52 protein-coding genes and 1 tRNA gene (1 of these 53 running past the window's edge) are annotated in these 57,671 nt (G+C 48.5%); 23 read left to right on the top strand and 30 right to left on the bottom strand.

Annotation, left to right across the window (positions count from 1 at the left end):
* Positions 1 to 678: the 5' portion of a serine hydroxymethyltransferase gene (glyA, locus tag P8H32_RS02670; protein WP_297292110.1), read on the bottom strand. 585 nt of this gene lie to the left of the window's left edge; the window shows 678 of its 1,263 coding nt (coding positions 1-678); its start codon is at positions 676 to 678; its stop codon lies beyond the left edge, outside the window.
* Between the two features lie 132 nt (positions 679 to 810).
* The gene (locus P8H32_RS02665; RefSeq protein WP_301088402.1) at positions 811 to 2,808 is read right to left on the bottom strand and encodes a DNA topoisomerase III; all 1,998 of its coding nucleotides are present in this window, start codon (positions 2,806 to 2,808) and stop codon (positions 811 to 813) included.
* A gap of 153 nt (positions 2,809 to 2,961) precedes the next feature.
* Between P8H32_RS02665 and ettA the strand changes: the two genes are divergently transcribed.
* Entirely contained in the window at positions 2,962 to 4,623 is a 1,662-nt protein-coding gene (ettA, locus tag P8H32_RS02660) for an energy-dependent translational throttle protein EttA (protein ID WP_297292112.1), read from the top strand.
* A 54-nt stretch (positions 4,624 to 4,677) separates the two neighbouring features.
* Complete coding sequence (locus tag P8H32_RS02655) at positions 4,678 to 5,046, top strand: PilZ domain-containing protein (RefSeq protein WP_297292113.1); 369 nt, start codon at positions 4,678 to 4,680, stop codon at positions 5,044 to 5,046.
* Here P8H32_RS02655 and P8H32_RS02650 read toward each other — a convergent pair.
* The 5 genes from P8H32_RS02650 to P8H32_RS02630 all read right to left on the bottom strand — a co-directional run bounded on the left by P8H32_RS02650 (position 5,043) and on the right by P8H32_RS02630 (position 9,183).
* Positions 5,043 to 6,341, bottom strand: coding sequence for an MFS transporter (locus P8H32_RS02650; protein WP_301088401.1), 1,299 nt, complete (start codon positions 6,339 to 6,341; stop codon positions 5,043 to 5,045). The genes P8H32_RS02655 and P8H32_RS02650 overlap by 4 nt on opposite strands.
* A 64-nt stretch (positions 6,342 to 6,405) precedes the next feature.
* Complete coding sequence (locus P8H32_RS02645) at positions 6,406 to 7,668, bottom strand: malic enzyme-like NAD(P)-binding protein (RefSeq protein ID WP_301088400.1); 1,263 nt, start codon at positions 7,666 to 7,668, stop codon at positions 6,406 to 6,408.
* A 205-nt stretch (positions 7,669 to 7,873) separates the two neighbouring features.
* The gene (locus P8H32_RS02640; RefSeq protein ID WP_297292122.1) at positions 7,874 to 8,668 is read right to left on the bottom strand and encodes a thermonuclease family protein; all 795 of its coding nucleotides are present in this window, start codon (positions 8,666 to 8,668) and stop codon (positions 7,874 to 7,876) included.
* Between the two features lie 70 nt (positions 8,669 to 8,738).
* Positions 8,739 to 8,954 carry a 50S ribosomal protein L31 gene (gene rpmE, locus P8H32_RS02635; RefSeq protein WP_297292123.1) on the bottom strand — a complete coding sequence of 72 codons (216 nt, stop codon included), beginning with the start codon at positions 8,952 to 8,954 and terminating at the stop codon, positions 8,739 to 8,741.
* A 19-nt stretch (positions 8,955 to 8,973) separates the two neighbouring features.
* Positions 8,974 to 9,183: a hypothetical protein gene (locus tag P8H32_RS02630; RefSeq protein ID WP_301088399.1), complete on the bottom strand. Its 210-nt coding sequence runs from the start codon at positions 9,181 to 9,183 to the stop codon at positions 8,974 to 8,976.
* Between the two features lie 72 nt (positions 9,184 to 9,255).
* Here P8H32_RS02630 and P8H32_RS02625 point away from each other — a divergent pair, with 72 nt between their 5' ends.
* From P8H32_RS02625 to P8H32_RS02600, 6 genes are all read left to right on the top strand, one after another.
* Complete coding sequence (locus tag P8H32_RS02625) at positions 9,256 to 11,454, top strand: primosomal protein N' (protein ID WP_301088398.1); 2,199 nt, start codon at positions 9,256 to 9,258, stop codon at positions 11,452 to 11,454.
* Positions 11,455 to 11,623: 169 nt separating this feature from the next.
* On the top strand, positions 11,624 to 13,318 hold the full coding sequence (gene argS / locus P8H32_RS02620; protein ID WP_301088397.1) for an arginine--tRNA ligase: 1,695 nt from the start codon (positions 11,624 to 11,626) through the stop codon (positions 13,316 to 13,318).
* Between the two features lie 24 nt (positions 13,319 to 13,342).
* Complete coding sequence (locus P8H32_RS02615; RefSeq protein ID WP_297292127.1) at positions 13,343 to 13,894, top strand: SPOR domain-containing protein; 552 nt, start codon at positions 13,343 to 13,345, stop codon at positions 13,892 to 13,894.
* An 85-nt stretch (positions 13,895 to 13,979) separates the two neighbouring features.
* On the top strand, positions 13,980 to 14,522 hold the full coding sequence (gene hslV, locus P8H32_RS02610; RefSeq protein WP_297292128.1) for an ATP-dependent protease subunit HslV: 543 nt from the start codon (positions 13,980 to 13,982) through the stop codon (positions 14,520 to 14,522).
* A 125-nt stretch (positions 14,523 to 14,647) separates the two neighbouring features.
* Positions 14,648 to 15,964 carry an ATP-dependent protease ATPase subunit HslU gene (hslU, locus tag P8H32_RS02605; RefSeq protein ID WP_301088396.1) on the top strand — a complete coding sequence of 439 codons (1,317 nt, stop codon included), beginning with the start codon at positions 14,648 to 14,650 and terminating at the stop codon, positions 15,962 to 15,964.
* 17 nt (positions 15,965 to 15,981) lie between these two features.
* On the top strand, positions 15,982 to 16,374 hold the full coding sequence (locus P8H32_RS02600) for a DUF971 domain-containing protein (protein ID WP_297292130.1): 393 nt from the start codon (positions 15,982 to 15,984) through the stop codon (positions 16,372 to 16,374).
* A gap of 13 nt (positions 16,375 to 16,387) precedes the next feature.
* On the opposite strand, the gene dnaB is transcribed toward P8H32_RS02600, so the two are convergent.
* The 7 genes from dnaB to rnr all read right to left on the bottom strand — a co-directional run bounded on the left by dnaB (position 16,388) and on the right by rnr (position 23,587).
* Entirely contained in the window at positions 16,388 to 17,737 is a 1,350-nt protein-coding gene (dnaB, locus tag P8H32_RS02595) for a replicative DNA helicase (protein ID WP_301088408.1), read from the bottom strand.
* A gap of 308 nt (positions 17,738 to 18,045) precedes the next feature.
* Positions 18,046 to 18,495 carry a 50S ribosomal protein L9 gene (gene rplI / locus P8H32_RS02590; protein WP_297292131.1) on the bottom strand — a complete coding sequence of 150 codons (450 nt, stop codon included), beginning with the start codon at positions 18,493 to 18,495 and terminating at the stop codon, positions 18,046 to 18,048.
* A 55-nt stretch (positions 18,496 to 18,550) separates the two neighbouring features.
* Positions 18,551 to 19,414 carry a hypothetical protein gene (locus tag P8H32_RS02585; protein WP_297292132.1) on the bottom strand — a complete coding sequence of 288 codons (864 nt, stop codon included), beginning with the start codon at positions 19,412 to 19,414 and terminating at the stop codon, positions 18,551 to 18,553.
* Between the two features lie 41 nt (positions 19,415 to 19,455).
* Positions 19,456 to 19,683, bottom strand: a complete 228-nt coding sequence (gene rpsR, locus P8H32_RS02580) for a 30S ribosomal protein S18 (RefSeq protein ID WP_297292133.1) — start codon at positions 19,681 to 19,683, stop codon at positions 19,456 to 19,458.
* 29 nt (positions 19,684 to 19,712) lie between these two features.
* The gene (rpsF, locus tag P8H32_RS02575; RefSeq protein ID WP_297292134.1) at positions 19,713 to 20,147 is read right to left on the bottom strand and encodes a 30S ribosomal protein S6; all 435 of its coding nucleotides are present in this window, start codon (positions 20,145 to 20,147) and stop codon (positions 19,713 to 19,715) included.
* Between the two features lie 302 nt (positions 20,148 to 20,449).
* Positions 20,450 to 21,187: a 23S rRNA (guanosine(2251)-2'-O)-methyltransferase RlmB gene (gene rlmB / locus P8H32_RS02570; RefSeq protein ID WP_301088395.1), complete on the bottom strand. Its 738-nt coding sequence runs from the start codon at positions 21,185 to 21,187 to the stop codon at positions 20,450 to 20,452.
* Between the two features lie 18 nt (positions 21,188 to 21,205).
* Positions 21,206 to 23,587, bottom strand: coding sequence for a ribonuclease R (rnr, locus tag P8H32_RS02565; RefSeq protein ID WP_301088394.1), 2,382 nt, complete (start codon positions 23,585 to 23,587; stop codon positions 21,206 to 21,208).
* Positions 23,588 to 23,876: 289 nt separating this feature from the next.
* On the opposite strand from rnr, the gene P8H32_RS02560 reads away from it, so the two are divergent.
* Positions 23,877 to 23,963, top strand: a tRNA-Leu gene (locus tag P8H32_RS02560).
* A gap of 562 nt (positions 23,964 to 24,525) precedes the next feature.
* Here the strand turns inward: P8H32_RS02560 and P8H32_RS02555 are convergent.
* Positions 24,526 to 24,696: a hypothetical protein gene (locus tag P8H32_RS02555; protein WP_301088393.1), complete on the bottom strand. Its 171-nt coding sequence runs from the start codon at positions 24,694 to 24,696 to the stop codon at positions 24,526 to 24,528.
* A 239-nt stretch (positions 24,697 to 24,935) separates the two neighbouring features.
* Here P8H32_RS02555 and P8H32_RS02550 point away from each other — a divergent pair, with 239 nt between their 5' ends.
* The 3 genes from P8H32_RS02550 to P8H32_RS02540 are packed head-to-tail and all read left to right on the top strand — an operon-like array spanning position 24,936 to position 27,640.
* Entirely contained in the window at positions 24,936 to 25,607 is a 672-nt protein-coding gene (locus tag P8H32_RS02550; RefSeq protein ID WP_297290828.1) for a histidine phosphatase family protein, read from the top strand.
* Positions 25,608 to 25,625: 18 nt separating this feature from the next.
* Entirely contained in the window at positions 25,626 to 26,648 is a 1,023-nt protein-coding gene (locus P8H32_RS02545) for a phosphotransferase (protein WP_301088392.1), read from the top strand.
* Between the two features lie 14 nt (positions 26,649 to 26,662).
* Entirely contained in the window at positions 26,663 to 27,640 is a 978-nt protein-coding gene (locus tag P8H32_RS02540; RefSeq protein WP_301088391.1) for an NADPH:quinone oxidoreductase family protein, read from the top strand.
* Here P8H32_RS02540 and P8H32_RS02535 read toward each other — a convergent pair.
* Positions 27,629 to 28,138 (bottom strand): DUF4124 domain-containing protein, encoded by a 510-nt coding sequence (locus P8H32_RS02535; protein WP_297290825.1) that lies wholly within the window; start codon positions 28,136 to 28,138, stop codon positions 27,629 to 27,631. The two genes, P8H32_RS02540 and P8H32_RS02535, sit on opposite strands and share 12 nt — an antisense overlap.
* A gap of 257 nt (positions 28,139 to 28,395) precedes the next feature.
* Here P8H32_RS02535 and hexR point away from each other — a divergent pair, with 257 nt between their 5' ends.
* Entirely contained in the window at positions 28,396 to 29,238 is an 843-nt protein-coding gene (gene hexR / locus P8H32_RS02530; protein WP_297290824.1) for a transcriptional regulator HexR, read from the top strand.
* Positions 29,239 to 29,351: 113 nt separating this feature from the next.
* Positions 29,352 to 30,365 (top strand): GGDEF domain-containing protein, encoded by a 1,014-nt coding sequence (locus P8H32_RS02525; RefSeq protein WP_301088390.1) that lies wholly within the window; start codon positions 29,352 to 29,354, stop codon positions 30,363 to 30,365.
* Positions 30,366 to 30,506: 141 nt separating this feature from the next.
* On the opposite strand, the gene P8H32_RS02520 is transcribed toward P8H32_RS02525, so the two are convergent.
* From P8H32_RS02520 to P8H32_RS02465, 12 genes are all read right to left on the bottom strand, one after another.
* Positions 30,507 to 31,799, bottom strand: a complete 1,293-nt coding sequence (locus tag P8H32_RS02520; protein ID WP_297290822.1) for an adenylosuccinate synthase — start codon at positions 31,797 to 31,799, stop codon at positions 30,507 to 30,509.
* Between the two features lie 53 nt (positions 31,800 to 31,852).
* Positions 31,853 to 33,049, bottom strand: a complete 1,197-nt coding sequence (locus P8H32_RS02515) for an ATP phosphoribosyltransferase regulatory subunit (RefSeq protein WP_301088389.1) — start codon at positions 33,047 to 33,049, stop codon at positions 31,853 to 31,855.
* Positions 33,036 to 33,248, bottom strand: coding sequence for a hypothetical protein (locus tag P8H32_RS02510; protein WP_301088388.1), 213 nt, complete (start codon positions 33,246 to 33,248; stop codon positions 33,036 to 33,038). Before P8H32_RS02510 ends, P8H32_RS02515 begins: the two co-directional genes overlap by 14 nt.
* Before the next feature lie 44 nt (positions 33,249 to 33,292).
* On the bottom strand, positions 33,293 to 34,165 hold the full coding sequence (hflC, locus tag P8H32_RS02505; protein WP_297290819.1) for a protease modulator HflC: 873 nt from the start codon (positions 34,163 to 34,165) through the stop codon (positions 33,293 to 33,295).
* Positions 34,165 to 35,334: an FtsH protease activity modulator HflK gene (gene hflK, locus P8H32_RS02500; RefSeq protein ID WP_297290818.1), complete on the bottom strand. Its 1,170-nt coding sequence runs from the start codon at positions 35,332 to 35,334 to the stop codon at positions 34,165 to 34,167. Before hflK ends, hflC begins: the two co-directional genes overlap by 1 nt.
* 116 nt (positions 35,335 to 35,450) lie before the next feature.
* On the bottom strand, positions 35,451 to 36,761 hold the full coding sequence (gene hflX / locus P8H32_RS02495) for a ribosome rescue GTPase HflX (RefSeq protein ID WP_297290817.1): 1,311 nt from the start codon (positions 36,759 to 36,761) through the stop codon (positions 35,451 to 35,453).
* A gap of 32 nt (positions 36,762 to 36,793) precedes the next feature.
* Complete coding sequence (gene hfq, locus P8H32_RS02490) at positions 36,794 to 37,033, bottom strand: RNA chaperone Hfq (RefSeq protein WP_085758504.1); 240 nt, start codon at positions 37,031 to 37,033, stop codon at positions 36,794 to 36,796.
* 176 nt (positions 37,034 to 37,209) lie between these two features.
* Positions 37,210 to 38,235 carry a tRNA (adenosine(37)-N6)-dimethylallyltransferase MiaA gene (miaA, locus tag P8H32_RS02485; RefSeq protein WP_301088387.1) on the bottom strand — a complete coding sequence of 342 codons (1,026 nt, stop codon included), beginning with the start codon at positions 38,233 to 38,235 and terminating at the stop codon, positions 37,210 to 37,212.
* Between the two features lie 135 nt (positions 38,236 to 38,370).
* Entirely contained in the window at positions 38,371 to 40,209 is a 1,839-nt protein-coding gene (gene mutL / locus P8H32_RS02480) for a DNA mismatch repair endonuclease MutL (protein WP_297290815.1), read from the bottom strand.
* A gap of 21 nt (positions 40,210 to 40,230) precedes the next feature.
* The gene (locus tag P8H32_RS02475) at positions 40,231 to 41,577 is read right to left on the bottom strand and encodes an N-acetylmuramoyl-L-alanine amidase (RefSeq protein WP_297290814.1); all 1,347 of its coding nucleotides are present in this window, start codon (positions 41,575 to 41,577) and stop codon (positions 40,231 to 40,233) included.
* Positions 41,577 to 42,044 carry a tRNA (adenosine(37)-N6)-threonylcarbamoyltransferase complex ATPase subunit type 1 TsaE gene (tsaE, locus tag P8H32_RS02470; RefSeq protein ID WP_297290813.1) on the bottom strand — a complete coding sequence of 156 codons (468 nt, stop codon included), beginning with the start codon at positions 42,042 to 42,044 and terminating at the stop codon, positions 41,577 to 41,579. The genes P8H32_RS02475 and tsaE overlap by 1 nt, the downstream gene beginning before the upstream one ends.
* A 5-nt stretch (positions 42,045 to 42,049) precedes the next feature.
* Positions 42,050 to 43,567, bottom strand: coding sequence for an NAD(P)H-hydrate dehydratase (locus P8H32_RS02465; protein WP_297290812.1), 1,518 nt, complete (start codon positions 43,565 to 43,567; stop codon positions 42,050 to 42,052).
* Between the two features lie 269 nt (positions 43,568 to 43,836).
* Between P8H32_RS02465 and queG the strand changes: the two genes are divergently transcribed.
* Positions 43,837 to 44,919 carry a tRNA epoxyqueuosine(34) reductase QueG gene (queG, locus tag P8H32_RS02460; RefSeq protein ID WP_297291560.1) on the top strand — a complete coding sequence of 361 codons (1,083 nt, stop codon included), beginning with the start codon at positions 43,837 to 43,839 and terminating at the stop codon, positions 44,917 to 44,919.
* Here the strand turns inward: queG and orn are convergent.
* A complete protein-coding gene (gene orn / locus P8H32_RS02455) occupies positions 44,916 to 45,473 on the bottom strand; it encodes an oligoribonuclease (protein ID WP_297291559.1) in 558 nt (185 codons plus the stop codon). The two genes, queG and orn, sit on opposite strands and share 4 nt — an antisense overlap.
* Before the next feature lie 127 nt (positions 45,474 to 45,600).
* Between orn and rsgA the strand changes: the two genes are divergently transcribed.
* The 4 genes from rsgA to P8H32_RS02435 all read left to right on the top strand — a co-directional run bounded on the left by rsgA (position 45,601) and on the right by P8H32_RS02435 (position 49,203).
* Positions 45,601 to 46,623: a small ribosomal subunit biogenesis GTPase RsgA gene (gene rsgA, locus P8H32_RS02450; protein WP_301088386.1), complete on the top strand. Its 1,023-nt coding sequence runs from the start codon at positions 45,601 to 45,603 to the stop codon at positions 46,621 to 46,623.
* A 97-nt stretch (positions 46,624 to 46,720) separates the two neighbouring features.
* Positions 46,721 to 47,545, top strand: coding sequence for a sulfurtransferase (locus P8H32_RS02445; RefSeq protein ID WP_301088385.1), 825 nt, complete (start codon positions 46,721 to 46,723; stop codon positions 47,543 to 47,545).
* Between the two features lie 17 nt (positions 47,546 to 47,562).
* Complete coding sequence (gene asd / locus P8H32_RS02440; protein ID WP_297291556.1) at positions 47,563 to 48,423, top strand: archaetidylserine decarboxylase; 861 nt, start codon at positions 47,563 to 47,565, stop codon at positions 48,421 to 48,423.
* Positions 48,424 to 48,429: 6 nt separating this feature from the next.
* Complete coding sequence (locus tag P8H32_RS02435; protein ID WP_297291555.1) at positions 48,430 to 49,203, top strand: TSUP family transporter; 774 nt, start codon at positions 48,430 to 48,432, stop codon at positions 49,201 to 49,203.
* Here P8H32_RS02435 and P8H32_RS02430 read toward each other — a convergent pair.
* Positions 49,183 to 50,127 (bottom strand): hypothetical protein, encoded by a 945-nt coding sequence (locus P8H32_RS02430; RefSeq protein WP_297291554.1) that lies wholly within the window; start codon positions 50,125 to 50,127, stop codon positions 49,183 to 49,185. The genes P8H32_RS02435 and P8H32_RS02430 overlap by 21 nt on opposite strands.
* 388 nt (positions 50,128 to 50,515) lie before the next feature.
* Between P8H32_RS02430 and nirB the strand changes: the two genes are divergently transcribed.
* Genes nirB through P8H32_RS02410 form a run of 4 tightly spaced genes read left to right on the top strand, consistent with a single transcriptional unit; the run spans position 50,516 to position 57,519 of the window.
* Complete coding sequence (nirB, locus tag P8H32_RS02425; protein WP_301088384.1) at positions 50,516 to 53,044, top strand: nitrite reductase large subunit NirB; 2,529 nt, start codon at positions 50,516 to 50,518, stop codon at positions 53,042 to 53,044.
* Between the two features lie 14 nt (positions 53,045 to 53,058).
* Positions 53,059 to 53,400, top strand: a complete 342-nt coding sequence (nirD, locus tag P8H32_RS02420) for a nitrite reductase small subunit NirD (RefSeq protein WP_297291552.1) — start codon at positions 53,059 to 53,061, stop codon at positions 53,398 to 53,400.
* Positions 53,401 to 53,425: 25 nt separating this feature from the next.
* Positions 53,426 to 55,639: a molybdopterin oxidoreductase family protein gene (locus P8H32_RS02415; RefSeq protein WP_301088383.1), complete on the top strand. Its 2,214-nt coding sequence runs from the start codon at positions 53,426 to 53,428 to the stop codon at positions 55,637 to 55,639.
* A gap of 14 nt (positions 55,640 to 55,653) precedes the next feature.
* Positions 55,654 to 57,519 carry a DmsC/YnfH family molybdoenzyme membrane anchor subunit gene (locus P8H32_RS02410; protein WP_301088382.1) on the top strand — a complete coding sequence of 622 codons (1,866 nt, stop codon included), beginning with the start codon at positions 55,654 to 55,656 and terminating at the stop codon, positions 57,517 to 57,519.
* The last annotated feature ends 152 nt before the right edge of the window (positions 57,520 to 57,671 follow it).

Here is a 57,671-nt window from a genome sequence, read left to right as displayed (position 1 = left end):
TGAGGTCACTACATCGGCAAAGGGCACCGGATTAGGGTAAACACCCGCAGCAACCAGACCGGCAATGTGAGCCATATCTACCAATAGGTAGGCACCTACTTTATCGGCAATCTCGCGGAAGCGAGCCCAGTCAACAATACCGGAATAGGCAGAGAAACCCGCCACAATCATTTTGGGCTTGTGTTCAAGGGCTAATGCTTCAACCTGATCGTAATCGATCATACCTGTTTCAGGGTTTAGGCCGTACTGAACTGAGTTATAAACCTTACCTGAGAAGTTTGGCTTGGCACCGTGGGTTAGGTGACCACCCGCATCCAGGCTCATACCCAATACGGTATCGCCAGCTTGCAACAGGGCTAAGTAAACGGCGGAGTTCGCCTGGGAGCCAGAGTGTGGCTGAACATTAGCGTAGTCCGCACCAAATAGGGCTTTAACACGCTCAATAGCCAGCTCTTCAGCTTTATCAACATACTCACAACCACCGTAGTAACGCTTGCCGGGATACCCCTCAGCGTACTTGTTAGTCATGGAGGTACCCTGCGCTTCCATTACCCGTGGACTGGTATAGTTTTCAGACGCGATCAACTCAATATGCTGTTCCTGACGCTGGTTTTCTTCCTGAATAGCGGAAAAAATCTCATCGTCAAAACCTTCGACTTGCATATCTTTAGTAAACATTGCTAACCCCTTTTGGTGAATATCGGTAATGTCGTTAAAGGAAACGGATGTGGTTTTTCAAAGGCGCAAATTGTACAGGAATGATGCTTTTTAGGCGAGCGGTTAAAGCAGTGGCAACAATACCAGCGAACACTAACCTGCCGCAGCCTTTCCTGAGGGCTTTTTCGTGGCGGTGCGCCGCTTGCGGAACTTCTTGTAAGCGGGCTTCGCTTTTATATCCTTCAACCCCACCGGCAATACCGATTGGCTCTGCTCAATCAAACTACCAAGGGCAGACTGTAATGGCTGCATAAACCCTTTATAAGTGCCAGCCTTCTGGCTGATAGCATTAAGCTGGGTTTCCCATTGTGCTGTCATATCCGGCAGTGTTGCCACCTCAGGCAAGCTATTGATCAAGCCCTTGCCTGCTGCTGCTGCATAAATTTGTTTGCCCTTGCGCTGTAAAAAACCTCGTTTGAATAGCAATTCAATAATCCCTGCCCGAGTCGCCTCTGTGCCTAAGCCATCGGTCTCTTTAAGCACCTTGCGAATATCAGGGTTTTTAACAAAGCGGCCAACCCCAGTCATTGCCGCCAGTAAGCTAGCATCATCGAAGGGCTTGGGGGGCGTTGTTAGCTTTTCAATCACCTCACCTTTGGCACAGTGGCATGTCGCGCCTTTTTTCAGGTCAGGTAATATCCTATTGATAGCAAGATCAGGCTTCTGCTCCTTTTGACTGTTGCCGGCGGGGTATAGCACTTTCCAACCCGCAAGCACTGACTGCCGAGCCTTGGCGATAAAAAGGCCACCAACAATTTCCAGGTCAATTTGGCTGTCACTGTACTCATGGGCAGGGTAAAACTGCGCTACATATTGCCGTGCTACCAATTCATAAATGTTACGCTCAGCCGAGCTTAGTTTGACCAAAGATGCCTGCCGCGCAGTGGGAATAATGGCATGATGGGCCGATACTTTGCCGTCATTCCAGGCCTTGCTGGTTAAAGCCGTATCACCATCAGCCACAGCCTGATTAAGGCTTTCAGCATTATTAGCGATAGCCGCAAGCACCTCCTCACGATCATCAAAATGCTGCTTGGGTAAGTAGCGACAATCGGAACGCGGGTAAGTTAAAAGCTTATGCCGCTCATACAAACTTTGGCAGCTGTCCAGAACCTGCTTGGCGGACATAGAGAAGCGCTTTGCGGCATCAATCTGCAATGCAGATAAGTTATAGGGCAAAGGCGGCGGCTGTTTTTTTACTTTGCGCAAGCTTTTAGTCACCGTGGCGGTTTGATCAGTAATCCTGGCTGCAACATTCTCAGCCAGGGCTTTGGCGATAACCCGCCCTTCTTCATCCTGCCATTTTGCACAGGCTTCGCTGGGCTGCCACTTAGCCTTAAAGTGTTCGCCCTGGCTGGTCTCAAGATGGGCAAAGACCTGGTAAAACGGCTTTGCTACAAACTGCTCTATCTCTTTATCCCGGCGCACCACCAAACCCAATAATGGGGTTTGCACCCGCCCTACTGACAAGACGCCTTGGTAGCCGACTTTACGCCCCTGCAGGGTAAGGGCGCGAGTCATATTGATACCATAGAGCCAATCAGCCCTGGAACGGGCCAAAGCGGAGGTAGACAAGGGGGCAAAGGTTTTATTTTCTGCCAGCTGGTTGATAGCCCGGCTAACCGCAGCGGGGTTAAGGTCGCTAATCAGGCAGCGCTGGATGGTTTCTCGTTTGCTGCCTTTAACCTTGAGATGATCGATCACCTGATCGACCAGCAACTGCCCCTCACGGTCCGGGTCACCGGCATGGATGATTTGATCCGCTTGTTTAACCAGCTGCCGCAATACCGACAACTGTTTACGACTGCTGGCTTTGGGTTTTAGCTGCCACTGTTTGGGGACAATGGGCAAATGCTCCAACCGCCACTGTTTATATTTGGCATCGTAGGCATCTGGCTCCACTTGCTCTAATAGATGGCCTACACACCAGCTAACACAATCACCATTGCCCACATAGATACAGCCCTCGGCTTTGCGGTGGGGCTTGGGTAAAACATCCGCTATAGCGCGGCCTAAGCTGGGTTTTTCTGCGATAAATAATCTCATAGCAATATCATCCGTTGAACAGGCATAGCGCAATATACTGTACATAAAAACAGTATTCCAGTTTTTTTCATGTCTTAAACCCAATTTTGCTGCCGGCCCTGTTATCACCTTGATCTACAGCACAAGATTGAGTACCGTGCCCCCCTACTCTAATCACTAGCACCTCGAGTCAGCATCTCGAGTCAGGATTAATACCCTATGGCACAATACGTTTACACCATGAACCGCGTGGGCAAAGTCGTTCCACCTAAACGCCAAATTCTTAAAGATATTTCACTGTCCTTTTTCCCCGGCGCCAAGATTGGTGTATTGGGCTTAAACGGTGCCGGTAAATCCACACTGTTGCGTATTATGGCCGGTGTCGATGCAGAGTTTGAAGGTGAAGCCCGACCACAGGCGGGTATTAATGTCGGCTACTTATCACAGGAACCTGAACTTGACCCGAACAAAGATGTGCGTGGCAATGTGGAAGATGGTCTGGGGGAAGTGGTTGCAGCGCAAAAAGAATTGGAAGAAGTCTTTGCCGCTTATGCTGAGGCTGACGCCGACTATGATGCTTTGGGTAAACGCCAAGCCGAGTTAGAAAATATTATTCAGGCGGCAGACTCTGAAAATCTGGATCATAAATTAGAAGTCGCTGCCGATGCATTACGCCTGCCACCCTGGGATGCAGACGTTACTAAACTTTCTGGTGGTGAGCGCCGCCGTGTTGCTCTATGCCGACTGCTGCTTTCTAATCCAGATATGTTATTACTCGACGAGCCCACCAACCATTTGGACGCCGAGTCCGTTCATTGGCTTGAGCAATTCCTTTGCGAATACCCCGGCACCGTAGTGGCTATTACCCACGATCGTTATTTTCTCGACAATGCAGCGGGCTGGATTTTAGAACTGGACCGCGGTCGCGGTATTCCTTATGAAGGCAACTACTCTTCCTGGTTAGAGCAAAAAGAACAACGACTAGAGCGCGAGGCTAAACAGGAAGCCTCGCATCAAAAAACCGTTAAGTCAGAATTAGAATGGGTAAGACAAAACCCCAAAGGGCGTCAGGCCAAAAACAAAGCGCGTATCGCTCGCTTTGAAGAATTACAGTCGCAAGATTTCCAAAGCCGCGCCGAAACTAACGAAATCTATATTCCACCGGGACAACGTCTTGGTGACAAAGTCATTGAAGTTAAAGGGGTGAGTAAGTCCTTTGGCGATGAAATGCTTTATCAAGATTTAAGCTTCAGCGTACCCAAAGGAGCTATCGTCGGCGTTATCGGCGGTAACGGTGCGGGTAAATCTACACTGTTTAAAATTATTGCCGGCATGGAAAAAGCCGATAGCGGCGAAGTTGAACTGGGCGAAACCGTTGACCTGGTTTATGTCGAGCAGTTACGCGATGCGCTTAATGATAGCCAGACCGTATGGGAAGCCGTCTCCGAAGGCCACGACATTCTTAAAATTGGCACTTATGAAATTCCATCAAGAGCCTATATTGGCCGCTTTAACTTTAAAGGCTCAGACCAACAAAAACGCGTAGGCGAATTGTCCGGTGGTGAACGGGGTCGATTACAATTGGCCTGCACCTTAAAGCAAGGCGGCAATGTACTGCTACTCGATGAGCCTTCCAATGACCTGGATGTTGAAACATTACGTGCCCTGGAAGAAGCCCTGATCACTTTCCCGGGCTGCGCCATGATTATCTCTCACGATCGCTGGTTCCTAGACCGCATCTGCACCCATATCCTTGCCTATGAGGGCGATAGCGAAGTGGTATTCTTTGAAGGCAACTACACCGAATACCATGAAGACTTTATTGCCCGTAAAGGTGAGAACGCACTGCCACAGCGAGTCAAATATAAAAAGCTGAAGTAAAGCTGCTATAGTGATTAACATTGAGTCAATAACTAGCAAGATATGGGCATCGCTATGAGCAACGACAATGAGCGCCGCGTTTTTAGCCGTATTGCCTTTAGCAGTGAGATAACACTCAGCCAAGGTGGCCAGCAATGGACGGCCACCCTGATTGACCTGTCACTCAAAGGTTTACTAATTGCCACTCCAGAAAACTGGAATGCCGATACTCGCCAAACAATCGATGCCGCCATCAAACTTAGTGATGAAACGACAATCTCTATGTCATTGAATTGGCGTCATACCGAAGCAGGTCAATCGGGTTTTGAATGCGCCCATATTGATATCGACAGCATTATTCATTTGCGCCGATTGGTGGAATTAAATCTAGGTAATGAAAATTTACTAGAGCGAGAACTTGCTTCACTTGGCAGTGCTCGCTAAGCCGGGGCGTTAGCGAGGTCGCTCTTCAAGTACCGCGTCGCGAGTAAATAATGAGTACAGGCCAGCAGGGTAGCGCCCGTCGCCACAATCAGCAATGCGTATCCCAGCGAGGCTATGCCGTAGGTGCCGGCCATGGCATCGCTCAAAATGCCCACCAGGGTGGGGCCCATCCCCAGCCCTACCAAATTCAGCACGAAAAACAGCATGGCCGAGGCCAGAGCACGCATCCGCACACCCACCATGCTGTGAGTGGTGGCAATGACGGGGCCCAAATACATTGAGCCCAAAAAGATGCTGGCAAAATTCAACATCAGGGCAAGCATAAGATCGGCAAAGGCGAGAATATACAGTGTGATCGGCAGTGCAGCCAGTAAACCTATGGCGGGTATCCACAGGTACCAACGCGGGTCTTTTTGACCCATGCGGTCGCTCAGTAAACCACCGCACAGTGTACCCAGACCACCGCCAATGCCCGCCGCCAAACCCAGCCAGGTACCCAGCTCGCCAATGGTGATATCTGTGCTGCGCAGAAAAAATGAGGGTAGCCAGCTAGCCAGAGAGTAGGACGCCATTGCCTGTAAGCCGCAGGCAAAGGCCAAGTGACGAAAGGCCTTGCGGGACCACAGCAGATTGAGTACTTCCTGAAATGGGGGGGGCGGTTCATCGCTCACCGCAATGTTTTCCGACCAGCCTCGGCTGGGCTCTTTCACGGTAAGCATTACCAACACCGCCAGGAGCACACCGGGCAAACCCACCACCATAAAGGCCATGCGCCAGCCGTAGTACTGGCCGACCCAGCCACCCAACATAAAACCACCCAGAATGCCGACGTACAAACCCATGGAATAGAGCGATAACGCCGTGGCCCGCTGTTCCGGTTTAAAGATATCAGAAATCATAGAGTGGGCGGGAGGGCTGGCACCCGCTTCACCCACACCCACGCCGATACGGGCCAACAGAATGTGAACAAAGTTTTGGGCCAGGCCGCTCACGGCGGTCATTGCACTCCAGATCACAATAGCCAGGGAGATAATATTGCGGCGAGAGCCGCGGTCGGCCCAGCGGGCAATGGGAATACCACACACCACATAAAACAGGGCAAAGGTGAAGCCAGAGAGCAGGCCCAGTTGCGTATCGCTCAGGCCCAGGTCTTCCTTAATCAGTTCCTGCAGAATCACCAGCAGTTGCCGGTCAATAAAGTTAAACGCGTAAAGTATGATTAATACAGTGAGCACATAGCCGCGATAGAGCGGTTTTGCGTAGGCCGCATCGGCGGCGGCTTTGCGGTTCTTCATGGTGATGGTCTTCCTTTGATCGGCACCTCTGGATTCCCGCCTGCGCGGGAATGACGATCAATTATTATAATTCCTCAACACTATTAATCGGGTAATGCTCTGGATAAGGCAACCTTGCCACTCCAGTATCAATCGCAGCCTGCGCTACCGCCGCCGCAACATCACCCAATAGACGACTATCCATTGGCTTGGGAATAATGTACCCCGCCCCAAACTCCAGCGCGTCTAAACCGCAGGCATCTAATACATATTGTGGCACCGGCTGTTTCGCCAGTTCACGAATAGCATTCACCGCAGCAATTTTCATTTCCTCATTGATTTTGCTGGCACGTACATCTAAAGCACCGCGAAAAATAAAGGGGAAACCTAAAACATTATTCACCTGATTAGGAAAATCAGAACGACCCGTTGCCATAATTAAATCACTGCGCGTAGCTCGGGCCAACTCAGGGTCAATTTCGGGATCAGGATTGGAACAGGCAAACACCACGGGGTTGGGCGCCATGGTATTTAATAATTCGGGGCTTAATAAATCTGCACCTGACAAACCGATAAAAACATCGGCACCATTAATGGCATCTTCCAGGGTTCTATCAGTAGTACCGTGAGCAAACTCTTCTTTATATTCGTTAAGGCCTTCACGACCACAATAAATAACACCGCGACGATCAATCATGGTGACATTATCTTTTTGTGCGCCAAGACTACGCAACAAACGCATACAGGCGACTGCGGCAGAGCCAGCACCCAAACACACTATCTTTGCTTCTGCCAACGTTTTGCCCTGAATCTCCAGCGCATTTAACATACCGGCCGCAGTTACAATCGCCGTACCATGCTGGTCATCATGAAAAATCGGCACATCACATTTTTCAATTAATCTTTTTTCAATGTCAAAACATTCCGGCGCTTTAATATCTTCTAAATTAATTCCGCCAAATGTATTAGCAATTAATGCGACAGCATTAATAAAGGCTTCCGAGTCTTTGGTATCGACTTCAATATCAATCGAATCAATACCGGCAAAACGCTTAAACAATAAAGCCTTGCCTTCCATTACCGGCTTACTGGCCAAAGCGCCTAAATCACCCAGACCTAAAATCGCAGTGCCATTAGAAATCACCGCAACCAAATTACCTTTAACGGTATAGTCATAAGCCGACTCAGGATTTTCTGCAATCGCTTTAACAGGCTCGGCCACACCCGGGCTATAAGCCAGGGCCAAATCGCTTTGAGTTGCCGCACTAGTGGTTAACTCAACGGAAATTTTTCCTGGCTTTGGTTGAGCGTGGTAATCCAGCGCCGCCTGTTTGATGTCTTTAGACATACTGCAATCCCAATGGTAGAAATAGAGCCAACATAATAGAAACGATCTAACTAAAACAATTTAACTAAAACAACACAAAAGACATATTATTATAACAATAGACTTATACTTGTAACCCTTTCGCTTTGCGCAAGGGGGCGAAAGAATATAGAAAACCGCAACCTGCCACAAGTAACTTTTTAAATGCTGCTTACTTCAGCAAAGGCTACTTCAACATCGCCGAGTGCTGAAGATTCATCATTAAGGGAGAATAGCCTTTTTTCTTAACGGCCACGGACTCACTGCGATCAACAATCCAGCCGCGAATAGTTAAGGATTGGTTTAACCAACCCTGTGGGTTTACATCATCCAGGTATTTTAGATTTTTTTCCTGCACGCGAATGGCCAATTGCCCAAGTTGCAACCACCAACCACCCCGACTGCGATTAACTGAAATCACTCTACCGGTGACTCGCTGAAAACCCGTGTCATTTATACTGAGATTTTTGGCCTGTTTTACGGGGTAATATTGATCACTCCACACGCCCGTCTTTTGTTGTTTTGCTGCCGCTTCAACCGCCGCCAAGCAAGGCCAACCTAATTCGTTAGGAGGCACAACAACATGCCAGGCCAAACCCAAAGCGAGCACATGAGCGGAAAGGTTTGCTCCATCCGCACGATACACATCAGCCAACACCCGCCCATAATGATCAACGCGCTGCACACCAAAACCCAGGCCAACTTTAGCTTCAGCGGAGAAAAAATCTACCACCGCCTGCCGTGCTTCTATTGCCAAAGGCTGGGGGTAACTGGGATTATCCTTTTTGCGATAACCGATCTCGGGCGTGTTAATGCCCATCACTCGTACTTTGCGACCATCGCGAAGGTGCAAGGTATCGCCATCAACAATTTTTTTAATCTGCGCCCATTCAATATCCCCGTTAGCAGTACAGGGCTGGGCCGAAAATGCAGGGAAGGATAAGAAACAGGATAGAAATAAGACAGATGCAAAAACGCCCAACCTGGATCGGCTGGGCGTTTTTTTTAAACTCTTGGCAATGATGGGGCTAAACCTGCAATAAAACCTACCATTAACCCTTGGTGCTACGGTTGGCGAAACGCTTCTTAAAGCGATCAACACGGCCACCGCTATCCAACATTTTCTGCTTACCGGTGTAGAACGGGTGACAGGCACCGCATACGTCCAGGTGGATATCTTTGCATAAAGTGGAACGGGTTTTTACAACATTACCGCAACTACAAGTAGCAGTAACTTCTTCATATTTTGGATGGATATCAGCTTTCATCGTTTTACTCTCTTTCTCTTTACTTTGTGTTTAATGTGCCGCAACCCAAGCAAGCCTTAAGGTCTCCTCCGTGGAAACAGCTGTTGAGCACCGCACCGGTATGGCCAGCTAGCTGGCGAAAATTCAGGCGATGCATCATACCAGAGAAGCCAGTGATTGCAATGGCCAAACCCTGCTCCAGTGACAAAACCACCTCATCACAGCAACTTAGGCCTGCCGGCTCGAACAATAGACAAATTTTGTTACACTAGCTCCCTTTATCAAGACCACAATTTATCAAGACCACAATAAAAGACCCTGAATGCCCATACTTACCCTGGCCATGCCCACACCACTGCGCCGCAGCTTTGACTATCTGCCACCGGTAGCTATGACCGACGATGCCGTGGCAGCCCTGCAACCCGGGGTGCGAATTGAAGCTCCCTTTGGCAACCGCAAACTGATCGGCATCCTATTAGCCACCAAAGATACTACGGATATCGACGAAAAGAAGATAAAGCGCGTTAGCAACATCCTGGATTCACAGCCCATACTGGCCGGTAAATTACTCTCGCTAAGCCAATGGGCTGCCAGCTATTACCAACATCCCCTGGGCGATGCCTTAGCCAATGCGATACCCACGCTGCTGCGCAAGGGCGAGCAAACCATCGAGCTAACTGAAACCCGCTGGCAACTGACAACAGAAGGCAAAGGTCTACCTGAAGGAGCGCTAAAAAGAGCCGCCAAACAAGCGCAACTGCTAGCCCTGCTACAACAACAAGACAGCCTTGATCGGCGGCAGCTGGACCGCGCCCAAATCAGCCAGGCTAGCTGCAAGGCTTTGATCGAAAAAGGCCTAATCGAGCGCATTGAGATCGCAGCCACCCCCTATGACCATCAACAAGACTGTTTAAAATCGGCACCCTTGACCCTCAATGCCGAGCAAAAAAACGCCGTGGAAACCATTAAAGCCAATACCGGCTTTCAATGCTATTTGCTGGAAGGCATTACCGGCAGCGGCAAGACCGAGGTCTACCTGCAATTGATCGAGCAATGCCTTAAGCGGCGGCAGCAGGCATTGGTACTGATCCCTGAAATAGGTCTTACACCGCAAACACTAAGCCGCTTTCAAAACCGCTTTAACTGCCCTATCGTCACGTTACACTCAGGCCTTACTGATAGGGAGCGCTTACTAGCATGGCAGCATGCGCAATCCGGTGAAGCCGGGATTATCCTCGGTACACGCTCTGCCATCTTTACTGCGATCGCCAATTTAGGGCTGATTATTATCGACGAAGAGCATGACAGCTCCTTTAAACAGCAAGACGGCTTTCGCTATTCAGCCAGGGATATTGGCATCAAACGGGCCGCCGATGAGCAGTGCCCTATCGTCTTAGGCTCCGCCACGCCCAGCCTCGAAACACTGAATAATGCCCTGCAAGGTCGCTACCAGCACCTGCAACTCAAGCAGCGTGCCACTGGCGCTAGCGCCCCTACATTCGAGCTGCTGGATATACGCCATGCGCCAATGGAAGATGGTTTTAGCCCAGCATTAATTAGCGCTATTGGCGATGAAATTAAGCGCGGTAACCAGGTGCTGGTTTTTATCAATCGGCGGGGCTTTTCCCCGATGCTGATGTGCCACGATTGCGGCTACGTCGCCCAATGCCACCACTGCGATGCCAGGATGACCGTCCATTTCCAACAGCGTATGCTGCGCTGCCATCACTGTGGAGCCCAGGCCCCGCTGCCCCATCACTGCCCGGAATGCAACAGCACACAATTAGACTTCCGCGGCTCCGGTACCGAGCGCAGCGAACAAGCCCTAAAACGCCTGTTCCCATCAACAGACATCAAGCGTATTGACCGAGACACCACCTCCCGCAAGCAGGCCATGCAGCAAATGGTGGCCGAGGTACACGAAGGGCAACCCTGTATTCTGGTGGGCACGCAAATGCTGGCCAAAGGCCATCACTTTCCCGATGTCACATTAGTAGCAGTGTTAGATGCAGATGGCGGCTTGTTTAGCGCTGATTTTCGCGGCCCAGAAAAAATGGGGCAACTTTTGGTTCAGGTCGCAGGTCGAGCCGGCCGGGAAGCCAAAGCGGGTAAAGTGATAATACAAACCCACCAACCGGAACACCCCTTGATTACCAGTCTGGTCAACGATAGCTACCACCAATACGCCAGAGCCATACTTAGCGAACGCCAGGCCAGCGGCCTTCCACCCTTTGGCCACCTGGCCTTGCTACGGGCCGAGGCCAGCAATCTCGAGCAAGCTGAAGCACTATTGCAGAATTTACGGGATGCAGCACCCCCTAACAGCTGCCAGATCTTTGGTCCATTACCCGCCCCCATGACCCGCAAAGCTGGCCGATTCCGGGCCCAGCTATTAGTGCGCTCAGATCAGCGCAAACCCCTGCACCAAACACTGCAGCAACTGTGCTCACAGGCAGAGCAGCATCCCTTAGGTAACAAAGTGCGCTGGTCGATTGATGTCGACCCTGGTGATATGTTTTAAGCTTTAACTGAGTCATGTCATTCCCGCGCAGGCGGGAATCTAGCCTGCATGCACCTCTGGATTCCCGCCTTCGCGGGAATGACGATTTATAAAGGGTGGCCTAGCCCCTTAAAAATCTGGATAATACGCGCCCTTGCCATCCCGAAACACGACTACCAGCCGGAACCCAATGAAAGACCATATAGCCGCACTGATTAACGCCGCCCTTAACACTATGATTGACAATGGCGATTTACCCGCCGATGTCGAGCCACGCGTTAATATCGACCGCACCAGGGATAAAGCCCACGGTGATCTCGCCAGTAATATTGCGATGACATTAGCCAAAGCGGCGAAAAAACCACCCCGTGATATTGCGCAGCTGATTATCAATGCCCTACCCGCTTCAGAAAAACTAACCAAGGCAGAAATCGCTGGTCCCGGTTTTATTAATTTCTTTTTAAATGAAGCGGCAGCTACGGCTGTGGTTAAAGAAATTCTTAGCCAGGGCAAAAACTTTGGTCGCTCCAATAAAGGCGCTGGCAAAAAAGTTCAGGTGGAATTTGTTTCCGCCAATCCAACCGGCCCATTACATGTAGGCCACGGTCGCGGCGCTGCCGTTGGCGATAGTATTTGTCGTTTACTGGAAGCGGATGGCTGGAATGTTACGGCAGAATTTTATTATAACGATGCCGGTCAGCAGATTAATAATCTGGCGGGTTCCGTTCAAGCGCGCTGCAAAGGTTTAGGCCCAGACGATGACAGCTGGCCAGAAGATGGCTACCGCGGTGACTATATTATTGATGTGGCCAAATCCTATATGGCCAAAGAAACCATCGACGCCGAAGACAAACATGTTGTGGGTAAAGGTGATGTGGATGATAAAGATGCTATCCGTGATTTTGCCGTTGCCTATTTACGCCGTGAACAGGATCTGGATTTAAAAGCCTTTGGTGTCGACTTTGATGTGTATTATTTAGAGTCAGCCCTTTATGCCGATGGTGATGTAGAAAAAACAGTCCAACGATTAATCGATAGTGGCCACACTTATGAAAAAGAGGGCGCACTCTGGTTAAAGACCACCGACTTTGGCGATGATAAAGATCGCGTAATGCGTAAATCAGAGGGCGGCTATACCTATTTTGTGCCAGATGTTGCCTACCACCTTAATAAGTGGAATCGCGGTTTTGAGCGCGTTGTTAACGAACAAGGTGCCGACCACCACAGCACCATTACTCGCGTTCGTGCTGGTATACAAGCGGTTAGCCAGCATCAGGGGCAAGATATTCCTAAAGATTGGCCGGAATATGTACTACACCAAATGGTGATGGTGATGCGCGGCGGTGAAGAAGTTAAAATTTCTAAACGTGCCGGTAGCTATGTCACTATTCGCGACTTAATTGATGAAGTGGGTAAAGATGCCACCCGTTATTTCCTGGCCGCCAGAGCAACAACTTCGCAGCTAACTTTTGATATTGATTTAGCCGTTTCACAAAGCAACGACAATCCGGTTTATTATATTCAATACGCACATGCCCGTGTTTGCAGCATGCATCGCAAGCTGGCGGATAATGGCTGGAGCTGGTCATCTGGCGAAATTAATTCGCTGGAATTACTCACTGAAGATGCAGAAAAAGTCCTGCTCAATAAATTGGCCGCCTACCCCGAACTGATTAGCAATGCTGCCAATCATTGCGAGCCCCATATTGTAGCCAACTACCTACGGGAATTAGCCGGTGATTTTCACAGCTATTATAACTCCCACAAAATGCTGATCGACAATAGCGAGCTGCGTAATGCGCGGCTCAGCTTAAGCGAGGCAGTCAGGCAGGTTATTGAAAATGGTCTAAGCTTATTGGGCGTTTCGGCGCCAACAGAAATGTAACCTGGACAGTACGCAGTAATTATTATGACCCACGATTTCGCCAAAAAGCCCAAGGCGACCAAAAAGAAAAAATCGCGCAAGACCAAGAGTCAGGTGCCCGGCTGGGTGTGGTTATTTACCGGTATTGTGACCGGCCTGTTTATTAGCTTTCTGGCTTATCTGGCGGATATCACTCCTGAAGACGCCCCTGAAGAAATCAGCAATACTGTTGAAAAAGCTGCCGATGATGTAAAAACTATCGCCACTCAGTTTGATTTTTATACCCTGCTACCGGAGCGGGAAGTGATTGTTGAGGTTGAGCGGGAAGACAGTAGTGGTGAACCCGCTGCGGCAACGGTCTACATTCTGCAGGCTGGCTCCTTTAAAAATGCTGAGGATGGCGACCGTCTTCGAGCACAGCTGATTCTTATGGGACTGGATGCCCGCGTAGAGGCTATAACTTCCGCCAATGGCGATGTCTGGCATCGAGTTCAGGTTGGCCCCTTTGAGGACCGTTCACAGCTGGCTAAAGCCCGCGGCACCCTGATCGATAAGGGTATTGATACTCTACTGCTAAAGCGCAAAGCTGAGGGTTAAAACCCTTGCCCTGTGGGCTTGAAATTTAGCCCCGCCACCCCCATATCCTACTCAATTATTTTGCATCCCCAAAGAGGACGCCATCTTGGATCAATATCGAGGCACCACTATTCTTTCTGTTCGTCGCAACGGCCAAGTTGTTATTGGCGGTGACGGGCAGGTTTCTATGGGTAATACCGTAATGAAGGGCAACGCACGTAAAGTGCGCCGTCTGTATAACGAGCAAGTGATTGCCGGTTTTGCTGGCGGTACTGCCGATGCCTTTACCCTGTTTGAGTTATTTGAAGCGCAACTGGAGAAATATCAGGGGCATCTGACACGGGCAGCGGTAGAGCTGGCCAAAATGTGGCGTACTGAACGTTCACTACGACAACTGGAAGCTCTATTGGCTGTAGCGGATAAAACCACTTCACTGGTCATTACCGGTAATGGTGACGTTATCGAGCCCGAAGATAATTTAATTGCCATCGGCTCTGGCGGCCCTTTTGCTCAATCTGCGGCCAAAGCCTTACTGGAAAACACCGAACTCGGCGCCCGGGATATTGTCGAAAAGGGCCTGGCTATCGCCGGTGATATTTGTGTGTACACCAACCACAACCGCACCATCGAAGAATTAAACTACGAATAATCGTCATTCCCGCGCAGGCGGGAATCCAGTGCTGTAGATTTACGCCCTGGCGGAAATAGCAGCATGCAGTCTGGGTTCCCGCCTACGCGGGAACGACGGGAAACGGAAAAGACGGGAAAACAAACATGTCACAAATGACACCAAGAGAAATTGTCCACGAATTAGACCAGCATATTATTGGTCAGGATAAAGCCAAACGCGCCGTAGCCAATGCCCTGCGTAACCGCTGGCGTAGAATGCAACTCGACGAAGAGCTGCGCGCTGAAATCACCCCCAAAAATATTTTAATGATTGGCCCTACCGGCGTGGGTAAAACCGAAATTGCTCGCCGTCTTGCCAAGTTAGCCAATGCGCCTTTTATCAAAGTTGAAGCTACGAAATTTACTGAAGTAGGTTATGTTGGCCGCGACGTTGAATCCATTGTCCGAGACCTGGTTGATGTCTCTATCAAAATGCTTCGCGAACAGGAAATGGAAAAAGTGCAACACCGCGCCGCTGATGCCGCCGAAGAGCGTATCCTCGATGTACTGATCCCACCCGCCCGCGGTGATGAAGAGGAGAAGGAAACCTCTACTCGCCAAATGTTCCGCAAAAAATTACGGGAAGGCGATCTCGACGATAAAGAAATCGAAATTGAAATTAGCGCTACGCCCATCGGGGTTGAAATTATGGCGCCTCCCGGCATGGAGGATATGACCAATCAACTGCAAAGCATGTTTTCCAATATGGGGAGCGACAAGAAAAAAACCAACAAAATGACGGTTAGCGCCGCCATGAAAAAAATCCAGGAAGAAGAAGCAAGCAAACTGGTCAACGAAGAAGAACTTAAATCCCGTGCCGTAGAAGCTGCTGAGCAAAATGGTATTGTGTTTTTAGATGAACTGGATAAAGTTGCTAAACGCTCAGAAGGCGCCGGCGCCGATGTATCTCGCGAGGGCGTACAACGCGACTTATTGCCTTTAATAGAAGGCTGTACGGTTAGTACCAAACACGGCATGTTAAAAACCGATCATATTTTATTTATTTCTTCCGGTGCTTTTCATTTAGCCAAACCCTCCGATTTAATTCCTGAACTTCAGGGCCGCTTACCTATTCGAGTTGAATTAGAAGCACTTTCTCCCAGTGATTTTGAGCGTATTTTAACGGAGCCCAATGCATCATTAACCGAACAGTATCAGGCGCTTTTAAATACTGAAGGGCTATCACTTGAATTTAGTGATGACGGTATCAGCCGCATCGCTGAAACCGCATGGGAAGTGAATGAGCGTACAGAAAATATTGGCGCACGTCGTTTACACACTGTTATGGAACGCTTATTAGACGATGCCTCGTTTGATGCAACAGACAACAGTGACTGCACACTAACGGTTGATGCTAATTACGTTAATGAAAAATTAGGCGAACTGGTTAAAGATGAAGACCTAAGCCGCTTTATTTTATAAGCCACACTGGAACCCTAATGAATACTACCAGCCCGATACCCGCTGATATAAAACTGCATACCCAGTCCAAAATACTGGAGCTCGTTTATAGCAACGATGAATGCTATGAATTGAGCTGTGAATATCTGCGGGTCTATTCGCCTTCGGCAGAAGTTAGAGGCCACGGTCCGGGGCAGGAAGTTTTACAAACAGGAAAAACCAACGTCACGATTAATGCGATTGAACCTGTTGGTAATTACGCGCTGCAATTATTTTTTAGTGATGATCATGACTCGGGGATTTATTCCTGGGATTATCTTTATCAGCTGGGAACAAACAAAGAAGCTTGGTGGCAGGATTATTTGGAGCGTTTAAATAAAGCCGGCGCCAGCCGTGACCCCGATATTCAAGTGGTAAGGATTGGTAATTAAGGGTCAAAAAACGCTAGTGCTGGTCGCCTTCGTAGCCAAAGGCGAGATTATCAAAGCGGGTGAAGTGACCCACAAAAGAGAGCTTATAATTACCGGTAGGGCCGTTGCGGTGCTTACCGATAATAATCTCGGCAATCCCCTTATCAGCACTATCCTCGTTGTAATACTCATCGCGGTAGATAAACATAATCACATCCGCATCCTGCTCAATGGCGCCGGATTCACGAAGGTCAGAGTTAATTGGGCGCTTGTTAGGTCGCTGCTCCAAAGAACGGTTAAGCTGCGATAGTGCGACCACCGGGCAGTTAAATTCTTTGGCAATGGCTTTTAGTGATCTGGAAATCTCTGAGATTTCTGCGGTACGACCCTCTGAAGAACCTGCCACCTGCATCAACTGTAAGTAATCCACCATGATCATGGCTAAATCGCCATGCTCACGAACAATACGTCGAGTACGGGAGCGAATTTCGGTGGGGGTTAATGCTGGCGTATCGTCAATAAATAGCGGCTTATCTTTCAGTTTGCTGACCGCGGTGGTTAGCTTGGGCCAATCCTCTTCGTCCAGCTTACCGGTCAGCACCTTGCCCAAATGGATGCGACCAATCGCCGAGATCATTCGCATAATAATCGCGCTGGCGGGCATCTCCATACTGAACACCATTACTGGCTTTTCCTGCGCCATGATGGCATTTTCCACCAAGTTAACCGCAAAAGCGGTTTTACCCATGGAGGGCCTTGCCGCCACAATAATAAGATCAGATTTTTGCAGACCAGCAGTGGCTTCATCCAGCTCTTTAAAACCCGTAGTGACACCTGTGATGGCGCTATCGGAGTTAAATAACTCATCAATGCGGTCAACAGCCCCTTTAAGTAGAGGGTTAACCGCCTGGGGACCGCCGATTTTCGGGCGCTCCTCGGAAATTTGCATAATCCTGCGCTCGGCCTCATCCAGCAGATCACCACTGTCACGGCCCTCGGGGTTAAAACCGCTCTCAACAATATCATTGGCGGTATTAATCATAGCGCGCAGGCTTGAACGCTCCTGTACTACCTTGGCATAGGCGCTGATATTGGCGGCACTGGGCGTATTATTGGCCAACCCGGCAAGGTAGGCGACGCCACCTACCTGCTCCAGCAAATCATTATTATTCAGGGCTTCAGACAAGGTGATCACATCCACCGGCTCACCAGCCTCCACCAACTTGCCCATTTGCAGGAAGATCTCGCGATGGCTACCGCGGTAGAAATCAGTCGCTGCGACCTGGTCGGCCACATCATCCCAGGCACTGTTGGCGATCATTAGGCCACCCAGCACTGACTGCTCCGCTTCTACCGAGTGCGGAGGCACTTTTACATCCAGCATCTCCCCGTCATTGGCAAAGCCAAAGTCGAAGACATTATCCAGATTTGTAGGTGGGTCGTTTTCAGTATCCACAGCCGTTCTTTATGTTATTGGTCGCGAGGGAACATATGCTAACAGGAGATGGGTCTAGAGTCCTGCGTCACCGGTAAAAAAAAAGCACACCAATCAATAAGACCGGGGTGCTTTTCTAACAAACTACGTCATTCCCGCGAAGGCGGGAATCCAGACTGCATGCGTAAGCTGTTATTTCCGCTATAGCGGAAATCTACAGCACTGGATCCCCGCCTTCGCGGGGATGACAGTGGCTATTAAGCTTCGGCAATAACTGAAACGTTAACCGTCTGCGTCACTTCTGAGTGCAACTGAATATCAATCTCGTATTCGCCGATTTCGCGAATAACACCCGTAGGCAGACGTACTTCAGATTTGCTCACTTCAACACCGGCTTTAGTGATGGCATCAGCCAAATCACGAGTACCGATTGAACCAAACAGCTTACCTTCGTCGCCAGCATTGGCTTCGATAGTGATAGACACCTCAGCCAGCTGTGTTCCGCGACCTTCAGCAACACCTTTCTTATCAGCGGCAGCCGCTTCCAGGTCAGCACGACGTGATTCAAAATCAGCAACATTCGTTGCAGTAGCTGGTACAGCTTTACCGTATGGGATCAGGTAGTTGCGACCGAAACCGGCTTTAACATTCACTGTATCGCCAAGATCACCAAGCTTACCAACTCTTTCCAGTAGAATAACTTGCATTGTTCTTACCCTCTATATATCCAGTTGTTGCCATTGGCTTACAACTGTTTCGTATTTATTCCGAGCCTGGGCCTTTATCTGCCACACGCCCGCGAAAATTGATCCAACTATCGACGATTGCCGCGATTATTAATAATGCCTTAACCGGGTCAAACAATAGCCAGGCAATGTAAAACATTATCAGGATATTGCTGTTTATCTGCCGCTTTGCTGCCAGGCCATGCACCAGCGCTAAACCAGCAAACATAAATGGCAGGGCGAATATGACGGCTAATAGCCGATAATCCGAGCCCAGTGTTGATAGCAGCAACCCAACCAGCAGCAGCGCAACGCATAGCTGTGGCGGTAATCTCAGAGCGTGAAACTCAGTCCTGAAACCACCCGGGTTATACAATAATGATTGCCACCACCGCGCCAGTATCAAACACATCACAACCATGAAGGCATTGCTCAAACCTAGTAAGCCCGCTACCTGGGTAACGGTAGGCTGCGCTACCTGTGATGTTGCTGATTCAGTATTCTGACTGGCCAACTGCGCAAGCGCATCGCCCAATAAACGCAGAATCTCTTCGAGATAGCCACGTCCAAATGTCATCAATACTAAGGCGGTTACTATCCCCGAGACCACTGCGGCAACTAATGCCCATGACCAGGAGGCGGTAGACCTCAACACTATCGCTGCCAACATCACTCCCAACAGGGTAGTGACTGGCCCGGTGTCACCCATGGCTGCCATAACAACAGCGGGTAACATCGCCCAAAGTAGCACCTGGCCACCCTGGTTGGATCCTTTTCGCAATGTGACTAAAGCAATCACTGCGGCGCCGACCCAGGCAAATAAAACCGTTCCGGTGGCGAGTGCGGCAGCTATCACAGCCTGCGAGCGCCCTTTCATCACATATTCAGCCAAAGCTCTCATAAATGACGGTTCCGAAACCTAAACAATCAACTTAAAACTAATTACTTATGCGCGTCAGTGTATGGCAATAAAGCCAAGAAACGTGCCCGCTTAATGCAGGTAGACAACTGACGCTGATACTTGGCTTTGGTACCTGTAATACGGCTAGGTACAATTTTGCCAGTTTCAGAAACATAGGCTTTCAACGTGTCCAGATCTTTATAGTCAATCTGGTCAACACCTTCTGCAGTAAAACGGCAGAACTTACGACGGCGGAAAAAACGTGCCATGGGATATCTCCTATCTATTAGTCCGAGGGTTATTCGCCAGCAGCTTCATCAGCAGCTGGGGCTTCTTCTGCCGGTGCAGTTTCAGCAGCAGGTGCTGATTCTTCACGGCGCTCAGGACGTGCAGCGCGACGCTCACGGCTCTCTTTCTCGGCTTTCATGATGGGTGATTCGGCAGTAACCGCATCATCCATAACCAATACCAAGTTACGAATAACGGCATCGTTATAACGGAAGTTGGTGGTTAACTCATCGATCGCTTCTTGATTGGCTTCTACATTCATCAGCGTGTAGTGAGCCTTGTGGATCTTGTTGATAGGGTAAGCCAGGTGGCGACGACCCCAGTCTTCCAAACGGTGGATTTTACCGCCGTCTTTCTCGATGGCCTGGGTATAGCGCTCGACCATGCCGGGCACTTGCTCTGACTGGTCCGGGTGGACCAAAAATATAATTTCGTAATGACGCATAGCATCTCCTTACGGGTTAAGTCACCTGCTGATTCATTGAGGAACCCCAGTGTGACAAGGAGCCCCAGCGGTCTCGCAAAGCGGACTACTGGGATTTAAGAGGCGCGGATTTTAGGGGATATGAGGGGGGATAGCAAGGGAATGGGGTATAAAGTGGGCAAATAATCGCCTAAAGACCATCAAACAACGCCATTAGAACGTCATTCCCGCGAAGGCGGGAATCCAGCCTGCATGCCAATGCTGTTATTTCCGCTAAAGCGCAAATCTACAGCACTGGATTCCCGCCTTCGCGGGAATGACGACTAGCCGCGCTGACGGACAATCTCAAATAAGCAGACACCGGTAGCCACTGATACGTTCAAGCTGCTTACCGAGCCTGCCATAGGCAGTTTCACCAAAAAATCACAATTCTCACGGGTTAAGCGGCGCATACCCTTACCTTCTGCGCCCATCACCAATGCCACAGCACCACTAAAATCAGCATCATAAACACTCTGCTCAGCTTCACCGGCAGTACCGGTAATCCAGATACCACGCTCTTGAATATCCTTCATCGTTCTGGCCAGGTTGGTTACCTGAATATAAGGAATAACCTCAGCAGCACCACAGGCAACCTTTCTAACGGTGCCATTAAGAGGCGCAGAATTATCTTTGGGGGCAATCACTGCATCAACGCCAGCGGCATCGGCGGTGCGCAAACAAGCACCCAAATTATGCGGGTCGGTCACGCCGTCAAGAATCAGCAACAATGGCTGATGCTCAGCGGCATCTAACAACTCTTTTAAATCGCGATCACGCAAGGTTTGTGCTGGTTTTGTTTTTGCCATCACCCCCTGGTGATTACCTTCGGCCTGCTCATCCAACTCATCACGACTTACAGCTTTACATTTAACACCCAACGCTTTTGCATGCTGTTGAATATCTTGCATACGCTGATCGCTACGTCCTTTTTGCAACCACAACTCTTCAATACGATTTGGCTGGCGCTGTAATAATGCCTCAACGGCATGAATACCAAAAACCCAATGTGTTTCACTCACAATATTTTTAACTCACGACTATTTACGTTTTCTTTTTCTAACGCCTTTACTGGCGCTCGATTTTTTGGCTGGTTTTTTCTCATCTTTTTTCTTTTTGACCACCGGGCGCTTATCCCCCTTTTTAAGCGGCTTACCCGACTTCTCTGCACGACGCTTGGCGCGACTGGAACCTTCCACCAACTCAAGATCAATTTTCTTATCATCTAAACTGACGCGAGCAACCTGTACCTTAACAGAATCACCCAGCTGGAAACTGGTGCCGGTACGCTCACCAATTAAGCGCTGCTTAACAGGATCAAAATGATAATAGTCACTGGCCAGCGCACTAACATGCACCAAACCTTCAACATAGACATCCACCAAATCCACAAACAAACCAAACCCGGTGACTGCCGAAATAACCCCATCAAAGGTATCACCAACGCGGTCTTGTAAATATTCGCACTTTAACCAAGCCACAACTTCACGAGTAGCATCATCGGCTCGGCGCTCAGTCATTGAGCACTGCTCACCCAATACCAATAAGTCAGGCATTTCATAGGGGTAAATAGCTTTCTTAGGCAAGACAGTTGCACCATCAACACGTTTAACCTTCTTGCTTTCCATATTGCTGCGTACAATATGACGAATAGCACGATGCACTAACAAATCAGGGTAACGACGAATCGGTGAAGTAAAATGGCCATAGGCATCGTAGTTCAAACCGAAGTGCCCAAGATTTTCTGGTTGATAAACCGCCTGGCGCAAAGAACGCAACATCATCGTTTGTATAATATGCGCATCGGGGCGATCACCTAACTGCGATAACAGCACCTGATAATCATCTGGCCCCGGCTTATTGCCACCGGGTAAATCCATCGCCAATTCACCCAAAAATTTTCTTAAGGCTTCCAGCTTTTCTTCCGTTGGGCCTTCGTGTACCCGGAACAAAGCCGGTACATTGTGTTTTTCCAAAAACTTGGCCGCGGCAACATTCGCCGCCAACATACATTCCTCAATTAATTTATGGGCATCATTACGCACCACCGGAATAATTTCGGAAATTTTTCGGTCCTTACCGAAAACCATACGGGTTTCCGTGGTTTCAAAATCAATAGCGCCACGCTTGCTGCGAGCTATCCGTAATGTTTTATACAGGTTGTGAAGGTTTTCGAGATGCGGCACAACTTTTTTATATTCAATGCGCAGCGGTTTGCTATCCGGGTTTTTATTATCAAGAATCGCACCTACTTTGTTATAGGTAAGTCGCGCATGGGAGTGCATCACCCCTTCGTAAAACTTATAACCGCTGATTTTTCCCGCCTTGCTAATGGTCATTTCGCAGACCATGCATAAGCGGTCCACCTTGGGCTTTAACGAACATAAACCGTTAGACAAAGCCTCGGGTAACATCGGTACAACCTGCTCAGGAAAATATACAGAATTGCCTCGCAATGTTGCCTCTTGATCAAGAGCACTACCTACCTGAACATAATGAGAGACATCAGCAATCGCCACCCATAAACGCCAACCACCTAACAGCTTCGACTCACAGTACACTGCATCATCGAAATCGCGAGCATCTTCGCCATCAATAGTGACAAAAGGCAACTTACGTAAATCGACCCGATTCAGTTTGTCTTCTTCCAAAGGCTCCGCCGATAAAGCTAACGCTTCGCGCTCTGCTTCTTCCGGCCAAACATAAGGAATATTATGTGTGCGAATGGCCACATCAATTTCCATCCCCGGCGCCATATGCTCACCAAGCACTTCAAGCACCCGCCCCGTAGGCGGCTTACGCCAACCCGGCTGACTGGTGATTTCTACCATCACATATTGCTCAACTTCAGCATCACCGACCGCTTCACGGGGAATAATAATGTCATGATTAATCTTGGCATTATCCGGCGCGACAAACACCACACCGTTTTCATCAAATAGACGACCTACCAACTGCTGGGTGTTGCGGTGAATCACCTCAACAATCACCCCTTCAAGCTTACCGCGGTGATCGTAGCCTGCACTGCGACAGATAACCTCATCGCCATCAAATACGGTGTTCATCTGGCGGCTATTCAGGTATAAATCATCACCGCCCTCTTGAGGTATCAAAAAACCATAACCATCCCGATGTGCCGATACCCTGCCCCGTACCAGGTCCATTTTATCAACCAGGCCATAAGCCCCTTTGCGGTTACGCATCAGCTGGCCATCACGCTCCATCGCCTTTAGGCGACGGCGGAGCGCCTCAACATCCTGGTAGTCTTTAAGCTCCAGCGCTTTGGTGAGCTGATTACGGTTAAGCGGCCCTTCGGCCTGCTCAAGAAATTCCATAATAAATTCACGACTGGGTATGGGCTGCTCGTATTTCTGCGCTTCACGATCAGCATGAGGGTCTTTATCGGTTAGGCGTTTTGCCATGGGAAGGGGTAAATCCGTTGATTATTGGGTATTTGTTACGTCTATTATACGCAACTATCTAATTAACGGGTCTTTTATTGACAAAAGGAGGGCTCGGGAGTAAATTGCGCGCCTCAGCTACAGGGGCATCCCAGCCCCCAACGCACTGCCCAGGTGGTGAAATTGGTAGACGACGTGCAGGATGCACTAGTGTCGCGAGAGGCAGGAGCCGGTAGCGACCCCGCGTAGCATGTCGTAACGCGGTATAAAAAAGGCATGCTCTTTAAATCAGGCACAATGCTTGTTTAAAGCCCAGGTGGTGAAATTGGTAGACACGCTAGCTTCAGGTGCTAGTGGGGGCAACCCCGTGGAGGTTCAAGTCCTCTCCTGGGCACCATTATTCCTTTGTTATCCTCAGTTCTATTTATCAAACATGTGAATCTCTTGCGATTTAAATAAACAGATCACCCATCTCACATTTTAATTACTTGCAGATCGTATTCAATGTATCGAGCTTCACGTTGCCATTGTTGTTCTCTATTTTATTGAGTGTCACATTACCGGTGTTGTTTTCTATCTTATTCAGGGTGGATTGACTGATACCTGGTATTTTTGCGAACGCTCTGTTCTTAAAGAAGGAGAAACAAGACTAACTAACTTAGGGACAGAAATTGAAAAAGATTACAATCGGAACCTGAAGCCCTAAGGATCACAGTATTATGACGACTCATCATCAACTTCCATTTCGCTTAAATCATCCAAAACATCAGCCGATATAATAATTTTGTACTTCTTCCGAAACTTAACAACCGTCGGGTCAAAATTATCCCTAACATCCTGATAATTTTCGGTTAACCATGTCTTCGCTAAATTAACCTCTTCAGACAACCGGTTTTCAACAACAGAGAAATCCTGCTTAAGCTGTTCGCAGTCAGATAAAAAGTGCCGCCAGCGAATTTTTAATTCATCCAGCTGTGCTTCCTGCCCTCCGGCTTCAATTCACTGACCCAAGCGTGATAATTAGCATCCGCAGCAATCAGCGCCTTTTGGGCGGCTAACATGATTTTTGTTTTATTGCGGAGGTTATTGATTGATGTGATCATGATGATTTCCTTATCCTCTTTTAACATTCGCTCTTACAAGCTCAATTAAAATTCCGTTTTAAATGATGGTGCAAAGATAATGACCTGCGCAAAAGAACACAATAGCAAATGAGAAAAATCTGGCTAGCTCCCAAGGTTCGCTCTCACTCAACGACTTGCTCTAACCAGCTAATATTGACATAATCAATGCCAATACATAACAATCAATACCCTTTGTCGATAGCGCTTACTCCTCGAGGGTCAAAAGACTAAACTGGAACCCATCAATGGCTGAATTTTATCTGGTCAGACACGGACAAGCCTCTCTCGGGTCAAACAATTATGATCAGCTTTCCCCTATGGGTGTAGAACAAGCAGAAATTCTGGGGCGACATTTTGCGCAGCGCGGCATCACTTTTGATGAGCTGTTTACCGGCACGCAATTACGCCACCAGCAAACAGCCGATGGCATTCTCAAGGGAATTGACCTGGATCTGCCGACCACCCGGGTGGACGGTTTGAATGAATATGATTTTGAATCGTTGACTGCGGCATATATTGAACAGAGCGCAGCTCTCAAGGGGAAAGGCGAGATCGATAAGAAAGCCGCCTACCAGCTATTAAAACCAGCCCTGCTCGCCTGGTGCCAGAATCAATTACAGGGTGAACTGGAAGAAAACTGGGATAATTTTATCGCCCGGGTCAACAACGCCCTTGGCACCATTCAACAATCCAGTTCACGTCGCATTCTGGTGGTAAGCTCTGGCGGCCCGATCAGCGCCATTACCCATCAGGTTCTGCAGGCACCAGCCAATATGGCTATTGAGCTTAACCTGCAAATAAGAAACACCAGTTTCAGCCAGTTTTTCTTTAACTCTGAAAATACCAGACTCGCCAGCTTTAACAATCTGGCCCACCTGGAACACCCCGATCATCAACATATGATCACCTACGCCTAACCCACTTCGAGAAAAATTATGAGCCAATCCGTTCACGACTTCGATACCGATCGCCTTTGTCAATATCTGGAAACACAGATCGAGGATTTCTCTGGCCCATTGACCGCTGAAAAATTTGCCGGTGGCCAATCCAACCCTACGTTCCTGTTGACGACCCCAGGCAAACAATACGTACTGCGTCGCAAGCCACCGGGTAAGCTGTTAAAGTCGGCACACGCTGTGGATCGTGAATACGCTGTGCTTCAGGCACTGAAAGATACCGATGTACCTGTAGCCCATCCCTACTGCCTGTGCGAAGACGACGATGTGATTGGCAGCATGTTCTACATCATGAGTTTTGAAAAGGGACGCATCCTTTGGGACCCCGCTCTGCCAGAGCTGACCAAGGAAGATCGCAAACCCATGTATATGGAGCTGATCCGCGTATTGGCGGCCATGCACGACGTTGATGTGAATAAAGTGGGGCTGGGCGATTACGGTAAACCCGGCAACTACTTTGAACGCCAGTACAGCCGCTGGACCAAACAATACCGCGCAGCAGAAACCCACACCGTTGAAACCATGGAGCGATTAATGGATTGGCTGGCGGCACATATCCCCGAGGACGATGGCCAAGTCAGCCTGATCCACGGCGACTACCGACTGGACAATATCATGTTCCAAGCTGACGAACCCCGCGCCATTGCCGTGCTCGATTGGGAGCTTTCCACTTTAGGTCACCCGATGGCAGATCTCGCCTATTTCTGTATGTGCTTGCGACTACCCAGAATTGGTCAGGTGAAAGGATTGCTGGGGCTGGATTTGGAACAGGAAGGTCTGCCGGATGAACAAACTGTTATCGACTACTATTGCCAGCTACGGAACATCGACGCTATAGAACACTGGAATTTCTATCTGGCGTTCAGCTTTTTCCGTCTGGCGTCTATTTGCCAGGGTGTCTATAAGCGGGCATTGGACGGCAACGCCTCCAACGAACAAGCCCTGGAAACCGGCAAACTTGCCGAGGCACTTTCTGGTTTCGCCGTACAACTGATTGACTAAAAGGAACAATAATTTTGAAAGCGATTGTCTGTGAAGAATTTGCACCCCTGGATCAACTCAAATACACCGATGTACCGGAGCCGACACCGCAAGAGAATGAAGTGGTGGTTGATATTAAGGCCGCCGGCGTTAACTTCCCGGACGGTCTTTTGGTTCAGGGCCTCTATCAGGTAAAGCCGCCCTTACCTTTTATTCCCGGCATGGAATTTTCCGGTGTTGTGGCAGAACAGGGAGCTGATGCGAAGGTTCTTGCTACCGGCACCCGGGTGCTGGGGCTCTCCACGGGTACCGGAGCTTTTGCAGAGAAGATTGCCTGCAATCCCAAAACACTGGTACCGATACCCGACACCATGTCTCACACCGATGCCGCTAATTTGCTCTGCGCCCACGGCACTGCCCATCACGCATTGAAGCAGCGCGGTCAGCTAAAAGCCGGTGAAACACTACTGGTATTAGGTGCCGCCGGTGGCACCGGTATTGCCGCGGTACAAATTGGTAAGGCCATGGGGGCCAACGTTATTGCCGCCTGTTCCAGTGCCGAAAAACTCGCCATTGCGAAAGAGAATGGTGCTGACGAGTTAATTAATTACAGCGACCAGGATCTGAAAAGCACGGTAAAAGAACTGACGGGGGGTAAAGGGGTTGATGTCGTTTACGACCCTGTCGGTGGCGAGGCCTTTGATTCCTGCTCTCGCTCCATGGCCCGAAACGGACGTCTGCTGGTGATTGGTTTTGCCAGCGGCACTATTCCCAAACTCCCAATCAACCTGACTTTGGTCAAAGAGTACAGTGTGGTTGGCGTTTACTGGGGTAGCTTTACCCAGCATGAGCCCGCCGTATTTGCTGAAAATATGAAAGAGCTGATGCGGTGGTACTCTGAAGATAAAGTCAGGCTGGTCACCGATCGTGAGTTTCCACTATCCGAAACCAGCGCCGCACTGGCCAAAGTTATGAACCGCGATGTTAAAGGTAAGCTGGTATTAATTCCTTAATGGTGTGGTACCGCACTTTTTATTAATGGACTTCTCCAACTCTGCAACTATTTCATCCTGTCGCCTGGATGTAACCGGTTCACCGTTTTCGGTAAAGTATTCCTTTCGCTGAACTCGTCCACTCACCACTTTCGCGGTGGTATAACCCTTCAACTGATTGCGCATCCTGTCGCAGTCAGCTTGTAGTTCTTTACGCTTTAAAGCAGCGGCCTCCCGGTTCTGCTTTTGTTGTTTTCGCTGCTCATCCTTTTTTCTCAGGAAGTCTCTCTGGGCCTGTATTTGTTCTTCAGGTATTCCCTCCCCGGGCACATAGTTTTGTTGTAATTCCACCTTTTCACTGGCCTGGCTTGTTTCATCATCTTTTGGCTTGTCACCAAAGTGCACCTTGCCGTCTTCATCTACCCACTTATAAATTTCAGCAAAGACCGGACTTGCCGGTAGTAAAAAAATAAGCAGCCAACAGAAAAACCCTTTGCTCAATGAATGTAATCGCTTCATCAACTACTCCTTTAACGCTTCTCTGATAAAAACAGTGAGAGATAGTGCCCTAACTGATTATCGCCACCTATTATGACACCAGATTAATCGTAATTGCGCAGATCAACGTTGTCTGAGTTTTTAATTTTGCCATCATCTTCTCCGCCACTGTTAATTTAACTGGATTAACAGTTATACTCAAAAAACGATTAACAACCAGCATCTTATGTAATTTAACTACATGCGATCCATGACCTATGATCAATGACCCATGACTTATGACGATACTGACACACCTTAAGCAATCCCTGCCCTCCCTCAGTAAGGCTGAGTCACGTATTGGCGAAGCGATTTTGGCAGACCCGGAGGCAGCGGTGAATAGCACCACGGCGGATCTGGCGCGATTGGCACAGGTCAGTGACCCAATGATCTCACGGTTTTGCAAAACATTGGGTTGTACCAGTTTTCCTGAGTTTAAAGTGCAACTGGCCAGGAGCTTAGTCAGCAATAGCTCATTTATCAGTGAGGCTGTATCAACAGGGGATAGTGCAGCCAGTTATATAGAAAAACGTATTAACGCCAATCAGGCTGCCCTGGAATATCTTCGGGGAAATTTACCAACCGAAGCTATTGAGCAAGCCGTTGCAGCCCTGGGCCAGGCCAAGCGGATTGAAATTTTTGGTATGGGTGGCGCAGCTGCAATTGCCAAGGATGCCCAGCATAAGCTGTTTCGCTTAGGCACCCCCACTATCGCCTATGAAGATCACCTGATGCAGCGGATGGCTGCTGCCGCGGCCAATGAAGAAACAGCCATTTTGCTATTTTCATTTACCGGTCGCACCGAGTCGATGATAGAGGTGGCCAGGATTGCCCGGCAGAGCAAAGCGAAAGTCATTGCGATTACCCACCCCCAATCCCCACTGGGGGAGCTGGCGGATATCACCATAACATCGGGCAACGAACTGGAAGACACCACGATTTATGTACCTATGACAACCCGCATTATTATCCTGACTATTATTGATATTTTGGCCACCGGGTTAGCGCTGCAAAAGGGACCCGCGGTTGACCAGCAATTAAAGACCATCAAGCACAGTCTGGAAGATACCAAGATTAGCTAATTCTGCGCACCGTTGACTTAACGTTGCCAGCAAAATGCCCTACAATCGACCATGCAGGATAGATCAGGATTGGATAAGCCTAAGCAATAGCGCACACAGGGAATAATCATTTAATGCACAACAAGCTTCAAGCTAAACTCTTGCTGAATTCCACGCTTGAGAATCTGGACAATTATAAACTCAGTCCTGTACCTGACAATTATCGGCTGTGGTTTGAATATGCCGCCGGCTCTATTGATCAGCTTAATAACGATATTGACACTATGATCATCCAACAAAAGGCGATCAATGAGGCTGTCTGTCAAAAATTATTTATTCAGCATATTGCCAGCCACGACCAACGAGATATTGACGACACCCGTATTGCTATTGGTGACATGCTCAATGTTATGGTTGGTCATCTAAAAGAGTGGGACTCCTCATCCAATCAATTTAGTGACAAGCTCAACGAATGTATTAGAAAGCTGGATAACAATCCCTCTATTGGAGAAGTAAAAGAAATTGTCACTACAGTGACAGATCAAGCCAGGCAAGCGCACAATGTAAATTCCAATATTCAAACAACCTTACATAATTTGTCCGATGAAATTTCAACACTGCGCCAAGATGTTAATCGTTTGGGCAATGATGCGCTGACTGATTCGTTAACCCAAATTATTAATCGCCGCGGCTATGACGTAGCACTAAAAAATGCCACAGAAAAAGCGACCGAAGAAGGCAGTAGTTGTGCGCTGGTGGTTTTGGATATTGATGATTTCAAACGCATCAATGATACCTTTGGCCACCAGATTGGCGATAAGATTTTAAAATTTATTGCTTCAACATTAGGAAAAAACGTTAGAGGCAATGATATCCTCGCCCGTTACGGCGGCGAAGAGTTTGCGATTATTCTTCCCGACACCAATTTTGAAGGCGCTATGCGTGTCGCAGAAAACTTACGTAAAGCTGTAGTGGCCAGGCAATTAACGACAGGGTCCAACGGCAAAGTGATTGGACGCATCACAGCATCCTTTGGTGTATCTTGCTTCCGTCATGGAGAAGATCTTGATGACTTTTTTGACCGGGTTGATAAGTTGATGTACACAGCCAAGCAACAGGGTAAAGATCAGGTGATAGGTGATAGGTGATAGGTGATAGGTGAGCCGACCTAACAAGATGTCATCCCCGCGCAGGCGGGGATCCAGACTGCATGATTATGCTGTTATTTCCGCTTTAGCGGAAATCTACAGCACTGGGTTCCCGCATTCGCGGGAACGACGGGGGTTTATTTAATCAAAGGTATGGCGTAATACGATAGTTTCTACGCGGTCAGGTCCGGTAGAGATAATATCAATTGGCGCTCCCACCAACTCTTCCAGGCGCTTAATATAAGCGCGAGCCGCTTCAGGAATTTCTTCCAGGGTTTTAGCGCCTAAGGTTGATTCACTCCAACCCGGTAACTCTTCATAGACTGGCACTAAATCCTCGTAGTCATCTGCGTCAACCGGCATGGGTGCCGCGTTGCCATTAGCATCCTGGTAAGACGTACACACTTTAATGGTCTCCAAACCGTCAAGAACATCCAGCTTGGTCAAACAAATACCGGAAATACTATTAATACGAACCGCTTGGCGTAACGCCACCGCATCAAACCAGCCACAGCGACGGGGGCGACCTGTAGTCGCGCCAAACTCGTGGCCTTTTTCTGCCAGGTGCGCACCTACATCATCAAATAATTCTGTGGGGAAAGGGCCAGAACCTACACGCGTGGTGTAAGCCTTGGTGATACCCAGAACATAATCCAAATACAATGGACCGAAGCCACTACCAGTAGCAGTACCACCAGCGGTGGTATTAGAAGAAGTTACAAAAGGGTAAGTACCGTGATCAATATCCAGCAAAGAACCCTGGGCACCTTCAAATAAAATATTTTTTCCGTCTTCGCGGGAATCGTGCAAGATACCAGTTACATCGGCAATCATTGGCTTTAATTGCTTAGCCATTTCCATTGCTTCGTCATAAACTTTTTGATAATCCACCGCATCAGTTTTGTAATATTCTGTCAGCTGGAAGTTATGTAACTCCATCACTTCTTTTAGTTTGCTGGCAAAACGCTCTGGGTGTAACAAGTCACCCAAACGCACACCACGACGGGCTACTTTATCTTCATAGGCTGGACCAATACCGCGACCAGTGGTACCAATTTTTGCTTCACCACGGGCTAATTCACGAGCCTGGTCCAGAGCAATATGGTAATCAAGAATTAATGGGCAGGCGGGACTTAAACGTAAACGCTCTCGAACAGGAACACCCTTTTCTTCCAGCTCACCAATTTCTTTTAGCAAAGCTTCAGGGCATAGCACCACACCATTACCAATTAGACATTGCACTTCATCGCGCAAAACACCTGAAGGAATAAGGTGTAAAACCGTTTTTTCACCGTTGATAACCAAGGTGTGCCCGGCGTTATGGCCGCCTTGAAAACGGGCTACTAAATCGGCTTGATCCGTCAACAGGTCAACGATCTTACCTTTACCTTCATCGCCCCACTGGGTGCCTAATATGACTACATTTTTACTCATTACTTCACTCATTACTTTAATTTAAGGTTGTTCTGGATTACATGTTTCCAAAACTAATAATTAACAGTCAGCCACTGGCCATTTTGTAATTGCAGATAGCGATTACAATCAGGGGCTGAGGTTTGCCCGGACAAAGCGCAAACCACCCGCTCGCCTTCGGCTCTTAATGTTTGTACCGTTTGCCATAATGACAAACTGTCTGCTGCGGATAGTGTGCTGCTGTCGGGAGCAAAAATACTCTCAACTACTTGCACGCTATCATCAGCGGATAAATAACTTAGCAGTGCTTTTAAGTCGGTATTAAAACCGGTAGCTGGCCTGGCACGACCAAACACTTCGCCGATATCATCATAGCGACCACCATTGGCAACAGCCTGGCCATGCCCGGGAGCTAAGGCAGCAAACACTAAACCGGTGTGGTAGTGATAACCGCGTAATTCGCTTAAATCAAAATAGAGATTAACGCCGGGCATTCTGGCGGCAATCTGGTCTGCCACATTGGCCAGATCATCAATCGCTTGGGCGACTTCTACTGGCGCGTTAGCTAATTCGGTTTTGGCCCGATCAAGTACTGAGCGATCACCATTTAACTGGCTAAGTGCGCGCATCATATCGGCCAGCGCAGGATCGTTAATGCCATTGGCAATCGCCGCTTCAATATCAACGCTGGATTTGCGCTGCAGGGCATCGGATAACTGCTGCTCGGTATCATCATCTAATTCCGCCTGTGCTACCAGAGCGCGGTAAATACTGACATGGCCAAGGTCCAGGGTAATCTGCTCGACACTGGCGGCCCGCAAGGTTTCCAGCATCAGGCTGATAACTTCAATATCAGCACCAATGGTGGCATCGCCATAGAGTTCTGCGCCCAGTTGTATGGGGGAACGGGAAGCCATCAGGGATTTGGGTTTGGTGTGCAGTACGCTGCCGGCATAACAAAGACGCACCGGACCTTCACGGTTCAGGCTATGGGCATCAATACGGGCTGTCTGCGGGGTGATATCGGCGCGAATACCCATAGTACGACCACTGAGCTGGTCTACCACTTTAAAGGTCTGGATATCGATATCATGCTCAAGGCCCACCAACAGGGACTCGGTAAATTCAATCAGCGGGGGGATTACCAACTCATAGCCCCAGCTATCATAGAGGTCGAGTAACTTGCGGCGCAGGGCTTCTACCTGCGCAGCCTGTTCAGGCAGCAGTTCTTCAACGCCATCGGGTAACAACCAACGATCAGCAATGGTCATATTCAATCCAGGAAAGTGAAAGATCATCAAGCACAAAAAAACCGCGCAATATCATGATTTTGGCTTGTAACTCATGACGCTGCTCGGTTTGCGGGATTCTAACACATTTTTCGTAAGTTTTGGCTACTCTACCCACGTCATTCCCGCGCAGGCGGGAATCCAGTGCTGTAGTGTTCCGCTTTAGCGGAAATAGCAGCATGCAGGCTGGGTCCCCGCCTCCGCGGGGACGACAAAGTGGGAGGCTTAGCGGCCAGCTTTACTATCGTTCAGGTACTTAAAGAAGTCACTCTGGGGATCAACCAGCATAATATCGCCCTTATCCTTAAAGGATGAGCGATAGGCATTCAAGCTACGCACAAAGGCATAGAACTCAGGGTCTTTGCTGTAGGCTGCGGCGTAGGTCGCTGCGGCCTGGGCATCGCCCTCACCTCGGAGTAACTCGGCTTCACTATAGGCAGTAGCTTCAATGATGGTCTTTTCACGTTCAGCTGATGAACGGATCTTTTCAGCTTCCTCAAGACCCTCGGAACGCAGTTCGCGGGCTTCTTTTTCCCGTTCAGCCTGCATCCGGCGGAATACCGCATCGCTAACCTCAGGGGGTAGATCAATACGCTTAACCCGGACATCAACCACTTCAACACCTAACGACTCCTTAACACGCTCGTTCAGGCCGTCTTTGATATCCTTCATCAGAATGTCACGTTCACCAGACACCACCTCATTCAGGGTACGGGTACCAAACTCATTCCGCAGGCCATCGTTAACACGCTTGGCTAAACGGTTCATGGCCTGAGCTTCGTTACCACCAGTGGCCTTATAGTAGGTATCTACATCGGCGATACGCCATTTGGCAAAAGAATCAACGATGAGACGTTTTTTCTGTACCGTCAGGAAGCTTTCTGGCTGGGCATCCAGAGTCATCACCCGGGCATCAAACTTGCGAATATCATCCGCCAAAGGCATTTTGATATGCAGGCCTGGCTTAATATCAGTATCAATCAAACGACCAAAACGTAATTTAACCGCACGTTCGGTTTCTTTAACCACATAGAGACTGCTGTCAGCAATAATGACTGCCAAAAACACTAATATAAATACAGGAATTAATCGATTCATTAACGTGTCCCCCTGCTGCGGTTGGCCGATTGATCACGGCGCAGCTTTTTAATCACTTCATCGGCGATATCACTGATATTCATACCAGACACAGTCGGTGCAACATCTGACTCGTTGCGCTGCTGAACCAGTTTATCCAGTGGTAGATACATCATATTATTGCCGCCCTCGATATCGACCAGCACTTTTGAGCTTTTGCTCATCACGTCCTGAACCGCATCGAGGTATAAACGCTCGCGGGTAACTTCCGGGGCTTTTTTATATTCGGTCAACAGGTTTTCAAAACGGGTGGCTTCACCCTTGGCTTCAACGATGACCTTAGCTTTATAACCACTGGCCTCTTCGATAATACGCTGAGCTTTACCGCGAGACTCCGGAATAATACCGTTGGAATAAGCCTGGGCTTCGTTAATCAAACGCTCCTGGTCTTCCCGGGCTTTGATAACATCATCGTAAGCTTCTTTCACTTCCGTCGGTGGCTTGGCTTCCTGGATATTGATCTTAACCACTTGAATACCGGTGCCATAGCTATCGAGATATTCCTGCAAGCGAACTTGTACATCAACACCAATTTGCTCACGACCCACGGAAACAACATCATCCAATCGACTGCTGCCCACTACATGGCGCAGGGCACTGTCACTGGCCTGCTGTAAACTCAGCTCAGGATTTTTAACATTCAGTACAAAGGCTTTGGGATCGGCAATGTTGTATTGCACCGTCAAAGGCAACTCAACAATATTTTCATCTTTGGTCAGCATCAAGCCACGGGAAGGATATTGACGTTCCTCTGTGATATTGACGATAAACTTATTATCGACCAAGGGTGGATTCCAGTGCAGGCCTGGGCCCAGGGTATCCATATATTTACCAAAGCGCAGGACTACGGCACGGTCTTTTTCATCGACCTGGTAGATACCCATGGCACCCCAGATAATCGCGATAATACCGAGCACCAGCACGATAAAGCTGCCGCTGATATCAGCGCTACCTGAACCGCCACCGCTGCCGGAGCCGCCGCCACCAAACATGCCGTTAAGCTTGTCCTGTAGCTTCTTGAACGCTTCGTCCAAGTCTGGCGGGCCATCGTTGCGGTTGCCGCCATTGTTATTGTTGTTGCTATTCCAGGGGTCTTTATTATCGCCCCCACCCGGTTCATTCCAGGCCATTGTACTCTCCCATTACTAAGGTAAAAGTTTATAAATCGTTATTTGCCTGACTATCGGTCACGGTAGCCAGGGTAGTTGCGATGCAGTCTATCAAATTTCCAGAGCCTGCGTCGCCTTTAGTTGCCTGTTTGGCCTTTAGCCATGGTTGCCAGCAGCACTTCAGGGTCTAACTGTTGGGCGCTGACAATACGGCAAAAGTCCGACTTGGGCAGGCGCACTTCTAATTGGCTTAAGCCCTGATCGTCATAGTTTTCTACAACGACCGCATTTTGCTCATAAAACGCCGCTCTTAAACGGCCTTGATCAGCCTGCAAGGTAAGCTCGCCATGCACAAGGTCATCACCCAACCATTCGGCCAAGGCCTCGGTTAATAACGGGATGCCCCTGGACTGCTGGGCTGATAGCCAAACCCGCCTTGGAATTCCGTCCTGATCATAATCAATACGCGGCTCAGCCTCTAATAAGTCAATTTTATTGAAGACTTCCAACCGGGGGATGGTGTCTGCCCCAATCTCTTTCAACACGATTTCGACCTGGGCAATATTGTCAGCGCGCTCTTCATCGGCGCAATCAATTACATGCACTAACAGGTCTGACTGGGCTGCCTCTTCAAGGGTGGCGCGAAAGGCCTCTACCAGCTTGTGGGGCAAATGCCGGATAAAGCCCACCGTATCTGCCAATACAATGGGGCCAAAATCTGAAATTGAAATCCTTCTGAGAGTAGGATCAAGGGTGGCAAATAATTGGTCGGCGGCATAAACCTCGGAATCGGTCATGCTATTAAACAGGGTGGATTTACCCGCATTGGTATATCCCACCAGTGAAACGGTAGGGATTGCTGCACGGCTGCGCGCCCTTCTGCCCTGGTCACGCTGGCATCTAACCTTGTCCAGACGCTTGGTAATGGATTTGATCCGTGCGCGCAGTAAGCGGCGGTCAGTTTCCAGCTGAGTTTCACCCGGCCCTCTTAAGCCGATACCCCCCTTCTGCCGCTCAAGGTGAGTCCAGCCGCGTACTAATCGCGTCGACATATGTTGTAGCTGGGCCAACTCCACCTGCAATTTACCCTCATGGGTACGGGCACGCTGGGCAAAGATATCCAGAATCAAACCGGTGCGGTCAAGCACCCGACATTTCAGCTCGGCTTCTAAATTGCGTTCTTGGCTAGGGGATAAAGCATGATTAAACAGAACAATTTCGGCATTTTGCAAACTGACTTGCGTGCGAATTTCTTCCAGCTTGCCGGAACCAACAAAATAACGTGGGGTAGGTGATGTGCGCTGGCCGCCAATTAAAACCACCGGGTCAGCACCCGCCGATAGGACTAGCTCCTCAAACTCCCGAGGATCTTCACGCTCTGACTCATGACGAAGGTCAAGGTGAACAAGCACTGCCCGCTCACCTGTATCGGGACGTTCAAAAAACAACGTTTAGTCTCAAATAGCGCCGCTGGTTGCTTTTAGCTATCGCCATCTTGATCAGGCATTGGCATGCGCACTACCCGCGAAGGTACCACGGTAGAGATAGCATGCTTATAAACCATCTGGCTCACGGTGTTTTTTAATAGCACGACAAACTGGTCAAAGGACTCGATCTGCCCTTGCAGCTTGATGCCGTTAACGAGGTAAATAGAAACTGGAACCCGCTCTTTACGTAACACATTCAAATAAGGGTCTTGTAACGTATGCCCTTTTGACATGGTATTTCTCCTTAAAAGCCCAAATGGGGCCAAAAATAATAATAATAAATGAGACCTAAATTTTTTCTTTGCTTCTAATCATTTGCTTTTATTACTGGATATCAGCTGACGCTAGCTATACGGCAAATCAGTGCTTAAAGATCTTTAGCAGTGCAAGTATAGCCCAAATCATAGCCTTAGGTAGTCAAAGGACTAAGATATTTCAACGCCATTGCCAATGGTGGCTGGCCCTGCAAACCAGAAACCTGAACGGCTGTTTGCTCACTACTGACTAGCAACCCTTGCTCATCGGTATGCAGCCAGTGCAAATCTTCCCAGCCATTGAGCCAGGTGAACTGACGTTTAGCCAATTGCCTGGTAGCAATAATGCCACGCTCAACCATAGCGGGATGGTCCAGCTCGCCATCAAGATACTGCCACATCTGCCGGTAGCCAACCGCCCGCATAGAGGGCAAATCCAGATGCAGGTCCTCGCGCTGGCGCAATGCTGTGACCTCCTTTTCAAAGCCTTGTTCCAACATTAGGTGAAATCTTTTTTCGATACGACGGTGCAGGATGGTTCTATCGAGAGGCGCTATCGCTAATTGGATAACATCATAAGGCAAGATAGTCTGTTGATAGCCCGGCTGTTGTTGTTGCTCTTGATGGCGCTGGTGGTGCTCGGTCATGGTCATACCGGAGGCGCGATAGACTTCAAGGGCACGCTCAATCCGCTGGGAGTGATTGGGATGGATTCGGGCAGCGGACTCTGGATCAACCTCATCCAGCTGGGCATGTACATAGGGCCAGCCATGCTGCTTGGCCTCTTGTTCAATACCTTCGCGAATACTGGTATCGGCTTCCGGCATTTCTGCCATACCCTCAATCAGGGCTTTGAAATACAGCATGGTGCCACCCACTAGCAAAGGGATATTACCCCGCGCTGTAATCTCCGCCATTTCACGCAAGGCATCAGCCCGAAAGTCCGCAGCGGAATAGCTTTCGGCAACATCGAGAATATTAATTAAACGGTGAGGAGCCCGTGTTAACTCCTCCGCTGAAGGCTTGGCAGAACCTATATCCATATCCCGGTAAATCAGCGCCGAATCTACACTGATAATTTCACAGGATAATTGCTGGCAGAGTTGAATCGCCAAGTCAGTTTTACCTGAGGCAGTAGGTCCCATTAAAAAGATAGCCGGGGGCAAAGCGGTGCTAGTCATTGCTGCCTATTCGTTAAAGACTGTCGTTGTAACGCCTGGTAAAAGCACGGCGATTTAATAGCTGTGTCAAGGTCACTACTCTTATTAAAGCTCTTAACAAGGCGTAACTCAAGCTCACTAAAGCAAGCTGTTAGGTCACTGTCCCCGAAGGAATAATTTGTCTAGCTCGTCTAAAGACATCTGGGTCCAGGTGGGGCGACCATGATTGCATTGGCCGCTACGCTCGGTCTCTTCCATATCACGAAGCAAAGCATTCATTTCCGGAATGGTTAAACGGCGGTTAGCGCGGATGGAACCATGACAGGCCATGGTGGAGAGAATCTCGTTAATATGAGATTGGATACGATCACTACTGCCATGCTCAATAAGGTCAGACAAGACATCTCGTACTAATTGTTCAACATCACTGCTTTGTAAAATAATCGGTATTTCTCGAATCATTAGTGTTTCTGGCCCGGCACGCTCTAATCCAAGACCTAAAGTAACAAAAACCTCTGCATGCTGATCAACATAATCGGCTTCGCGCTGACTGACAGCCATTGACTCTGGCACAAGTAACGGTTGCGTCTGGATGCCCTCGCCTTCCCGGGAGTTTTTCATCCGCTCGTAGGTAATCCTTTCATGGGCGGCATGCATATCAACCAGTACTAAGCCCTGTTCGTTTTCTGCAAGAATATAAATACCTTTTAGCTGTGCTAATGCATAGCCCAGGGGAGGAATTTCTCCGTCTTCATCTGGAGGTATAGGTACTGGCGCAGAAGGCACTGTACCACGGTCATTGCCACTGGCTTTCCCGCCGCTGTACAGTGAGCTATAACTACTGAGCTGCTCCTGCACTTGCTGAGGCGATGGCCGGTCAGCTCCTGCAGGCCGCAGAGCAATCGTTTCTTGTTGCTGAAATTCTCCGCCACTAATCCCGGTGGCGGGAGCTGCTGTAGTATTCATCACCGTAGGCGCCAATTGATCTTCCGGACGCACATCCGCCAACAAACGATGCAAACTTCGAAATAGAAAGTCATGTACTGTACGACCATCACGAAAACGAACTTCGTGTTTGGTTGGATGCACATTAACATCAACAATAGAAGGATCTAATTCAAGATATAAAACAAACGCCGGATGACGACCATGAAATAACACATCGCGGTAAGCCTGGCGCACAGCATGGCTCACTAATTTATCGCGGATCACTCGGCCATTAACAAAGAAGTGTTGCAGGTCACCCTGACTGCGAGAAAATGTTGGCAAAGCAACCCACCCCCATAAACGCAAGCCCGCCGCCTCGGTATCGATATGCAACGCATTTTGCATAAAGGCAGGACCACAAACTGAAGCCACTCTGCGCTCGCGTTCCAACTGGCTACTACAGGGCTTTAAAGAATGAATCGCTTTGCCGTTATGATTTAAATGAAAACCCACATCAAAGCGACTCAGGGATTGCCGCTTAATCACTTCTTCCAAATGACCAAATTCAGTTTTTTCTGTGCGTAGGAATTTTCGGCGGGCGGGAGTATTAAAAAATAAGTCTCGCACTTCTACCGTGGTACCTTTGGGATGTGGAGCCGGACTGACTTCCACTTCCATATCCCGACCTTCAGACTGCGCCTTCCAGCCCGCGCCCTTTTCTTCTGTATTCGACAACATCGTTAACCGCGACACCGAACTAATACTGGCCAAAGCCTCACCCCGAAAACCCAAGGTGCCAACATTCTCTAAATCTTCTAACTCAATAATTTTACTAGTGGCATGACGGCTTAAGGCCAAAGGCATATCTTCCTGTTCAATACCTCCACCATTATCACGCACGCGCATTAACTTAACGCCACCGGCTTCGATATCGACATCAATGCGTGTTGCACCGGCATCCATACTATTTTCTACCAACTCTTTAATAACAGAGGCAGGGCGTTCTACCACTTCACCAGCGGCAATTTGGTTAGCCAGTCTTGGACTAAGCAGTTTTATTTGTGACATAGAACCTTATATAGAAACCGGTCAGGAAGAAGGAATAACGATACGTTGACCAACTTTAATCACACTGGAGGCCAGATCATTTTCTCGGCGAATAGAATTAACGGAGACTTGGTAGCGCTTGGCAATACCGGAAAGCGTATCACCTCGGGCAACAACATATCTAATAGTTTTATCGCGCTGGCGTTTTTGCCAGGCCAAATAAGTATCCGGTGGTGGGCTATGGGAAAAATGTTTCACAATACCGTTATAAATAGCGCGGGACATTTTTCGCTGGTAACTTTTTGTTTTAAGTTTTTTGGCTTCCCCGGGATTGGAAATAAATCCGGTCTCTACCAAAATCGAGGGCACATCAGTAGAGCGCAGTACAGAAAAGTTAGCCAGTTCCACTTTGCGGCTATGCAGGCGTGAAATTTTTCCCATTTCGTTAATAACACCCTTGCCAAGCTGAGTACTGATATCCAGGCTCGCACCCATCGACAAATCAGCTAACACCCCCGCCAATACATCATCCTTATCACTTAAGCTGACGCCACCCACCAAGTCCGAGTTATTAGCATCATCCGCTAGCACCTGCGCCATGGCACTAGTGGCTCCTCTGCGTGATAAGGCATAAACGGAAGTACCGTTAGCCCTTGAATCGGGAAAGGCATCCGCATGAATGGAGACCATTAAATCTGCCTGTGCTTTTCGCGCTAAACCGCGACGGGTTTTTAAACCGACATAATAGTCGCCGGTTCTCAGCATCACCGGCTTGTAGCCTTTTTCTTTTTTCAGTAAATAATTCAACTCTTTGGCAATCGCCAACACTACATTTTTCTCACGCAAACGATTTGGGCCACTGGCACCTGGGTCTTCACCGCCATGACCAGCATCAATGGCAATAATAATGTCGCGCTTGTTAGTGTCATCGATATGTTTAACCACCTGCTTGGTTTTTTTCTTATCGTAAAGATCTACAACCAAACGATCGCCCAACTGCTTATTCGCTTTGAGTAAAAAACTGCGGGGCTTAACTTTGCTATTAACATCCAGAACAACGCGCAAATCCTTTTTATCTTTAACGGCGCTGCGTATTCTTGAGATAGGGCTATCTTGCAGATCCAAATCTTTCAGTTCAGCTTTTAACGACGCATTATTAATATCAATAACGATACGCTCAGGATTAGAGAGCTGCATAATTTTGTGACTGGCGGGAGAGGATAAATCCAACACCACCCGAGTATGATCTGGCGCACGCCAAACACGCACATCGTTAACCTTGGCGGCATAAACAACAGAGGATAAAAAGACCTGGCTGCAAAACGCCAGTAGCAGGACCTGCACAAAACGCACGTTGGGGTGTAACACTCTCTTTAACATAAGGTTCATTATAGCTGGAGTTGGCTTAATACGCCTTTGCCAGTGGGGGTATTGGCACTAACGGTAACATCCCTTCCCCCTGTTATTAGCTTTATCCTAACGACTATATCCGCTGTGGGCAAAAACATCTCGCCCTTTTCAGCCCACTCCACCAAACACAGAGTTTTATCATCGGAAAAATAGTCACGGATACCCATATATTCCAACTCTTCCGGATCACCTAAACGGTATAAGTCAAAGTGATAGACTTGGGCACCATCAAATTCATAGGGTTCCACTAAGGTGTACGTCGGACTCTTTACAGCGCCTTTATGACCATAGGATTGCAGTACGCCTCGGCTTAGGGTGGTTTTACCCATGCCCAAATCCCCTTCGAGAAAAACAACCACTTGTTGCTGCTGGCAAGCCTTACCCAAAACAGCACCAAAGGCCACCATAGCCTCTTCACCGATCAATTGTTGTGAAATAGAGGTCATGGAATTCAGGTCTTTTGATTAATCAAGGTGCGTAAATGCGGCAGCAGGTCTGTGGCCATCATACCCCGCTGACCAACTGCCGCAGCGCGATCGCCGGCAACAGCATGGAGGCACACACCTAGCCTGGCGGCATTGGCCGGGCTAAAACCCTGGGCCAGTAAAGCCCCCAGCACACCACTTAATACATCCCCCATACCACCGGTAGCCATACCCGGATTGCCATAGGGGCATAAGCCGACCTGGTCATAGTCACCAGCGGCCACCAAAGTGCCTGCACCTTTTAAGATCACAGCGCCACCATAGCGGCGCTGCAACTCTTTGACCGCCGCAAAACGATCATGCTGAACTTCGGCGGTAGAACAACCCAATAATCGGGCCGCTTCGCCTGGGTGAGGAGTGAGAATCCAGTTATCTCTTTGTCTTTCTTTTACCACGCGACCGGCGGCTAGAATATTGAGCGCATCAGCATCAACCACTAGAGGCACCGTTAATTGCGCTACCTTTTGGAGTAATTGCTCGCCCCAGGCACCCTGCCCCAAACCCGGGCCAACCACCACTACTGAGGCAGATGCCAATAAAGGCTCGATTTCCTGCCCGGAGATAACACCGTGGGCCATGACTTCAGGGGAGCGGCTAATAATGGCTGGGATATGCTCAGGACGAGTAGCGCAGGAAATAAGTCCGGCGCCGACTCGGCAAGCCGCCTGCGACGCCATTGCCGCAGCGCCGGCCATACCCGAATCGCCGCCGGTGACCATCACATGCCCAAAATGTCCTTTATGGGCAGAGGCTTGTCTTTTCGGTAGTTGAGCTAATAGCCCTGGCAAGTCTAACCGTTCGCTGCTGCTTGCTACCTGCTGGAAAACCGATGCTGGTACCGTTAAATCGTGAAAATGTAGAGCTCCAGTATAATCCGGACCCGCCCCAGTCAAAAGACCCTGCTTAAGCCCAATAAAACTAACGGTATGGTCTGCATATATCGCTTTACCGAGTACCAGGCCGGTGTCACTGCATAGGCCAGAGGGGGTATCGATAGCCAACACGGGCAGCTGGCAATCGTTAATCAGGGCTATTGCCTCCCCAGCCTCCCCACGCACATCGCCGGTGAGACCAGTACCCAGTAATGAATCGACAACCACACCTTGCTCTAACTCCAGGCCAGCAGAAAACTCGACCACCGCAGCCCCATCCTGCAGAGCATGCTGCCTGGCTTGTAGAGCATCGCCAGCAATTTTTCCGGCATCGCCACACTGGACGATAAGCACCTCAATACCCCGCTGAAGTGCCAGGCTAGCCATGGCATAGCCATCCCCCCCGTTATTGCCTACGCCACAGAAAATAGTCAGCTTTTCTAGCTCTGGGTACTGGGCCAACAGGACATTAAAGGCAGCCTTGGCCGCACGTCGCATTAAGGTAAAACCGGGAATGCCCTCACCCTCAATGGCTACACGATCTAATTCACGAACTTGTTCGGCACGGTAAAGCAAGGTTGGCAAATTGTTATTAGCGATTGTTCTATCCATACTTTTATCCCACTAAAGGACTCTAATTACTGTCTAATTGTTAGTTGGTGTTATCGGTCTGCCTGCTAATCTGTCACACTAGCCACAAAGAACGCTATTTGAAGCCCCGTCATTCCCGCGAAGGCGGGAATCCAGCACTGTAGATTTCCGCTTTGGCGGAAATAACAGCATAAGCACCCAGTCTAGATTCCCGCCTTCGCGGGAATGACGGAACTGCGCTGGAATGACAGGCTTAACCGCAATTATAATTGAAGCCACCGCTAACTACGATGACCAATCACAAGGATAACAGCCCTAACGCGATCAATAGCACAGATCTTTCATTGCTAATGGAAGATATTCGCGCATGGGGCCGGGAATTGGGATTTCAGCAAATTGGCATTAGCGATATCGACCTGGACCAACCGCGCCAACATTTGCAGAACTGGCTGGAGAAAAACTTCCACGGCGATATGGATTATATGGCCAATCATGGAGAAAAGCGCTCGCGGCCAGAGCAGCTTTTACCCGGCACCTTAAGAGTATTAAGTGCCAGAATGGATTATTTGCCGGATACCGACAGCATGGAAGAGGTGCTGGCAGACAAAGATAAAGCCTATATTTCCCGCTATGCGCTGGGCCGCGACTATCACAAGTTAATGCGAAAACGTTTGGCGACTTTGGCGCAAAAAATCTCAGAGGTGGCCGGGCAACATAATCATCGCGCCTTTGTGGACAGCGCCCCAGTATTAGAAAGAGCGCTGGCGGAAAAAGCCGGCCTTGGTTGGATTGGCAAAAACACCATGCTGATTAACCCCAAAGCAGGATCATGGTTTTTTCTCGGTGAGATTTATACTGACTTACCACTACCCCTGGACCCACCTCAAGAAACCATGCACTGTGGCACCTGCACGGCGTGCCTGGATGACTGCCCTACCGGCGCTATTGTGGCGCCCAACCAAGTAGATGCCCGCCGTTGTATTTCTTATCTGACGATTGAGCTAAGGGAGAGTATTCCTGAAGACTTAAGGCCGTTAATGGGCAATCGTATTTATGGCTGCGATGACTGCCAGTTGGTCTGTCCCTGGAATAAATTTTCTGAGCATACTGAAGAGACGGACTTCCAACCGCGCAACAACCTTCAGGCGGCGGAGTTGATTGAGTTATTTCAATGGACTGAGGAAGAGTTTCTTAAACGCACTGAGGGTTCGGCTATTCGGCGAATTGGCTATGAGAGTTGGTTAAGAAATATTGCCGTGGCTCTTGGCAATGCACCTACATCGGAAACCGTTACCAAGGCCTTAACTGACAAGGAGAGTCATCCCTCGGCCTTGGTGCGTGAACATGTCATATGGGCTTTAAAACAGCATTAAACCTTCAAAAACACTTCACGATAGTATTTTAATTCTTCAATAGACTCACGAATATCGTCCAGCGCCAAATGTGCACCCTGCTTGCTAATACCGCCCATCAACTCAGGCCGCCAGCGGCGCATTAACTCTTTTAAGGTGCTGACATCCAGGTTGCGATAGTGGAAATAGGCTTCCAATTGCGGCATATACTTCACCAGAAAGCGGCGATCTTGACCAATGGTATTACCGCAAATAGGCGATGCGCCTTCAGGCACATACTGGCGTAAAAACTCAATGGTTTTCGCCTCGGCCTCGGCAACGCTGATCTGGCTTTCCTGCACCCGCTTGGTTAAACCGGAACGACCGTGGTGAGTGGTATTCCACTCATCCATCCCTGCAAGAATTTCATCACTCTGGTGAATGGCATATACCGGCCCTTCGGCGATGGTATTGAGGTCTGAGTCCGTAACAATGGTGGCTATTTCAATAATGTGATCAACCTCAGGCTCAAGGCCGGTCATTTCAAGGTCGATCCAAATCAAGTTAAGTTTATTGTTATCGCTAGCGTCAGACATGAAAAATCCCGGTAAACACCCTAAAGGCAGGTAAATTAAAAGGTAAGTGTAGCAAAATTGCCGGCTTCTCTTAATAATAGGGGCACAATTCCTTCATATCACTGATTTATGAGCCACCCTAAAAACCATGTCGAAGCGTAAACTCACCCGGCGCCAAGCCTGGCGAGTCAAAAAGATTCAGGATGAACGCACTGAGCGAGCCAGTAAAAAGGCCGACTTTGTCGACCAGCAATTAACCGAAGGGGAATTGGGCGATGAGCAGGAAGGCTTGGTGATCGCCCATTATGGCAGTCAGGTTGATGTCGAATGCCAGCAAGGCAACGATGCCGGGCAAATCTTCCGCTGTCACCTGCGGGCCAATTTAGACACCTTAGTCACCGGCGACCGTGTTATTTGGCGGGCGGGCAACCCCACCGGTGTGATTGTTGCCAACCAACCCAGGGAAAGTGAACTTTCACGTCCGGATATGCACGGGCAGTTGCGGCCCGTAGCGGCTAATATCGACTATATCGTTATCGTGATTGCCCCACTGCCAGAACCTCATGCTAATCTGATTGACCGTTATTTAGTGGCAGCCGAGTCTGTGGATATAGAACCGCTGATCTTGCTCAATAAAATGGATTTAATCGATGATAAAAACCGCGCTCAAATTGATGAGCTGTTATCCATCTATCCTGAGATTGGCTATCGCGTTTTAAACGCCTCCACCCAAAGTATGGATGGGCTAGCCGAATTAAAAAATGTCCTCAAAGATCGCACCAGCGTTTTTGTTGGGCAATCCGGCGTGGGCAAATCTTCATTAATTAATGCATTGCTGCCCGGTGTTGATATTAAAGTCGGCGAATTATCCAAAGCTCACGCCAAAGGCACCCACACCACAACCACCGCCAAACTGTTTCATTTTCCCGACGGCGGCGACTTAGTGGACTCACCGGGAATTCGAGAATTTGGTTTGTGGCATATGGAACGGGAACAAGTACTAGATGGCTTTTTAGAATTTCGCCCCTATCTTGGCGGTTGCAAATTCCGCGACTGCAAACATCAATCGGAACCTGGCTGTGAATTATTAGCCGCCCTTGAAGCAGGCAAAATTTCTGAACGCCGATTGGCCAGCTTTGAATCTATTGCCAACTCACTGGAGATGCTGTGAAGGATCGATGGGGCGAATGACGGTGTGTGAAATGACGTTATGTAGTACACTCCGCGTCTGATTTTTCAACCACCTTTAACACCGAGATAGATACCCCATGTCTACTTCACTGCCCCTATTACTGGAAGCCGAGCAACTAGCTGAGCGGCTATCGGATGATAGCCATAGCCTTCTTATCCTGGATACCAGCAGCGCAGAAAATCATGCCAGGTTCCATATACCCGGGGCCGTCCATATCGAGCCCAAAGCGCTACAGGCTGGCACCCCACCTTATCCGGGCAAGCTACCCAGCGCTGAACAGCTTCACGACATATTTTCCCGAGTGGGCCTTAGTCCCGACAAACATGTTATTGCCTATGACGATGAAGGTGGCGGCTGGGCCGGACGCTTGATCTGGACGCTGGATGTACTGGGGCATACAAACTACTCATACCTGAATGGCGGCCTGGCCACATGGGTTAATGAAGGCCACCCAGTGGAAACTACCATCAACACACCTGCTGCTACCGACTATCAGGTAACGGTTAACACCACCCCAATCGCAGAGGTCAACGATATTATCCCTAAACTGGGTAGCGACGACTTTGGTATCTGGGATGCACGCTCTGCCGGCGAACACAATGGCAGCAAAGTATTGGCCAGGCGTGGCGGCCATATTCCAGGGGCCGTTAATATCGACTGGCTGGAGCTAATGGACCGTGAACGTAATTTGCGGCTGGTTAATCTTGAGCAGCTACAACAACGCTTAAATGATTTGGGTCTTAGCAAAGACAAGCAAATTATTACTCACTGCCAAACTCACCACCGCTCTGGTTTAAGTTACCTGGCCATGAAAATTTTGGGCTACCCCAATATCAAAGGCTATCACGGCTCATGGTCAGAATGGGGCAACCGCGAAGACACACCGATTGCCAACAATTAAAAACGAGATCAAATAACATGAACGTTTTATTTATTATTTTTCAATATATTGTTCCGCAACATTTATTATCCCGCGCTGCGGGCATGGTCGCAGAATGTGAATGGCCCTGGGTTAAAAACAAGTTTATCCAATGGTTTATTCGCCGCTATAACGTCAATATGGATGAAGCGGCCGACCCGGAGCCGCTTAACTATAAAAACTTTAATGCATTCTTTACCCGTGAACTAATGGCAGGCGCACGCCCCATCACTATAGAAGAAAACAGCATCGCCTGCCCTGCCGATGGCGCTATTAGCCAGTTAGGCGATATTGAAAATGGCAGAATCTTTCAAGCCAAGGGACAAAGCTATACACTGGAAGAACTCATTGGCGGCGACAAAGAGATTGCCAGGCCCTTTCAAGGCGGAAGATTTGCCACCGTTTATTTATCCCCAAAAGATTACCACCGCGTGCATATGCCCTTAACCGGCAAACTAAAAAGTATGACCTATGTGCCCGGTGATTTATTTTCCGTTAATGCCACCACCGCTGAAAATGTACCCCGTTTATTTTCTCGTAACGAGCGCGCAGTTTGTATTTTTGAAACTGATGCAGGGCCCATGGCGGTTATCCTGGTGGGGGCGATGATTGTTGCTGGTATTGAAACAGTCTGGGCAGGTCAAGTAGCGCCCATCAAGCGTGAGATTCGCACCCAAAAATATCTTGCCAAACAAAAAGCAATCTCCCTGAAAAAAGGACAAGAAATGGGCCGCTTTAAACTAGGCTCCACAGCCATTGTTCTATTTGGCCCTGACGTTATGCAATGGCGCGAAGACTTAAAGGCTGGCAGCCCAACCACCATGGGTGAACTATTTGGCCATACCCATAGCAGCGACTGATAATCAATGCATGACCTGCTGTGGTACCAATATGGCTTGATCGCCATTATCTTTACCTGGAGCGGCGTTGTTCGCTCCGGCTTGGGTTTTGGTGGTGCGGTTTTTTCATTGCCCTTCTTATTAATGATCGTCAATGATCCATTAATCTGGCTACCCTTAATCTCAGTGCATTTATTATTTTTCTCTGCACTGACCGTTATCCAAAATTACAAAAAATCCAGCAATAGTAACAACCCCACTACCAGCACTATTAACTGGCAATATCTACGCTATGCCTTTGCCATTATTATTATCCCAAAAATGATTGGGGTCTTTGGCTTAATAACTCTGGCACCAGAGCTGCTTAGCGGTATTATTTTTCTTATTGTTGCCGTCTATTCCACCACCTACATTTTTAACAAAACGCTTAGTAGTAAAAGTAAATCGCTGGACATTATTTTTTTAATGTTGGGTGGCTATATCAGTGGCACCTCATTAATTGGCGCACCATTGATAATCGCCGTGCTGGCCAATCATATAAATCGCTACCAACTGCGCGACAGTTTATTTGTACTTTGGTTTGTCTTAGTATCAATCAAAATGACGGCGTTTATTTATGTAGGGATAGACTTACAACTCATTCACCACCTCTGGTTATTACCAGCAGCGGGTGTTGGCCATATTATAGGCCTTCGCATTCATACCAAAGTTCTGGAATCTGACCCTAAACTATTCTATCGAGGCCTGGGAATTATACTGTTTGGGCTTAGCGCCTTTGGATTATGGCGCAACCTTCACTAAGCGCAGGCTATCAATAAATACCGTCCTTGGATTTTTCAAAGCCACCGAGAATAAGCCAATCGCTTGAATTTCTGCAAGGTTTATCTCACGCCTATCAGGTGCGCTTTGTATATCCTTAATATCTATTTCTATTTGATTCCAACCGGGGGTTAATAATATACGTCGATTAAAGCGGTCTGGATATTGCTGAATACCCAGACTATGCGCTTTATCATGCACCCTTATTACCAATGATAAATCGCTATCATCGGGATTAAATATCGAAACCTGCAATACATCATAAGCTCGCCAATCCCGATAAAAATATTTTAACGCTACGCCTGAATACTTATCGGTCGTTAAAGCAACCTTAAATGCATAGTCGCCATGCTTAACCGGATCTTCAACCAAAGCCTCGGAAAAATCATATCTATCCCAACGGCTTAATTCGTAGACTGAATCAAATTGGGACAATTGGGGCTGGTTATTTTTCACACGCCATTCATCGATTAGAATCATGGATAAAATAAATAACTGAGATAGCACCAACGTAGTGACTATGCCTCGCCCAAAATACAACCATCGTCTATTGGCTACATGGGCAGCGGCTGGAAACCATAGCAAAGCTAATAAGCCACCCGTGATATTTCGTATCAGATCATAAATATCAACTTGTCGACCGAGCCCATACTGGAGCCACTCAATTAATACACCCGCCACCGTAGTGACAAGCACGACAACCAAGCACTGAAAGCCAAGAGATCGATTAGCCAATACATTAAATACCCTAAGCGACCAGAAAACTGCCGTCGCAAAAAAAACAATGTGGCCAAAATTCCAGAGAAACTTTACCGAACGTAGCGAGTAATAATCTGGCCCACCAAAAAAGAACCACGGCACCATAGCCAACAATACAAACAATAGTAGAACAGTGATTTTATTCATCAGCTAAGGCGTACCTGATAATAATTGCAGAGACAAAAGAAGCCACCCAACCAATACCCAGACTCCGGATAGCCAACGGCAAACTCTGAGCCAAGGCAATACTGGTGCAGGTAGAATCTTAACATGGGCCAGGCAGCAAGTTGCGCCCAGTTATAGCGCACAATAACGGAACGCCGCCCTGTTTATGCTCATAGCCAGTAAAAAATTAGCGCGCCATATCTATGCATAGCCCGCACCACGGCAGGATTAACGACTTTATTTAGCGCATAGACAGCAATAATGACAAGATAAGAGCCTCTTTGGCCTACTGGCATAAAGGTTGCAATCTATCCTTCCAACGTTAGCTGAAATCCCCTGTTTAGGTGTTTTATGGAGAAGTGGAAGTCGCATGAGTACACGTCTGATAGTAATTGGTAATGGTCCTGTAGGCCATAAATTTTTAGAGACACTGGTTGAAAGTGGCGCCGCCGGTGATTATGAAATCACCGTGTTTGGTGCAGAACCTCGCCCTGCTTATGATCGCGTTCATCTCACGGCATGGTTTGAAACCCGCAATGCCGATGATTTGAATATGGTGCCGGAAGGTTTTTATGAAGACAACAATATCCTTATTCGCAACCATGAAAAAGTAGTTGCTATAGATAGAGCCAATAAAACCATCAGCTCTGACCGAGGGCTAACAACCTCATACGATAAAATAATCTTAGCCACAGGTTCTTTCCCCTTTGTACCGCCGGTGCCGGGCCATGACCGTGATAACACCTTTGTCTATCGCACCATAGAAGATTTGGAAGCTATTACTGCTGCATCAAAGCATGCCAGAGTGGGCACCGTTGTAGGTGGCGGCCTGCTAGGCCTTGAAGCTGCCAAAGCGATTAAAGACCTCGGTCTTAAAACCCACGTTGTAGAATTCGCCCCACGATTAATGGCCGTACAAGTCGATGATGGCGGCGGCGCAATGCTACGGGGTAAAATTGAACAACTGGGCGTTAGCGTTCACACCGGAAAAAATACCCAACAAATAATCGATGGCGAAAACGCCGCCCATAAAATGTGCTTTGCCGATGGCGAAGAATTAGAAACTGATTTAATTGTTTTTTCTGCCGGTATTCGCCCGCAGGATGAACTGGGCCAACAGGCTGAATTAACGATTGGTGAACGTGGCGGTATTGTGATTAACGATCACTGCCAAACCTCTGACCCGGATATTTATGCCATTGGTGAAGCGGCACTTTGGGGCGGGCGCATCTTTGGCATGATTGCACCGGGCAATAATATGGCCGTAGCTGCTGCCGACCATATTACCCAAACCGGTGAAAGCACCTTTAGCGGTGCCGATATGAGCTCCAAACTTAAGCTAATGGGTGTGGACGTTGCCTCTGTAGGTGATGCTCATGGCAACACTCCAGACTCCTTATCCTATAGCTATATCAATCAGGTTGATGGCGTTTATAAAAAGATCGTTGTCGATAAAGATAGAAAGCACCTACTAGGCGCCGTTCTGGTAGGCGACACTGGAGACTATAGCAATCTACTACAATTTGCCTTAAACAAAATGGACTTACCGGAACAACCGGATAGCATGATTCTACCCAGCATTGATGGCGGTGGTTTTGCTATGGGTGTCGACGCCCTACCCGATGATGCGGTGATTTGTTCTTGTAATAATGTGACCAAAGCCGATGTGGTAAGTGCAGTTGCCGCTGGCTCTGTAACATTGGGTGATTTAAAAGACACCACCAAAGCCGCTACCGGCTGTGGCGGCTGTGCCGCCTTGACTACACAGTTATTAAATAGCGAGCTGACCAACCTCGGTTACGAAGTAAACACCGACCTGTGTGAGCATTTCCCTTACACTCGCCAGGACCTATATAACATTATTCGTATTGAAAAAATTAAAAGCTTTGAAGAGCTCTTGGAAAAACACGGCACAGGTCATGGTTGTGATATTTGTAAACCTACCACAGCTTCTATCTTAGCCACCTGCTGGAACGACCATATCCTTGAAGATAAACATCACGTGCTGCAGGACACTAACGATTACTTTATGGCTAATATGCAGAAAGATGGTACCTATTCTGTAGTTCCACGAGTTGCCGGCGGTGAAATTACTCCAGACAAGTTAATTGTATTAGGTCAGGTAGCTAAAAAATATGACCTCTATACCAAAATTACCGGCGGCCAGCGGGTTGATTTATTTGGTGCCCGGGGCGAACAACTTCCTGTTATCTGGCGCGAATTAATCGATGCTGGTTTTGAATCAGGCCATGCTTACGGCAAATCATTGCGTACAGTTAAATCCTGTGTTGGTTCTACCTGGTGTCGCTATGGTGTACAGGACTCAGTTGGCGCCGCCATTCAAATTGAAAACCGCTACAAAGGTTTACGCTCACCGCATAAATTAAAAATGGCAGTATCAGGCTGTACCCGTGAATGTGCCGAAGCCCAGTGTAAAGATGTGGGCATTATCGCCACTGAAAACGGTTTTAATATGTATGTCTGTGGTAACGGCGGTATGAAGCCTCGCCACGCCGACCTATTTGCTACTGACCTGGATTACGACACCCTGATTAAATATATCGACCGCTTCTTTATGTTCTATATCCGCACCGCTGATCGCCTGCAGCGCACCTCGGTTTGGATGGACAATATGGAAGGGGGTCTTGAATATCTTCAGTCCGTGATTATCGAAGACAAACTAGGCATCTGCGCCGAACTGGAATCTGAAATGGCCCACGTAGTTGGTACCTACCAGTGCGAATGGAAAACCACCATTGAAGATCCTGAAAAAGTGAAGCGCTTTGATCACTTTGTTAACAGTGATGAAAACGACAGCAATGTGGTTTTTGTTAAAGAACGCCAGCAGATACGACCTGCCAGTGAAGATGAACGCAAAGATTTAATTGCCACAGCATAAACGGAGATAGGACCATGTCTACAGAAAACAACTGGAAAGAAATCTGTCATATTGATGCCATTGTGCCTAATGCAGGCCGTTGTGCATTAGTTGAAGGTGAGCAAGTCGCTATTTTTCGTGTGAGCAAAAGTGGCAACGATGAACTTTATGCCATTCATAACCACGACCCATTCTCTAAAGCCAATGTACTTTCCCGCGGGATTGTTGGTTCATTATCTGAGCGTGTTGTGGTGGCCTCTCCTATTTATAAGCAACACTTCTGCTTACAAACCGGCGAATGCCTGGAAGATGAAGCAACCCAACTAAAAACCTGGCAGGTTCGTGTTGAAAACAATATGGTGCAGTTGTCTGCTTAAGCCTTTCTATTACTAAGTTGTTATTATGCTGTTTGGTCGTCGTAAAAAAAATCCGATTAAGTTACCCGATAAAAAAGTTGTCGACTGGAAATATGCCACCTGTGGTTATTGCTCTACCGGCTGCTCCATTGAAGTTGGTTTAGATAAAACAGGCAAAGCCGTCACCACAAGAGGCGTTGCGGATGCGCCGGTTAATAAAGGCAAGCTCTGCATCAAGGGCCTAACCGAAGCCGCTATCTTTGAAGCCAAAGGTCGCGGTACTGATCCATTAATCCGCAATCATCAAAGTGATGACTGGCAAACAACCGACTGGGATACCGCCTTTGATAAAACCGCCGCCGAATTTAAACGTATTCAGGAAAAATATGGCCGCGATTCCGTCGCCGTCGTATCAACCGGCCAAATTCTAACGGAAGAGTTTTATACACTGGGTAAATTAACCCGTGGCTTAATTGGCACCAATAACTACGATGGCAATACCACCTTATGTATGGCCTCCGCCGTATCAGGCTATAAACGCACTTTTGGCTCCGATGGCCCACCAGGTTGCTATGATGATTTTGAGCATACCGATTGTTTACTAGCCTTTGGCTCCAACCTGCCCGAACAACACCCCATTATTTACTGGCGTTTAAAAGAAGCCTTAGAAAAGAGAACATTCCCGATTATTGTGGTTGACCCCCGTGTCACCATGTTTGCTCAGTTTGCAGATATCCATCTGCCGATTACCCCTGGTACGGATTTGGTATTACTAAATGCACTGGCCCATGTCATTCTCAAAGAACAACTAGATGACCGCGCCTATATCGAGCAAAGCTGTAACGGCGCTGCCGAATTTGCAGAACTGGTAGAAGACTATAGTCCTGAGATGGCCGCCCCCATTACCGGCATTGATGCCGACACTATCCGCCATGTGGCCAGACTGTATGCCAATGCCGGTGCGGCGATGAGTATTTGGACTATGGGTATCAATCAAAGCACCCACGGCTCCGATGGTGTTTGCGCGATTAATAATTTAAATTTAATCACCGGCAATATCGGCAAGCCCGGTGGCACCTCCCTATCCATTACTGGCCAATGTAATGCCATGGGCACCCGCGAATGGTCTTCTTGTTCTGGCCTACCCGGTTACCGCGCTTTAGAAAACGAAGAGCATAGAGAAGAGATCGGCAAGTTCTGGAATGTAGACCCTGAGTTTTTCCCCAAAAAACGCGGCATGTTTATGACCGATATTTTTCCGGCGATAGAGCGCGGAGAAATTAAGGCACTATGGCTGGTAGCCACCAACCCCATGACCTCCATGCCTGATACCGGTCGTATCCGTCGCATTATGGATAAGCTGGAATTTTGTGTAGTACAGGATGCCTATGAAGATGTAGAAGCCAACCAGTATGCCCATGTGTTTTTCCCCGCCTCTGTCTGGGCGGAAAAGTCCGGTTGTTTTACCAACACCGAACGCCGAGTCAATATCGTTACACCGGTTAAAAAACCCTTGGCTAACTCAATGCCGGATCTATGGATTTTTAATCAACTGGCCAAACGCTGGGATAACAGCCAAAACATGTCCTTCCCTGAAGATAGCGCAGACGTCTTTGAAGAAATGAAACTGCTATCAAAAGGCGTACAAGGCAATACTAACGGCCTAAACGGTAAACCAAGAATGCTAAATATCTCCGGCATGACCCACGAGAACATTCTGGAGCAGCGCGGTATTCAATGGCCGATGAAAGAAGGCGAAGAGACCGGTACAGAAAGACTCTATACCGATGGCGTTTTCCAATACCCCGATGGCAAAGCCAAACTGTTAGCACTGGCCTTTAACGACAACAATGAAAAACCCAGCAGCGAGTTTCCCTTCTGGTTAAACAGTGGCCGTGTGGTTGAGCATTTTCATACCCGCACCCGCACTGGCAAAGTCGGTAACTGCAATAAATTTAGCCCAACCCCCTATATGGAAATCAACCCCGAAGCGGCCCAGCAGCTAGGTGTTGAAAATATGGAATATGTAAAACTCGTCTCTCCTCGCGGCGATGCCGTAGTGATGGCACAACTCACCCAGCGCGTCCCTAAAGATATGGTCTTTATCCCTTTCCATTATCACGACTGCGTTAACCGCTTATCACTAGGCCTACTAGACCCCCACTCTCGCCAGCCTGCCTTTAAACAGTGCGCGGTAAGAGTAGAAAAAACCGACCAGCTTGAAGCCGCCCAACTTAATGTTGCCATGCGCGCCTTTTAATACTGAAGACTATTATGACTGTTGAACTATTCGACCCCATTGCCAAAAAACGTGACTCGGAATCCATTTTCCCCCTACGGGATAATGAGCCAGAGTATGCCAAGCTAAAAGATATCGAAAACGATACCCATAATCGCTATGGCAATTTAATTGAATTGGTTCAACTGGAAGATACCCAAAGCCTGAATATCAATGGCGTCGATGAGATTGGTTTTAACCCCAACCGCAACAAACAACATGCGTTTCACTTTACCGCCGATAACTGTATTGGCTGTCATGCTTGCGAATCTGCCTGTAGTGAAAAGAATGATCTACCCGCCCATATCAGCTTTCGCTCGGTCGGTTATGTAGAAGGCGGTGCCTACCCTGATTACCAGCGTATGAATATTTCCATGGCTTGTAATCACTGTGATGACCCGGTTTGCCTAAAAGGCTGCCCTACCCGTGCTTATACCAAACATGAAGAATATGGTGCGGTTATTCAAGACCCCGATATTTGCTTTGGCTGTGGTTATTGCACTTGGGTCTGCCCCTATAACGCACCGCAACTGGACCCTGTAGCTGGCCAAGTTGAAAAATGTAATATGTGTGTAGACCGATTGGAAGTTGGCCTAAAGCCCGCCTGTGTTTCCGCCTGCTTAGGCAACGCACTGAATTTTGGCGTTGTTGAAAACACCCCTGAAAACCGAGACCATATCGACACCAGAATCCCCGGCTTCCCGGACCCTGAAATTTCAAAACCCAATATCCGCTTTGAACAAAGCAAAAGCCTACCCAATGAAGTCACTCGCACCGACTCTATGCCGGTTAAATATCAAAAAGATGAAAAGGCTGGTCACTACAAACCCGTTGTCGATAAAAAAGTCGGCGAGAAAAAATCCTGGAACCTTGGCCGCCTAAGCAGCCGTGAAAATCCTTTAGTCTTATTTACCCTAAGCACCCAAGCTGCGGTAGGTTTATTTATCAGCCTGTTTATCGGCAATCTGTTAGGTGTTAAACCCCTTGCCGCGATTGTTGCCACGGATCTCTATCTTCCTTTATTAGTCGCCGCTTTGGGAATGATTGCTATCGGCCTATTAATGTCCACCGTCCATCTGGGCAAGCCGCTACGTTTTTATCGAGGCTTTAATAACCTCCGCCACTCCCCCGTTGCCAGAGAAGGTTTAGGCATTGTCGTCTTTATGGCCTGTGTCGGTTTTCATATGCTGGCCTCACTACCCGCCAATAACTTTGTACTGGACCTAGTCCCAGCACTCAGCGAATTCACCCGCCTTGCCGCTATCACCGCCACTGTATTTGGTGCACTGGCCATCCCTGCAGGTTGTGTCGCTCTTTACTATATGTACCGCTGCTACCGTATCAAAGCCCGCCCGTTTTGGAACCACTGGCATACCGCCGCCAGCTTTGCCGGTTCTATGTTAACGCTGGGTGCTGTGGTGATTGCTGTGATCGCAACGCCCGTACTGTTATGGCTAACCCAATCCCCCGCTTCATTGCTAAGCCTGCTGGGTGGTTTTATGGCTATAGGTATTGCGCTTGAAGGTATCGGCCTTAGTTTTCACCATAAAGACTTAAGTGCTGCGGATCATGAAGGGGCGGCTTCTCACTATATTCAGCGCAGTACGTTTGGTAAGACGTATATTTTGCGTAATGTTTTAATGGGAATGAATTTTATGGCTGTGGCAGGATTAAGTCTCTGGTCCAGCGACACGATTATCAGTATGGCACTGTGGTCAGTAATCGCTTGTTCGATTGTGGCTACGTCCTTAATTGGACGTGCATTGTTTTATGTACTGGTAGTACCTACCACAATGCCCGGAGCCTTTTTCTGGAAGAATAAAGGCTTTGAGCAGCATGCCAGGGATATTGGATTGGCTTAGGGCTTTGTTTTGAGTGTAGTTATGAGCTATTGATAGCCTATTTACTCATTAAATCTATGCCATAACTCAATGCAGCGGCGCCACCCCAACCTGCGGCATATCCGCCAAGCCAATATCCCTGGCATGCTGCTCAAAGCCTTTATTCTTCCAGA

Source organism: Oceanicoccus sp., assembly GCF_029238675.1.
Lineage (GTDB): Bacteria > Pseudomonadota > Gammaproteobacteria > Pseudomonadales > Dasaniaceae > Oceanicoccus.
This window is presented reverse-complemented; position numbering and strand designations above follow the sequence as displayed.

What these genes read in the sequence shown, in the direction of transcription:
- nirB (WP_301088384.1), top strand. Translation starts at nt 50,516, where the DNA reads ATGAGTACACGTCTGATAGTAATTGGTAATGGTCCTGTAGGCCATAAA.
- rpsF (WP_297292134.1), bottom strand. Translation starts at nt 20,147, where the DNA reads ATGCGTCATTACGAAATTATATTTTTGGTCCACCCGGACCAGTCAGAG.
- P8H32_RS02445 (WP_301088385.1), top strand. Translation starts at nt 46,721, where the DNA reads ATGTCTACTTCACTGCCCCTATTACTGGAAGCCGAGCAACTAGCTGAG.
- P8H32_RS02430 (WP_297291554.1), bottom strand. Translation starts at nt 50,127, where the DNA reads ATGAATAAAATCACTGTTCTACTATTGTTTGTATTGTTGGCTATGGTG.
- nirD (WP_297291552.1), top strand. Translation starts at nt 53,059, where the DNA reads ATGTCTACAGAAAACAACTGGAAAGAAATCTGTCATATTGATGCCATT.
- P8H32_RS02615 (WP_297292127.1), top strand. Translation starts at nt 13,343, where the DNA reads ATGACCCACGATTTCGCCAAAAAGCCCAAGGCGACCAAAAAGAAAAAA.
- P8H32_RS02535 (WP_297290825.1), bottom strand. Translation starts at nt 28,138, where the DNA reads ATGAAGCGATTACATTCATTGAGCAAAGGGTTTTTCTGTTGGCTGCTT.
- hflK (WP_297290818.1), bottom strand. Translation starts at nt 35,334, where the DNA reads ATGGCCTGGAATGAACCGGGTGGGGGCGATAATAAAGACCCCTGGAAT.
- P8H32_RS02545 (WP_301088392.1), top strand. Translation starts at nt 25,626, where the DNA reads ATGAGCCAATCCGTTCACGACTTCGATACCGATCGCCTTTGTCAATAT.
- P8H32_RS02435 (WP_297291555.1), top strand. Translation starts at nt 48,430, where the DNA reads ATGCATGACCTGCTGTGGTACCAATATGGCTTGATCGCCATTATCTTT.
- asd (WP_297291556.1), top strand. Translation starts at nt 47,563, where the DNA reads ATGAACGTTTTATTTATTATTTTTCAATATATTGTTCCGCAACATTTA.
- ettA (WP_297292112.1), top strand. Translation starts at nt 2,962, where the DNA reads ATGGCACAATACGTTTACACCATGAACCGCGTGGGCAAAGTCGTTCCA.
- orn (WP_297291559.1), bottom strand. Translation starts at nt 45,473, where the DNA reads ATGTCTGACGCTAGCGATAACAATAAACTTAACTTGATTTGGATCGAC.
- rsgA (WP_301088386.1), top strand. Translation starts at nt 45,601, where the DNA reads ATGTCGAAGCGTAAACTCACCCGGCGCCAAGCCTGGCGAGTCAAAAAG.
- P8H32_RS02510 (WP_301088388.1), bottom strand. Translation starts at nt 33,248, where the DNA reads ATGCTGCTATTTCCGCTAAAGCGGAACACTACAGCACTGGATTCCCGC.
- queG (WP_297291560.1), top strand. Translation starts at nt 43,837, where the DNA reads ATGACCAATCACAAGGATAACAGCCCTAACGCGATCAATAGCACAGAT.
- P8H32_RS02650 (WP_301088401.1), bottom strand. Translation starts at nt 6,341, where the DNA reads ATGAAGAACCGCAAAGCCGCCGCCGATGCGGCCTACGCAAAACCGCTC.
- dnaB (WP_301088408.1), bottom strand. Translation starts at nt 17,737, where the DNA reads ATGCTGGATGTAAAAGTGCCTCCGCACTCGGTAGAAGCGGAGCAGTCA.
- P8H32_RS02410 (WP_301088382.1), top strand. Translation starts at nt 55,654, where the DNA reads ATGACTGTTGAACTATTCGACCCCATTGCCAAAAAACGTGACTCGGAA.
- P8H32_RS02555 (WP_301088393.1), bottom strand. Translation starts at nt 24,696, where the DNA reads ATGTTAAAAGAGGATAAGGAAATCATCATGATCACATCAATCAATAAC.
- tsaE (WP_297290813.1), bottom strand. Translation starts at nt 42,044, where the DNA reads ATGACCTCTATTTCACAACAATTGATCGGTGAAGAGGCTATGGTGGCC.
- rnr (WP_301088394.1), bottom strand. Translation starts at nt 23,587, where the DNA reads ATGGCAAAACGCCTAACCGATAAAGACCCTCATGCTGATCGTGAAGCG.
- P8H32_RS02655 (WP_297292113.1), top strand. Translation starts at nt 4,678, where the DNA reads ATGAGCAACGACAATGAGCGCCGCGTTTTTAGCCGTATTGCCTTTAGC.
- P8H32_RS02585 (WP_297292132.1), bottom strand. Translation starts at nt 19,414, where the DNA reads ATGAGAGCTTTGGCTGAATATGTGATGAAAGGGCGCTCGCAGGCTGTG.
- P8H32_RS02600 (WP_297292130.1), top strand. Translation starts at nt 15,982, where the DNA reads ATGAATACTACCAGCCCGATACCCGCTGATATAAAACTGCATACCCAG.
- hflC (WP_297290819.1), bottom strand. Translation starts at nt 34,165, where the DNA reads ATGAATCGATTAATTCCTGTATTTATATTAGTGTTTTTGGCAGTCATT.
- argS (WP_301088397.1), top strand. Translation starts at nt 11,624, where the DNA reads ATGAAAGACCATATAGCCGCACTGATTAACGCCGCCCTTAACACTATG.
- P8H32_RS02625 (WP_301088398.1), top strand. Translation starts at nt 9,256, where the DNA reads ATGCCCATACTTACCCTGGCCATGCCCACACCACTGCGCCGCAGCTTT.
- P8H32_RS02550 (WP_297290828.1), top strand. Translation starts at nt 24,936, where the DNA reads ATGGCTGAATTTTATCTGGTCAGACACGGACAAGCCTCTCTCGGGTCA.
- P8H32_RS02520 (WP_297290822.1), bottom strand. Translation starts at nt 31,799, where the DNA reads ATGAGTAAAAATGTAGTCATATTAGGCACCCAGTGGGGCGATGAAGGT.
- P8H32_RS02665 (WP_301088402.1), bottom strand. Translation starts at nt 2,808, where the DNA reads ATGTACAGTATATTGCGCTATGCCTGTTCAACGGATGATATTGCTATG.
- P8H32_RS02525 (WP_301088390.1), top strand. Translation starts at nt 29,352, where the DNA reads ATGCACAACAAGCTTCAAGCTAAACTCTTGCTGAATTCCACGCTTGAG.
- P8H32_RS02515 (WP_301088389.1), bottom strand. Translation starts at nt 33,049, where the DNA reads ATGACCATTGCTGATCGTTGGTTGTTACCCGATGGCGTTGAAGAACTG.
- miaA (WP_301088387.1), bottom strand. Translation starts at nt 38,235, where the DNA reads ATGACTAGCACCGCTTTGCCCCCGGCTATCTTTTTAATGGGACCTACT.
- P8H32_RS02475 (WP_297290814.1), bottom strand. Translation starts at nt 41,577, where the DNA reads ATGAACCTTATGTTAAAGAGAGTGTTACACCCCAACGTGCGTTTTGTG.
- hslU (WP_301088396.1), top strand. Translation starts at nt 14,648, where the DNA reads ATGTCACAAATGACACCAAGAGAAATTGTCCACGAATTAGACCAGCAT.
- P8H32_RS02465 (WP_297290812.1), bottom strand. Translation starts at nt 43,567, where the DNA reads ATGGATAGAACAATCGCTAATAACAATTTGCCAACCTTGCTTTACCGT.
- hexR (WP_297290824.1), top strand. Translation starts at nt 28,396, where the DNA reads ATGACGATACTGACACACCTTAAGCAATCCCTGCCCTCCCTCAGTAAG.
- hfq (WP_085758504.1), bottom strand. Translation starts at nt 37,033, where the DNA reads ATGTCAAAAGGGCATACGTTACAAGACCCTTATTTGAATGTGTTACGT.
- P8H32_RS02415 (WP_301088383.1), top strand. Translation starts at nt 53,426, where the DNA reads ATGCTGTTTGGTCGTCGTAAAAAAAATCCGATTAAGTTACCCGATAAA.
- mutL (WP_297290815.1), bottom strand. Translation starts at nt 40,209, where the DNA reads ATGTCACAAATAAAACTGCTTAGTCCAAGACTGGCTAACCAAATTGCC.
- rpsR (WP_297292133.1), bottom strand. Translation starts at nt 19,683, where the DNA reads ATGGCACGTTTTTTCCGCCGTCGTAAGTTCTGCCGTTTTACTGCAGAA.
- rpmE (WP_297292123.1), bottom strand. Translation starts at nt 8,954, where the DNA reads ATGAAAGCTGATATCCATCCAAAATATGAAGAAGTTACTGCTACTTGT.
- rplI (WP_297292131.1), bottom strand. Translation starts at nt 18,495, where the DNA reads ATGCAAGTTATTCTACTGGAAAGAGTTGGTAAGCTTGGTGATCTTGGC.
- P8H32_RS02645 (WP_301088400.1), bottom strand. Translation starts at nt 7,668, where the DNA reads ATGTCTAAAGACATCAAACAGGCGGCGCTGGATTACCACGCTCAACCA.